The sequence below is a fragment of the Candidatus Villigracilis affinis genome (assembly GCF_016705895.1).
In the GTDB taxonomy this organism is placed as follows: domain Bacteria; phylum Chloroflexota; class Anaerolineae; order Anaerolineales; family Villigracilaceae; genus Villigracilis; species Villigracilis affinis.
In genome coordinates, this window is sequence record NZ_JADJKT010000029.1 from 1 (window position 1) to 57,671 (window position 57,671).

The window sequence follows — 57,671 nt, forward strand, 5'->3', positions numbered from 1 at the left end:
TTTCTGCTTTCGCCGCCCGTTGTGTATGGCTTGAAAATGCTGAACGTGGATGTTTTCGTGTTGATCGGTTTTACCCTTCCCGCATCCATTGGGTTATTTTTTGTATTGATAAAACCGCAAATGGGTATTGCAATGATTCCCTTTTGGCTGGTAAAGGCATATCAACAAAAGGTAAATTGAAACAGGCGTTTCGAACTTTTATGCCAGTCACAATTGCGTTGGCTTTGTCCTTTTTGCTGTTTGAAATTGTGGCTGTCCGGCAAACGGCGGATCTGCTGGTATCTTTTTTGGGTACCCGGTTTATGGCCCTGGGCTATTCAATTGGCGTGGTTTACTGGCGCTTGCCTGCAGAGACCTACGCGACGATTTTACGATGGCAGCATCTCCTTTCCTTTCGCCTTATCTGGCTTATCATTCGCATGGGTAAGCGTTCTGGCTGGATTAATAGGCATACCGATTTTGAATTTATGATTGCAGTTGGGCAATGGTTTGAGCGGCTCTTTAAAGCGTTGGGATTTACGTAAGGATAAACTTCTAAAACAATGAAAACAACTTTTGGCACACAAACCATTGAAATCAGTCCATTGGGCGATGATTACGTTGCCGTGATGGATGGCAAAAGAATCCTTGTTGAAATCGTCCGCGTGGATGCAGGGCAGGGGCGTATGGATTTACGCTTCACGGAACTTTCAGAATCGATCCCGTCCAGGAACCGATCTGTTTCCGATTACGTTTCTTCGGATATGGCGAAGAGATGGGTGACGATTAACGGCACACGATCGTGCTCACGGAAACATCGGGCGCAAAACAAGGCGTCAGACACGATCATGCCGGGGGATTGATCGCCCCGATTGCCAGGTCAGGTGCGAAGCGTTGCTGTGGGTGTGGGAGATGTCGTGAAGAAAGGTCAAACTTTTACTTGATGGAAGCCATGAAGATGGAAATCCGCATTCAGGCTTTGAAAGACGGAACGGTAAAAACTCTGCACGTTTCGCAGGGACAGACTGTGGAGCGCGAACAGATCTTGATCGAAATGGAGGATTGATGGCTGGTAAATATTTCGAAGATCTGGAAGTAGGGATGCATTTCAAACATTCGGCGGGGCGCACAGTGACCGAAATGGACAACGTGCTGTTCTCGTCGCTGACGATGAATACCCAGCCGCTGCATGTGAACGAGGATTTTGCCGCGAACACGGAATTCGGTCAGCGCATCGTGAACGGGATTTTCACGCTCGGGCTGGTGGTGAAGTTGACGGTGGCTGAATTGAGCGAAGGGACGATCATTGCCAACTTGGGGTATGACAAAGGTGGTGCATCCCAACCCGACTTTTCACAACGATACGATCTACGCCGAGACCGAGGTGCTTGAAAAACGCGAGTCGAAATCGCGCTCGAATGCGGGGATCGTAAAATTTAGGCACACCTGGGCAAAAAATCGGATGGTACGATTGTGGTTCAATTTGAACGAAGTGCAATGTTCTTGAAGAAAGGTCAGCGCCTCGACTTTTTGCCAAGATCCGAAAGCCAATCTTACGACCTGTAACTTTCAACCTTCAACCTTGAACCTTGAACCTGTAACTGGAGACCTCATGCACTCACGACGCGCACTGCTTTACATGCCAGGCGATAACTGGAAGATGATCACGAAATCCATCACGCTGGGTGTGGATCCGATTTGCATGGATATGGGGAAGACGGCACGGCGATCAACAAAAAGGCCGAGGCACGTGAAACCATCGCGAAGGCTTTGCGTGAATTGGATTTCGGCGCCAGCGAAAAACTGGCGCGGATCAATTCGGTTGGCTCGGGTTGGGAGCAGGATGATATTGATGCGGTTCTGCCGTTTCACCCCGATGGCATCGTGATTCCGAAAGTGGAATCTTTTGAACAGGTGGAATGGGCGAGCCGCATCATCGAAACTGCCGAGTTGAAACATGGCTGGCCTGTGAATTCAGTCCGCGTTTTGATTGGGGTGGAAACAGCGAAGGGGATTTTGAATCTCAAGGAGATCGCGGCGCATCCGCGTTTGGATGCAATCATCTTCGGCGGCGAGGATTTCGCCGCATCGATTGGAGCGGCGCGCACGAGGGATGCGGTTGAGTTGCTGTATGCGCGGCAGGCGGTGATTGTCGCTTGCGCGGCGTTTGATCTTCAACCTATTGATATCGTCACAATTGATTACAAGGATATCGAAGCCTTGCGGGTTGAATCTGAATTTGGTGCGCGGCTCGGCTTTGTTGGCAAGCAGATCATCCACCCTGCGCAAGTAGAGCCTGTGCAAAAAGCATTTACTCCATCGGATGAAGCGATTGCCTACGCAAAACGAATTGTCGAAACGTTTGAAGCGAGTCAAAGAGGGGAAGGGCGCGTATTCATTGGATGGCAAGATGATCGATATGCCCTTGCTGAAGAACGCGAAGAAAGTATTGGAACGTGGGTTGGATCGCGGACTTTAGTCCGCGTTTGATCTGTTATTCGCAGACTAAAGTCTGCGATCCGAGAGAGACAGAAAGAGAAATCCAATGAAATGGTCCACATCCCCGCATCGTCCACCGCACCTTTATGTGGACGATGCCTGGTATTTCATTACTGCCTCCACAGTTAATGCGACAAAGATTCTTTCTACAGATACCCATTTGGATTTGTGGGTTGAAACATCCAAGGAACTTGCGCTCCAATTCAAAATAAAACTGGTTTCATGGGTGATTTTGCCAAATCATTATCACATCCTGTTCATACCAGCGAGGGCTGATGAAATAGGCTCTTTTATGAAACGGCTCAATGGAAGCACTTCGCGCAAATTAAATCTCATTGATAATCAATTGGGAAGATCGGTTTGGTATAGTTATTATGATACATGTATGCGCAATGAGCATGATTTCTGGACGAGGTTTAATTATATTCATTGCAATCCAGTCAAACATGGCTATGTAGATGATCCCGAAGAGTGGAGATTTTCCAGTTACTCTTTTACTTGCGCGACGATGGAATCAATGGCTTGCAGATTATGAAAAGAATTCCCGATCTATGATTTGTTCGATGATGATAAATTTTAATTCAGAGCGCGGACTAAAGTCCGCATTCCTCAAGGAAGGTAAATTTGCTGTCCATTTTTCTGGGTTTACTTGCCGCGCTTGGTTGGGGCGCAGGTGATTTCACGGGCGGTATTGCCTCGCGCAAGACGGGAGCGTATCGCACTGTCTTATATGGCGAGGTCATTGGTATTTTTGTTTTATTCTTCGTCATTGCGATTTTTTCCGAACCGATCCCTGATCTGCGCTCATGGATGTTTGCCATGCTGGCGGGGGCGCTTGGCACATTGGGGCTGGTACTGCTTTATCATGCCATGACTCTTGGTTTGATGAGCATTGCCACTCCCGTTTCCGCTTTGCTGGCGGCGGCGCTTCCCGTTGTCGTTGGCATTTTCCGTGAAGGTCTGCCCGCGTGGACCACTTTCATCGGATTCGGATTCGCCCTCTTTGCGGTGTGGATGATCTCGCAAGGCGAAGATGGCGTGACCGATATCCTCGCGCATCTCGCCGACTTGAAACTGCCTCTCATCGCAGGCATTGGATTTGGCCTGTACTTTGTTCTCATGCACGAAGCCACGAATACCGGCTCGACCATCTGGCCGATGGTTGCATCGCGCAGCGGCGGCCTGATCCTGATCACGGTTTATATGCTGGTCACTCGTTCTTCATGGAAAGTGGAAGATGCATCTGCGTGGCCGATCATTACGTTGAACGGCATCCTTGATATTTCTGGAAATGTCTTCTTCATCCTTGCGGGTCAAATGGGGCGTTTGGATGTCTCAGCCGTGTTGAGCTCGCTCTTTCCTGGAGCCACGGTCATCCTGGCGTGGATCTTCCTCAAAGAACGGCTTTCCCTCAATCAGTGGATTGGCATTGCCGCCGCCTTGACCGCCATTGTCCTGATGACGATTTGAAAGACGCAGGTCACGTTTTTAACGTGACAGTCACGCTGCTTGAGATGGGCTACAATTATGCTCGCTCATGAATCCATTTACTGAATCAATGTTCGTGTTGTTCGCCATCCTGACCATCGGCGCGTGGATCGGTCAATGGTCGTGGCGTGGCATTTCGCTTGGGACGGCGGGCGTGTTGTTTGCCGCACTGGTCTTCGGTCACTTCGGCTTGAGCATCCCCAAAGAAGTGATGGACTTCGGCTTGATCCTGTTTGTCTACTCGGTTGGGTTGACGGCGGGACCAAGCTTTTTTCGTACCTTTCGTCGGCGCGGGATGCAATTCGTTGTCCTGGCGATTGTGATCGTCGGAAGCGGTGCGTTATTAACTGCGCTGGCTGCATATTTATTGAAGTTATCTCCTGCTCTTGCGGCGGGGTTATACACTGGCGCGATGACATGCACCCCCGCACTGGCCTCCGTACTCGATAGTCTGCATCGCATCGCGCCCGATGAGGCCGCGCTTGCATCGGTTGGCTATGGCGTTGCCTATCCGTTCAGCATGATTAGCATCGTGCTGATCATACAGTTTTTGCCGACCCTGCTCAAACGTCCGGTCAAGATCGAGGAGGGGCAATGGCTCGCTGAAAAGGAAGTCGAATCTCCGGGGTTGGTCGCGCACCAGTTCCGCATTACCAATCCAAATTGTGATGGAAGAACCGTTGCGGAGGTGAATCCGCGTCGGCTGGCACACGTCAATCTTTCGCGCGTCAAACATGGTGACCGCGTTTTTGCCGCCACACCTGAAACGGTTTTATATCTCGGCGATATCGTGATGGCAGTCGGTTCCGCTGACGAGTTGGACAAAATGACCTTGCTGCTTGGCGAGCGCACCGATGAACGCATGGATGTCAATGCGGAAGTATTGAGCGTGGATGTGGAAGTGATGGACGAATCACTAACCGGCAAAACGCTGGCACACATGCGCGTGTGGGAACAGTTCACGGTGGTGATCACGCGCATTCGCCGTCAGGGGCTGGAGATCGTGCCGCATGGCCGTGTGACCCTTGAAATGGGCGATGGCATTCGCGTGGTGGGTGAGAAGTCGGCGGTGGAATCATTTGTTGCGCGCGCGCAGGGTTCGCCGCGCCGCGCAAGTGAAACCAGCATGACCGCCTATCTTTTTGGATTATTGATCGGTGTGTTGATCGGATTGATCCCCGTGCCGGTCGGTGAAGGCGTGACCGTGAAACTGGGGATGGCGGGCGGAGTCTTTCTGACCAGTTTGCTGATCGGCCACTTCGGCAGGATCGGCCCGTTTCGACTCTACGTTCCGCCTGCTGCTAAAAATCTGACGCGTGAACTTGGCCTGATGCTTTTTCTCGCAGGCGCAGGCACGAACGCAGGCGCGCATCTCGTGGATGTATTGCAAGATCAAGGCTGGGTTTTGTTGGTTGCGGGCGCGAGCATCACATTGCTTTCCGCGCTGGCTGGCTTGATCGTGATGATGAAAGTTTATAAACTGAATTTGCTCTCTGCCATGGGATCGTTGACCGCCGCCATGACCAATCCGCCTGCGCTGGCTTCCGCCAATAATCAAACCGAAACGGATCTGCCTTCGATTGCCTACGCCAGTACCTACCCTGTTGCGTTGATCTTCAAGATTCTTCTTGCACAGGCATTGGTTGAGCTTCTTGGCAGGCTGTTGTGATTTGGAGTGCAATGTTGCCAGGCGTTGCACAGATCGGAATTTTCCATGAACATACTGATGGTACTTGCTCTTGTCTTTGCCGCGCTTGAGGCGCTGGCCTTGTGGAAGTATTGGCATCGTTTGGAATATCTCGCCAAACCTGCTGTGATGGTTGTCCTGTTCATCTGGCTGTTGACATCGGTTGGAATGAATGGAGCATTGATCTGGTTCGGGCTGGGAATCCTTTTTTCGCTTCTTGGTGATGTGCTGTTAATGATCTCGCTCGACCGCATGTTTTTACCTGGATTGGTGGCCTTTTTGCTGGCGCATGTCGCCTACGTGATCGGATTTAATATTCCCCTGCCGTTATTCTCGGCATGGAGCCTGATCTTCGCTTTCATGGTTGGTTTGGGCGGCACGCGGATCATCCGCCGCATTGTCGATTCTCTTGCCTCGAGCGGAAATGCGCGTATGCGCATACCGATCCTGATCTACAGCCTTGTCATTTCGCTGATGCTGCTTTCCGCCATGATGAAACTGACCGACATCACGTGGAGTGCGAACGCTTCTGCGCTGGTCAGTTTGGGAGCGTTGCTGTTTTATCTCTCTGACATTGTCCTCGCCTGGAATAAATTCGTCGCCCCCATCCAGCATGGACGGATCTACAATATCGGTTTGTATCACCTCGGTCAGATTACTTTGATCGCGGGTGTGATTATGCAATTCAGCTAACGAGTCTTGAGCGAAGTCGAAGGACATTCATGTAAGAAACAAAGGCAGGCAAAATGCAATCGATCCTCGTGATTATCGTTATTGGGCTTATCGGTGGAATGGCGGTTGGTTTGCAGGCGCCCATGTCCAGCATAATTAGCCAGCGGTTGGGCGTGCTGGAAAGTATTTTTATCATCCACCTTGGCGGCGCTCTCGCGGTATTGCTTCCGCTTTTGTATTTTGGCGGGGGAAAGCTGGGCAATTGGCGGACCGTCCCCTGGTATGCGCTGTGTGCCGGGGCTTTCGGCCTCGTGGTGATCTTTTCGATGAGCTACATGATTCCGCGCATTGGCGTTGCCACCGCATTGATCATCCTCCTGGCGGGACAGATATTCATCGGCTCCATCCTCGATCATTTTGGGTTGTTGGGTGCGGCGGTGCGGCCATTGGATCTCACCCGTGTGCTTGGACTGGGAGTGGTGTTGGCGGGGGTGTGGCTGGCGATGAAATAGCTCCCCATTACTTTTGACCCATATCACCTGCTCCTGTGATTCGTATAATCGCGAAAAATTATTTCACAGGAGTTTTCTTTTCATGTATAGCTATCCCCTCAAATTTGAATTTCCGATGATCAGCCTTGGCCGCCAGATGGATGTGAAGAACGGTGACGGCGGTTTCATCATGCGCATTTCAGACCCCTTTATTGCCTTCAAAGATGAAATGACTGTCATCAACGGCAAAGGCAGTACGGTAATGAAGGCGAAGGGAGATACTTCCTTCCGCTTTTTGTTCCAATTTGCAAGCACCTCCACCAGTTGGAATATCGTGGATAGTTCAGAGAAGACGGTTGCATGGGTGACCAATTATTGGGCGCGCATGGAAGAGTTCAAAGATGTGCATGTTGAGTCACCCTCAGGCATCGGTTCGGATGGACGGGCGGATATTGCCGGTGTGCTCGGGAATGTCGCCGCAAATATGTTCAATAACAAGGTCAGCCAGTCTTTGCCCAGCAGACTTGTTTATAAGATCACAGACAGTGAGTATGGAAATGTAATGGGTTGGGTGGTACCTTCACGAGGCACGGGTTGGTTCGACTTCCTGCCCTATTCCACCCGCATTCAAATTTTGAATCTGCCTTTTGCGGCGCGTGCTTATGCCCCTTCCTATGAATTCAAACTTGGGAATTTATATAGCCCGACAGTGCTCAAATTGCAAAAACAGCGCGATTTGCTGGTGGATAAATATACGCTGGAAAAGACCGGTGACTTGGGCGATGCCAATGAGCGCTGGGCCGTCCCTGCTCTGTCGCTGGTTGCCATGTTCGAACGCCAGCGCGTCAAAGAAATGGCTGATTGGTAAATCGACAAAGTGTAAAAACAAAGCCCGCCCGCGAAACTCTCGGGGCGGGCCTTTTTCGATGAAACAGAATCAATTCGCGGCTTCGCAAGAATCGCTTATTTACTCCAGCGTCACAATATATTTATGGATCAGGTGTGAATATTGATTCTGCAATCGAATGAAATGATTGTTGATCGCATCCGTTTCGGCGCCATCGGGAGCGAGGTATCTTCCGCGTTCCACGCCGCTGCGGGCGATCTCACGGCATACGGCCTCGGTGATCAACTCTGCCAAAAGCACCTGTCCTTGAACCGTTGTGTCCAATCGATTTTGTTTATCGAGATAGAGTTTTACCGAAGGCGCGGCAGTGGCGATGACAATGCTCGAATTCACGCGATCAAAATATACGCGCTGACGCGGGTCGGTGCGGTCGTCGAAGTGAATGTCGGTGAACAGGGCATTGCTGCTTCTTGATGGCGCAATGGTCATCGTTTCTTTTTTCGAGCGGACCTGCACCAATGCCTGCGCTCTTTGTTTTCCGATGTAGGCGGTTACCAGACCTTCACTGCCCACCTGCCTGCCTTCCACGCGGATATGCGCCCGCCCAACACTGTCATCAGTTTTATGCGGCTGAATGACAACCTGTTGATTTAACACAATGATCTCGGGGCTGTTGGAGATCACTGTGATGGTTGATCCCAGCCGCGCTTTTTCAGATAGCTGTACAAACAAATTCAGCGAAACCGTTTGCCCCGTTTGCACATACACCCGCTCGGGGAAGAATCCGATTCCCGATGGCGGCAGGTCCACCCGCTTTTGATCGCCGTCATCCCGTCTGTCACTGAGTTCACTCAAAGCGATCGTATTTAATTCATGCAAGGCGTGATCTATTTTTTGGCGGAATTGTTTATCGAGATGGGTTTGCTCATCTTGAACGGCATGCTTGCGTTCCGCTTCAATGAGCGGATCCAGTTTACTTTCCACTGCCAGTTTCAGCGCCTTCGCAAACGGATGCGACCAGTTGATGCCGTCACGGGTGGCGGTCAGCACGGGTTCGTCATTCTTCAAAAGGTCATGCAGATGATCGCACTGGATCGAGCCGTAGAAATACCCGGCGTACGGGTCATTCTCAAACTTGAGCATGGTCAACGATACAACCGTTGCTCTGCTGATGACCAGCAGTCCGCCATCGGCATAATCGCCTTCTTCGCCTCGTGTTGATAATTGGATAGCCGACCTGAACACTTCCAACTTCGCCGTGGCAGGATACCCTTCGATCTTGATCTTCTCATTGAGGACTTTCTCGCCTCGCGGTGACTTGTAGCTGAGTACGTGCTCATGGCGAATTTTCTCCGCTGACGGAATATCCCTGAGAATGATCTTGCGCTTGGGGTTGCTCATGATCGGACGAAGCTCGAAATGCCGCTGCAAATAATTGCGGAAGTTATCGAACTGCGGCACTTTCACATCGTCGCGCGAGACAATGATCTCAAGAATGGTGCCGTTGCCTTCGGAGATTCCGTATTTTTCACGCAGGGGAACTGTGGCGCGTATGGGCATCTCCAACTCGAAGGTGGGTATCCCATTTTTGAGCAGGAGCGAACACGAATAAAAATAAGCGCCCTTGAATGAGTGCACGGATCCATAGCCCAAACCGAAAATGGAATCTTTTAATCCGCGTCCCCACATGCCGCGGACGTGTTTATCTTCCTTCAATCCGCTGGTGGCTTCGCCGTAGGTGCCGACCACCTTGTCCATGCGGGTGTCGGTCATGCCTTCGGCGCGGTCTGTGATGCGGATGATGGAGTTTTTGTGCTTTCTTTGAATATCAATGATGATCTCGCCGCTGACTTTCAGGCCTGCATGCTCAAGCCGTGAATAACTATCGTTGGAATTGGTGATGATCTCCACGAGTGCGCGCAAAACATCCTTGCGTATCGCCTGGTCGGCTTGTTGAAGCGCCACCCGGTCGGCGTATTGTAATTTGCGACTGCCTGCCATTAATAAAAACCTTTCTCTCTCTACTTCTTTTTAACGATCTTCTTTGCGAGACCTGGTTTCAACAACGTCTCAAAAGACATCTCGCAATATCCAAGGAATGTAAGCAAGTCCTGACGTTCATGAATGCGGGCATAGCCTTTGAAGAGTTCTACATTCCTTGTCAGCGTTTCGCTTGAAGATTCCATCGTGCATAACAGCAGACTTCTGAAATCGAATTCGCTGATTCTCGATTCTTTGCCGTTCTTTTTGTACAGGCGATAGGCATCCGAGGCTTCCATGGAACGGACGAATTTTGCGGCACGCACTTTTTCTTCGCGAGAGGCCTGGGGCTTTGAAGGTTGTACTTCCTTCGCCTTCACAGGCTGAATGATGACAGCAGGCTGAATCGGTGTCGAAACGGTTTTTGCCTTTTTCGTGGGGGCGGCTGGTTTCTTTTCGGAGGCTCGGACAGGCTTCGGCGTTGGAACAGGTTCCGCCTTTTTTGTATCCAGCAATGTGAGTTGGACCGCCTGGGGGTTTTACGGTCGGCTTTTTATGCGTTTGAGTCGGCGGGGGAATGGCTGCTTTCTCCGCAGGTGTGGGGGATGGCTTTGCCGCTTTTTCAACAGGAATGGTTTGGGGTGTTGGGGTTGTTTCTGCCTTCTTTTCTTTTACAGGGGGGATAATTATCTTTTTGGGTTTGACCACTCCAAGCGCCCTGGCGACTCTTTCTGCGACCCTGATCCCTTTGACCGTTAATTTGAATCCAAAGTCTGTGTTCGCCGCAATGTAGCCTTTGCCCCGGCAATCGCTCACACGCCTGCTGACCACGGCTGAATCGGGCCAGCGTGAATATTTTTGAGGCCGAATTTGTGCGGGAACAGCAGAAAACAGCCAAAGACCACATCTTCCATTCTGACTTCGATGCCATGTTCAAGTAAATAATGAACAGAGTAAATAATGAGATTAATGGATGATATCTTGGAGTAAATGGCGTGATCGAATTTTGGAAGGCTTTTTCTCTTGAGTTTGCGTGAGCCAGAGGCTTTGGCTGTCATTATTTTCTGGTTCTCTTTCATTGTTTTGAGCAGTGTCCTGCCGAATATACTACACTATTTTTATTGTGTTGAAACAATTGTGTGGCAAATTGCAGAATAAAACCCGCGCAGGAAGCTCGAAGGTGCTTTTGCCAGAAGCTGCGGCTCGGAAAACCCTGCATGTGGAGCAAGGTTGCGGTAGGTCTCGAAGGTCAGCGGATACGGCACCCATAGGTTGCCTGCATCCACGTTGTATTCAACGAGCAGGAGCGTTCCGTTTGTTTTTAGATAGGTGCCGACCTGCCGCAATACTTTTCCTTGTCTTTGAAAAGTGCAGGGAGTTTGCCATCACGATGCCGTCGAGTGCGGTGAGGTTGAGCGTTCGCGAAAAATCGCCGATGACGAGATCCAGATTTTGCGAATTGCCGAAGCGGGCGCGGTATCCCTGTGCCAGTTTGTTGAGGCTGGAACGGTCTTTGTCCACGGCGTAGATCTTTGCGGCGGGACCGGTCAGCTCTCGCAGGGCGAATGTAAAAGCACCAGAACCAGCTCCGAGGTCCGCCCAGGAGCCGCCGGGTTTAATATCCGCAGGCTTTAATAAATTAACGTGGTCGTTGTGATCCATGCCGAGATGGTATCATACCCCATCCCATTTTTTGCAAGGACAGGTATGGATTCTCAAATAAATAAAACACCAGGGGAACGCCGCGACCCGTATGCGGCTTTGCGTTTTCTTGATTTTCGATTGCTGCTCGCGGGGCGCTTTATCACTTCCTTCGGTTCTGAAATGGTTTCTTTCGCGATCGCATGGGAGTTATGGCTGCGCACGGATAGCGCATTCGCATTGGGGCTGGTTGGGTTGGTGCAGGTTGTTCCGGTGATCTTGTTATCACTGCCTGCAGGGCATGTGGCCGATCAATATAACCGCAGGCGAATCGTGTTCCTTTCACAGTTGACCATGGGACTGTGCGCACTGGGGCTGGCGTTCCTTTCATATACTCAGGGCTCGCTCGTGTTGGTTTACTTGTGTTTATTTGGCATGGGGATTTCACGCGCGTTCAATGATCCCGCATCTTCCACGCTGGTGCCTGAGACCGTGCCCGCGCATCTTTTTTCAAGCGCCGCAACCTGGAACAGCGGCACATGGCATATCGCCTCCATTGTGGGGCCAGCCGTTGCGGGGCTCGTTGTGGCGTTGGCTGGAAATGTCACTTATATTTATTTATTCGACGCTGTCGGCGCGGTCACTTTCACGGTTTTGTTGAGCATGATCAAAGGCAAACAATTGCCGCTCGCCCGCAAATCGGCGACATGGTCATCGCTGGTGGAAGGTTTTCGATTCATGCGCGATACAAAAGTGATTCTCGCCGCGATCACACTGGATATGTTCGCCGTTCTATTCGGCGGTGCTGTGGCTTTGCTCCCGATCTATGCGACCGATATTTTGAACGTCGGTCCGCAGGGCATGGGCATCATGCGCGCCGCACCGTCCATTGGCGCGTTGTTGATGGCCTTTGCGATCGCGCATTTGCCGCCGATGAAAAACGCGGGAAAGACTTTGCTTTGGGCGGTGGCAGGATTCGGCGCGGCCACGATCATCTTCGGACTTTCAAAATGGTTCCTGCTTTCGGTGCTGATGCTTGCGCTGTTGGGCGGCCTCGATAATATCAGCGTTGTGATCCGCGGTACGCTGCTGCTCACGCACACGCCCGATGAAATGCGCGGACGTATCTCCGGTGTGAACAGTATCTTCATCGGTATTTCCAATGAACTGGGAAGTTTTGAATCGGGGTTTGCCGCCGCACTGTTGGGCCCGGTCATTGCCGTGGTGGGTGGCGGGGTTTGCACGATCCTGATCGTGATAATTGCTGCTAGAATCTGGCCAGAGATGCGTAATTTGAAAACACTCGATGTGCCCGCTCCCGATGTGGAAACTAATTAATCGTATAATCTTCTTAGAGGTGACCCATGATGAACAATCGTCAACTTGCTGATACATTTACCCTGATCGCCAATTTATGTGAGATCAAAGGCGAAGTTATTTATGTGATTCTCGCTTATCGCAAAGCCTCTGAAAATTTAATGACTCTTGGCCGTGAAGCCAGCGAATATTGGAAAGAGGGGAAACTGCGCGAGATCCCCGGTGTGGGCAAAGCCATCGCAGAAAAGATCGATGAATTGCTCACTACAGGCAAACTCGGTTTTTTGGAGAAGCTCAAAGAGGAAATCCCCGCCAGCCTTGCGGATTGGCTGCAAGTGCCCGGGCTTGGCCCGAAAAAGATCGCGCTTATCTGGAAGACGTTAAATATCACGGCTCTTTCTGAACTGGAAACTGCCGCTAAAAACGGACAGCTTCGCGACCTCCCAGGCATGGGCGCCAAATCCGAGACTGCCATTCTGGAAGGCATCGCATCCCTTGCCCGCCGGTCAGGACGGATTCCGCTTGGGCGGGCGTATCCGCTGGCGCAGGAGATCATCAAGACTCTCAAAAAGGTGAAGGGAGTCGTCGCAGCAGAACCAGCTGGCAGCTTAAGAAGGATGCGTTCCACAGTCGGCGATCTCGATATTCTGGTGGCATCCACAAATTCAGCGGCTGTGATGGAAGCATTCATCAATTTACCGGGGGTGAGTCGCGTGCTTGGCAAAGGCGAGACGAAATCATCCATTGAATTTACGGATGGAGTCCGCGCGCAGGTTTGGGTGCATGCGCCTGAAAAGTTTGGCACGGCGCTGCAATATGCGACAGGTTCGAAAGATCATAACGTGCAGTTGCGGCAGATCGCGTTGGCAAAGGGTCTGTCACTTTCAGAGCATTCGCTGACGAAGACCAACGGCAAGGGAGAAATTTTTTGCGCCACCGAAGAGGAGGTGTACGAAACGCTTGGCTTGCCGTGGATTCCTCCTGAATTGCGCGAAGACCACGGCGAAGTGGCGGCGGCAAAGGCGGGAAAACTCCCGAAGTTGATTCAGGTGAAAGACATCAAAGCCGATCTGCAAATGCATTCCAATTGGAGCGATGGAAAATTAACCATGCTCGAAATGGCGCAGGCGGCGATCAAACACGGCTTGAAGGTGATCGCATTCACTGACCATTCCGCGAGCCTGGGTGTGACAGGCGGCTTGAAAATGGAAGATCACAAAAAGCAGGCCGCCGAAATTAAGAAGATCCAAAAACAACTCGGCGATAGCATTTTGATTTTACACGCCAGCGAAGTGGAAATTAAAGCGGATGGCACGCTTGATTATCCCGACGAATTCCTCGCTTCGCTTGACCTTGTGCTGGCATCCATGCATACCAGCTTGCGCCAGCCGCGTGACAAGGTGACCCAGCGCATGATCAACGCGATCCGTAATCCGCATGTGGATATCATCGGTCATCCGACGGGACGGTTGATCCCCGACCGCGAAGGCGCGGACCTCGATATGGAAGCCGTGCTCAATGCCGCCGCTGAGACAGGTGTTGCGTTGGAAATTAACGCACATCCCTCGCGCCTCGACCTCGACGACATGTATGCCCGCCGCGCAAAGGAATTGGGCATCCCCATCAGCATCAACACCGATTCGCATTCCGCCGAAGATTTCGACATGCTTTTCTACGGGGTTGCCACTGCGCGCCGCGCCTGGCTTACGAAAGATGATGTCATCAACACCTGGTCCACGAAAAAGCTGTTGGATTGGTTGAAGAAACGAGGGAAATGAAAGCTTTTCTGAAACCTACTTTTTTGAAGATCATTGTTGCGTTTGTTTTATTTATCGCCTTTAGCTGGCTGTGGCGATTATTTGTCATATCAACCATCTCGGATACTTTTCCGATGGGCTTTCCTTTGCAGTTTTTTCTTTCCTGGGGACCGTGCCGCCCCGGGGAGAATTGCTCTGAATTCAACGGGTTGTATTTGGTTTTGGATCTTGCTTTTTGGTATATGATTGGCGCGTTCCTTGTAGGACGGTTTTGGAAGAAATAACGTTTTGGTTCGGACTCAAGGTCTCCGTTTTAGACTTTGCAAAAGTGGAAGCCCTTAAAATCGATGAGCGAATAAAATATTTAAAATGGAGGCAGAACAATGGTAGATAGCTTGATACCGGCAAATGAAGTTCGTTTTTTTAGCGGAAGTTCAAATCCGCAACTGGCGGGGAAGATCGCATCTCATTTGAGTGTGCCGCTGGAAGATACCCACATCTCACGTTTTAGCAACGACAATCTTTATATCCAATTAGGCGCCAGTGTGCGCTATCGTCGTGTTTACATTGTTCAATCGCTCTCAAAGCCGGTCAACGATCATTTGATGGAGTTATTGATGATGATCGATATCGCCCGCAGCGCGGCGGCATCCGAAGTCCATGCCATCATCCCTTATTATTCCTTTGGCCGTTCCGATAAGAAGGATGCGCCCCGCATTTCCATCACCGCCCGCCTTGTGGCAGATTTGTTGAAGACTGCGGGTGCCACTCATGTGATGAGCATCATGTTCCACTCACCGCAGGTGCACGGCTTTTTCGGAATTCCCACCGACCCGCTAAGCAGCAGCAAAGTTTTCAAGGAATATCTTTCGAAATCCGATCTGGAAGGATCGATCCTTGTCGCACCGGATATGGGGCAGGCCAAAACCGCTGCACGTTTTGCACGGACCCTCAATCTGCCTATTGCCGCCGGGAACAAGGAGCGCGTTTCAGATACCCAAGTCATCATCAACGGCTTGGTGGGGGATCAGGTGCGCGGCCATGAACGCGCGCTCATCTATGATGATGAGATCGCCACAGGCGGTTCCATTCTCGAATTGAGCCGCGTTTTGATCCGTGAAGGTCTCAAGGATATCCGCGTGATCTGTACGCATGGTGTCTTCAGCAACAACGGTCTCGAGCGGCTCGCGGAAGTTCCCGAGATCACCGAGATTATCACCACTGATACCGTCCACATTGCGCCGGAAAAAATGCATCCGAAACTTACCGTACTTTCTGTGGCGCCCGTTTTTGCCAATGCCATTCGCCACAACATCAACCGCGAATCGCTTAGCGACCTGTTTGTATACGGCGAATAGTACTTGAAATTTAATAACGATATCAAATGGGTCAGGTGCAAGCCTGACCCGATTTCTTTTTATTGAAAGAGGTATACCATGGAAGAACAATCTTCCCAAAATAAAAAACGATTTATACTTCTACTCGTCGGTTTGATCGATTCGCTTTTAGGTGGCGTAGTGTTACTGCTCTATTTTGAGATTCTGCCGTTCGATCTCTCCAGCCTGGGCATTCCACGCTGGGTCGTCGGTTTGATCGGCGGACTTTGGTTTTTGACTGGGTTTGTGGTGTTACTTTATCAATTGACCAAGCCGCAGTCAGACGAATAACGCGTGTCACCCTGACGGGACACCTGAATCCTGTTTTCTGAAAACTTGATCGCCGCCTCGGGCATGTTCGAAACGTCACAAAAGAATGTATAATTTAAATATCAAGGAGGCACGATATGATCAACAAATCGATGCAAGATGCAATGAATGACCAGATCAACAAGGAGTTGTACTCCTCATACTTATACCTTTCGATGGCGGCCTATTTTGAAGACAAGAACCTGCCTGGCTTTGCCCGCTGGATGCGCATACAGGAAGCGGAAGAGCGTGAGCATGCCATGAAGTTCTATGATTTCATTCTGGAACGTGGTGGAAAGGTGACTCTCAAAGCCATTGATGCGCCGAAGACCGAGTGGAAATCCACGCTGGAGGTCGCTGAGGAAGTGGCGGCTCATGAGGCGAAAGTCACTGCTTCGATCCATGCCTTGTATGAACTGGCACTCAAGGAGAAGGATTATCCTGCCCAGGTCATGCTGCAATGGTTCATTACAGAGCAGGTGGAAGAGGAAAAGAACGCTGCCGAGATCGTGGCAAATCTGAAGCTGATCGAGGAGCGCGGTACTGCCGTGCTGATGCTCGATCATCGTCTGGGGAAACGCAACGGGGATTAGTTTATACTTAAGACCCTAAGGGCCGAAAAGGCTCTTAGGGTCTTTTTTTATTCGGGAGAATCATGGATATTACAATTCGAAGTGTCACACAGGAAGATAAAGCGGAATGGTTTCGCATGCGCAAGGGGATCTGGCCCGAGGCGCCCGATGAATATTTGAATTTCGACATGGACGAACTGCTTGTCGATGCTGATTACGCTGTCTTTTTCGCATGTGTCGGCGATACACCGATCGGGCTGACAGAGGTGCGGATCAAGGATTATGCGGAAGGCTGCGAGACCAGTCCCATTGGCTATCTTGAAGGCTGGTTCGTTGAGCCTGAGCATCGTGGAAAAAGTGTGGTGGGTGTGATGACACGTGCCGCCGAAGATTGGGCACGCGCGAAAGGCGTCACTGAGATGGCCTCGGATACCTGGCTGGATAATGAAGCCAGCATCCGCGCCCATGTAAAGCTGGGATATGCCGAGGTGGAACGGCTGGTCCATTTTGTGAAGCAGTTATAACGGACGGAACTTTGGCGTCCTGACTGAAGTCCTTGGTACGATCATTGTGCAAGGATGTAAAATAGAGGGAACTGCCCAGAAAACGGGAGCAGGCTAATGGTCGGGTTTGATGCGGGTCTACCATCCCGTTTTTTGATTGTAGTCGTCTTGCAGTTTTGAGATTGGCTGGTTTCTTAGGGATTAACTTTGTATAATGATTTGAGCCTTTGCGCTGTGGTGCAAAGGAATCGTTTATGAGCATACGTCTAAAAGTCATTCTGCCTTATTTGATACTGACCTTGATCGTAGCCGTGATCGGGGTTTATGTGGTCACGCGTCTTTTGTCGACGACATTGAGTGAGCGCCTGATCAATCAGTTGATCCAATCCGGGCGTGTGGTTTCGGATGGTTTTGCGAAAAAGGAGATCGAACAGGCGGAAACTGCGCGTGTCATTTCATTCACAAGCGGGATTGCGACTTCGCTTGCGAGTGAGAAGGCGGATACTTTGTTCAGCCAGGCAGAGATACAGATGCGCGCGAATAGCATTGATACCCTGGTGTTTTTCTCGCCACAGGGAAATGAAGTTCTTCATTTATGGAGGAACGAACTGGGGATCGTTGAGCGGGCAAGTAAAAACTCCGGCATGGCAGGCTTGTCTTTTGTGACTGAGCTTCTGACCAGTAAAAACATACGGGAGAATCCCCGTCGTTTCATGGGACTCAATTCCCTGAATGATGAATATTATTTTTACACATCCATACCAGTATCTCAGAGCGGAGAATTTGCCGGTGTCATTGTGATCGGCACAACCATTCAGAACATGCTCCCGGATCTAAAAAGTTCGGCTCTTGCGGATATTGTCATTTATGGGGTGGATGGAAGCGTCATTGCCACCACTTTGAATGTTGCGGACCCGTCGAATTTGCAGGCAATCTCGATCACATACGATAATTATCAAAGGATCATGGCTCTGACGGATGTGGTCACAGGAAATAATATCTCCATTGACAGGCGTCTGTTCAGCCTGGCACGGGGTCCATTACAGGTGGGGAATAACAAGCTGGGCGTTTTTGCCGTAGCCCTGCCTGTGGATTTTGTGACCGATTCTGCAGACAGAGGCCGTTTCACTTATACATTTCAATTTGCAGTGCTCTTCTTTATCGTGATCGGGATCGGCTTCTGGGTTTCACGCCAGATTATTGATCCGTTATATCGGTTGGTCAACACTTCGCAGGCCATTTCCGCTGGTGACCTTGAGCAGCGGACCGGCATTATCTCGAAAGATGAGATCGGTATCCTTGCCAAATCATTTGACGGTATGACAGCAAACTTGCAGGAACGTACCGTTCAACTGGAGCGCGCGAATCAGATCCTGAAAAACATCGATAAGACCAAATCGAACTTTATCCAGATCTCAGCGCATGAGCTGCGCACGCCGCTTACCCTGATCATGGGATATTCGCAAATGCTGGAGCAGGACGCGCGAAACGACCCGGAATTAAAGTCTTTGGCACAGGGAATTCTGGATGGCTCAGAGCGTATGACCAGCATTGTGGAAAGCATGCTGGATGTTTCCCGCATCGATAGTAATGCGCTGTTCCTGAGGAAGACCGGGCTGCGCATTGACCTGATCATCAAGAAGGTTCATAAAAGCTTCGACAAGGCTCTGGTGGAGCGAAATATTCAATTTATTGTGAACGATCTTCGCGACCTGCCACTCATCCCAGCCGACCCGGATATGCTCCAAAAAGTGTTTTATCACATCATTATGAATGCGATCAAATTTACGCCGGATGGCGGATCCATTACCGTAAGCGGGAAGATGGTGGATCATAAGGCGGAGCCCAGCGTGGAAATCTCCATACGTGATACTGGCATCGGTATCAACCCCGACATGCATCATGTGATCTTTGAGAAATTTAACCAGACAGGTGACGTCCTCTTGCATTCATCCGGTAAGACGAAGTTCAAAGGCGGCGGACCCGGTCTTGGTCTGGCCATTGCGCGCGGCATTGTGGAAGCGCATGGCGGTCATATTTGGGTGGAGAGTCCGGGCTATGATGAGCAAACGAATCCGGGTAGCACTTTTTATGTTTCCCTGCCTGCTCCTGTGGAGAAAAATGAGGAGGTAATTCATGAACAAACCGCCTCCTGATTGGCGTACTATCAGACTGTTTGCCATCATCCTTCCTATTGGCTTCATTTTTATGTTGGTCGCCGGGCAAATCGCGATTCGTCTCCCTTCAAGCTGGAGTTTGTCAGCTGATATGCGTTCGAGAATTACCCCAAACTTTCTCCTGAGGCGGCCGGACAGGACTGTGGCACCCCTGGTGGCAGAAGCGGGGACCGTCGTTGACCAATCCTATTTAACACCCGGTACCGGAACAGCGATTGTTTCTTCCATTGGTGTCGTTCAGCCGAATGGGTCGGCCACATTTACACCACGTCCGCCTGCCACAGCGACCGCAACTGTGCGGGTTGCCCCTACTGCCACGCGGACCAATGCGCCTACCGCCACGTTTACGAGAAGGCCGGCCACTGTGCAGGTTTCCACTTCCACGCGCACACCCACGCGGACGCCGATCAGAACATCTACATCAGGAACTTCCACCGCCACTGCGACCCGGACCGCGACGGGTGTCTTTACCGCAACCCGCACCGCCACTCGAACCACTACTCCAACGGCGACCAGAACCGCAACGTTTATCCCGACGCCCACGGCCACATTTACTGCAACGCGCACTCCTTCTGCCACAGCGACCTTTACCTCAATCCCGACTGCTACATTTACGGCTACGCCAACAGCTACTTTAACAGCTACAGCTACAGCAACCGCCACAGCAACCTCAACGAATACTTTCACCCCAACCCCAACTTTCACGGCAACTGCGACAAGTACCCCAATATTCTCAGGAACGCCAACGGCTGTGCCGCCAGATTTGGTGGTTGGTGCGCCTGATGGTAATGCGGGCTATATTCCAAATGAGAATTATGTCATTATTGACTTGACCTCGACGCCCATTGAAGTGAGGAACCCGGCAGATGGGTCTTACGATTTCATATTTTATGAATTGTTTGTTGCTCCGGATCGAATCAACATGGACAACATTATTTTGAGCATTTCAATGGATGGAATCAATTATTATGAAGTGTTCAATTGGGGAGATAATGTCCCTGACAATAATACGAATATTTTCAGCTATACACCGGAAAATGATAATCTTCCGATCCTTACAACAATCCTTTACGGCGTATACCCAGAACAGACTGGTATTGTGGTTGATGTGGATAATGTTGCGAGCAGCCCGCCTCCCGGCTTTTACATTTACCTGGTTATCGAGGTGCCGCCTGGTCCCATTAATGATGGTGCAGGTATCGATGCCATTCAAGTAACGGAAGTTCCCATACCATTCCCGTAAATTATTAAACCAAACAAATTGACCCGCAAAATTGATTTTGCGGGTCAATTTGTCATTAAAGGCGACAGGACTTGAAAGCGCGGATTTTTTCGGTTTTGTCAGCGTAAATCAGCGTTTATCTGCGTCCAAAATCAAATTTTAAACCGTAAGATGAGTTAATCATATCTTTTTACGCACAAATTCTCTAATAAAGCCCTAATCTCCCAAACAGTAACTATTTTGTTCTCTTGGCGACCTGTAGAAGACGAACCAATATCTGAGTGTAGAAGGAGATTTCTTATGCGAAAAAGTACTTTGTTCATTTCCGCCATGCTGACCGTATTTCTTATGGCGACCTTGTTTGGGGTGATTTCGGCGTATCAAAATATTGTGACGGATAACCAGACCGTTGCAGTGACGCCTGCCGAGCTTTCAGTTCAGCAACCGCTCTCCACTGCTGTGCCGACCATCGTCTCACCGATGGTGATCTCGCCGGAACAAGCCACCACCATTGCCGTGGAATTGCTGGGGGATTCCAGCGTGTACAGTGTTGAAGTCGTCGATTACGAAGGGATTGCCGCATATTTGGTCACATTTAGCGCGGGTGATCTGGTCTACGTCAGCTCCACTGGAGAAGTTCTTGCTGTAACCAAATTGGAACCTGTCGTCGTAGTAGTCCCTGCTGGTAATCGGGATGACAACGGTGAAAGACCCAATCGCGATCAACAGCAGCAGGAAGACAATGGCGATGATGATCACGAAGACGGCGACGAACACGAAGATGGCGATGACTAAACAGGTGAAATCCAATGAATGCTAAACCCACCCCTCGCAAATGGACCGATGTGCAGCTCACCATTGCTGCCATCTCGATGACATCTGTGCTTGCATTTTGGAACATGTTTGCAGGTCCAGATCGCTCAAAAGCCGATGAAAAAGCTGTGGCAGCCCAACAGGCCGCACAAGCCACGCCTACCACGGCCATTGTTTCCGCGCCTGCCACACCCGCGCCCACCATGCCTCCTCCGGGATACACGATCCTGTTTGGCGGCACAGCCCCGCAGCCTCAGGTTATTGTCATGCAATCTGGCGGCGGAGGCGGCGGGAATCAGGGCGGCGGAGATCCGGTGACTGTCACCACTTCATCGTAATGTTGCATCGTTTATCCTTCCGCGCGATGGGTTCCGAGATGCTGGCCATTCTGGATCAGGACTCTGAAGCCGTGCCGCCCATTTTGAATGCCATCCCGGCCTGGTTCGAAAACTGGGAGCAGACTTTCAGCCGCTTCAGACCGACCTCGGAACTGTCTCGCCTCAACCGGACATTTGACCAGCCGATGAAGGTCAGCGAGGCGTTTTGGGATGTGTTCCAAACAGCATTATGGGCCGACGAATTAAGCGGAGGATTGGTTACGCCTACGATCTTGGAATCCATGATCGAAGCGGGATATGACCGTCCCTTTGACAGGTTATCTCGTGACCAGTTCGATGTGATCACCTCGCCGTCAGAAACAGACCATCCACTTTCGATGGTGGTTTCAGATTCTGATTCCAAAACCATCAACCTGCCAATGGGAGTTGGTCTCGATTTTGGCGGCGTGGCAAAAGGCTGGGCGGCGCATCAGGCTGTCGAACGATTGCAGCAGCATGGTCCATGTCTGGTGAATGCGGGCGGTGATATCGCTGTCAGCGGCCCGCGCATGGATGGGAGTCCGTGGCCTGTCGGGGTGTCGAATCCCTTTAATGTGGGAGCAAATCTCAGCGTCCTGCAAGTGAAGCGCGGCGGCATCGCCACGTCAGGCAAAGACCGCCGCAACTGGAATCGGAACGGCGTCTTCCATCACCACATCATCAATCCGCTGACAGGCCTGCCCGCCGAAACCGACCTGCTGCGTGTGACGATGGTTGCGCCCACGGCCATGCAAGCCGAAGCCGCCGCAAAAACGGCATTCATTCTTGGCCGCGAAAAAGGCCTGGAATGGATCGAGTCACAGCCTGAGTTTGCCGGGCTGATGGTTCTTGAAACGGGCGATGTCCTCCAAAGCCGCCGTATGGAAAAGTATTTGTAAGGAGTAAAACCATCCATGAATCCACAAGATCAAAATGAATTCAACGAATCTTCGGTAAACATCCAGTCGTTCCTGTTGTTCCTTTTTGCGACAGTGATCGGGTTGCTCGTGGCCGTGCTATTGTTACCCATATTTTTACCGAACATGGCCTTCTCTTTAAGCGGTGACAGTCCCAAAGCCTACTGGTATCTTTCACGTGCCACCGCGTTTGTATCTCTCACCCTGTTGTGGCTTTCCATGGCGCTAGGGTTGGGTATCACCAATAAAATGGCACGCCTGTGGCCGGGCATGCCCGCAACCTTTGCCATTCATGAATACGTGAGTCTTTTGGGGCTGGCATTTGCCATGTTCCATGCCCTCGTGATCCTGGGTGACCAGTATATAAATTTCACCCTGCTGCAATTGCTCGTTCCATTCAGCACCGTAGATTATCGTCCCTTTTGGGTGGGGGTTGGGCAGATCGGTTTTTATGTTTGGGTGATCGTTGCAGTAAGCTTTTACGTCCGCCCCGTCATCGGCCAGAAATTCTGGCGATTCTTACACTACGCCAGCTTCGGCATGTATCTGATGGGTATCTTACATGGTATCTTTAGCGGCACCGATACCAGCCTCGCCTGGGCGCAGAATTACTATTGGGTTTCTGCGGGAAGCTTGATCTTCCTGTTCTTCGCCCGCATCATCGGAAGTTTGATCGATGCCCTGTTCCCCGCCAAAAAGCAGACTCCCGCTCCGCGTCCCACTCAGGGATAGCTGTTTCTGTTTTCTGAAAAAGTCATCCACCCGATAAAAAAGAGCGTCCAATTTTGATTGGACGCTCTTTTACTTTCTTACTTTTTACTCTTTTACTTCGCCGTCGATCACATCGCCATTGGCAGAGCCGCTTGGTCCGCTGGCGGCGGGACCGCCTTCAGGCTGTGGCTGTTCCTGCGCGTACATTTGCTGGCTGAGCGCATGGAATGTATTCTGCAATTCTTCAGTGAGCTTCTTGATCTTATCCAGGTCATCGCCTTGTGCGGCCTGTTTCAACTCACTGACTTTGGCTTCGATTGTAGCGCGTTCCGCAGATGGAACCTTGTCACCGAGGTCGCGCAATGATTTCTCGATTTGATACGAAAGATTGTCGGCTGTGTTCTTCACCTCAATGCCTTCGCGGCGCTTCTTGTCTGCGGTTTCGTTCTGACGGGCTTCCTGCACCATGCGGTCAATGTCATTCTTGTTCAGGTTCGTGGATGCGGTGATGGTCACCTTTTGTTCCTTGCCTGAAGCCTTATCTTTTGCGGTCACATGCAAAATGCCGTTTGCGTCGATGTCGAAGGTCACTTCCACCTGCGGAATACCACGCGGCGCCGGTGGGATTCCATCGAGGCGGAATCGGCCGAGGCTCATGTTGTCGTTCGCCATCGGGCGTTCACCCTGCAAAACGTGGATGTCGACTGCGGTTTGGTTATCTGCCGCCGTGGAATACACTTCCGTCTTGCGGACCGGGATCGTGGTATTGCGTTCGATCATCACGGTCATCACACTGCCCATCGTTTCCACGCCAAGGGAGAGCGGGGTCACGTCGAGCAATAAAATATCCTTCACTTCACCGCCGAGCACACCGCCTTGAATGGCTGCGCCAATCGCAACGACCTCATCGGGATTTACGCCTTTGTTCGGTTCCTTCCCGTTGGTCAACTTGCGGACCAATTCTTGAACCATCGGCATGCGGCTTGAACCACCGACCAAAACTACTTCGTCAAGTTTGCCTGCATCCATGCCTGCATCTTTGAGCGCAGCTTCAAATGGAGTGCGGCAGCGTTGCAACAGGTCTTCGGTCATCTGCTCGAATTTTGCGCGGCTGAGTTTCAATTGCAAGTGCTTGGGGCCGCTCGCATCGGCTGTAATGTAAGGCAGGTTGATCTCTGTTTCCATTACGGTTGAGAGTTCGATCTTCGCTTTTTCAGCGGCTTCGCGCAAACGCTGCAAAGCCTGACGGTCATTGCGCAGGTCGATGCCCTGATCTTTCTTGAATTCGTCCGCGGCCCAGTTGGTGATCTTCTGATCCCAGTCATCGCCGCCGAGGTGGGTATCGCCGTTCGTGGATTTCACTTCGATCACGCCTTCGCCCACTTCGAGGATGGATACGTCAAACGTACCACCGCCAAGGTCGAAGACGAGAATGGTTTCATTTTTCTTTTTATCGAGACCGTATGCCAAAGCAGAGGCTGTTGGCTCGTTGATGATGCGCAGCACTTCCAAACCAGCGATGCGGCCTGCATCCTTTGTAGCCTGACGCTGGCTGTCATTGAAATACGCAGGGACAGTGATGACGGCCTGTGTAACGGGCTCGCCCAAATACGCTTCCGCATCTGCCTTGAGCTTGCCCAGGATCATAGCGCTGATCTCCTGCGAGGAATATTCCTTGCCGGTTACAGGGATTTTGACGCGGACATCGCCTGTAGGACCCTGGTTTACCTGATAGGAGACCATGCTTCGTTCTGAACTGGTCTCTTCAAAATGGCGGCCAATGAATCGCTTGATGGAATAGATCGTGTTGTCTGCATTGACGACCGCCTGACGTTTTGCGGTCTGCCCCACCATGCGCTCGCCATTCTTGTTGAATGCCACAACGGACGGACATAAGCGTCCGCCTTCCGCAGTGGTGATCACAGTAGGCGTTCCGCCTTCCATGACGGCGACCACACTGTTTGTCGTGCCGAGGTCAATACCAATGATTTTGCCCATAATAGAACTCCTTACATTATCTGATCAGAGGCTGCATGCATTCATGCAATTACCTCTTTGTATGTACGTATCTTAAACGACTTGTACAAGAATTCTGTTAACGGCATGTAGAAATTTCATTGGCAGGTCTGGTTTTTATTCGGGCTGGTTCACTTTGAACCAGTCAAACATGAGAATGGCAGGGGCTTCCTCGAAGGAGGCAGCCGAAATGCCAACCTTGCCGCTGGTCAACTCGTAGCGCGCGACATCGATTTTTCGATACATCTTGCCGTTCACGTGGAGGAGCAAAACGGTTCCCTGACACGTCAGGCCGATCTCGTAATCCATTCCCGGGGTGATGTACTCTACAGTGGAGTTGATGATCGGGGTGTAGGTGGCGATGCCTTCCCCGATCCATTGACCAAGCAGGACGCTGTACGACCCGTCACTGTTGATGTTGTACTCGAACCATCCGTTTTCGCTGTAGCGGCAGATGAGGCCCGCCGAACCTGAAGGGGTGCCGCTATATTTAGCTGACACGAATACATCCTGATACTCATGGGAGTTGTGAATGGCGTAATACCAGGTGTTTGGTGAAAAAAGATCGATACGCAGCCTGTCATCCACGATTTCAAGGGTGGGGCTGAGTTTGCCGCCTGTTTGAAAGGATGACCATGCACTCATATCGGTGCTGTATTCTTCACTGAAATACATGGGTACCGGTGTTGAGGTCAATGTTGGGGCGGGGGTGAATGTTTGGGTTGGTGTGGCAGGCGGGGGCGGGGTTTGAGTCGCTGGGATTGGCGTAACTGATTCCACAGGGGCGGGAGTTGCTGCCTGGCAGGCGATGGTGAAGATGAGACATCCAAAAATAAGATATTTTTTCATATTGCTCCGTTTTAATACAATTCGACCAGCAGTATACTGCTGGTCGAACAGGTGTGGAGATGCCGGGAATTGAACCCGGGTCCGAAAGATTCGACCCTCGGAACTCTACGAGCGTAGCCTGCCGAATTTAGTCATCACAGGGATCTCGGCGGGCAGGTAACCCTGTGACCATCTGCTAGTCTTGGGCGCATTTAGCAGAGTCATACGCAGCACCCCGCCTTTGTTTCGCCCGGTCCGTCACCCGGCGGGGAGCGGTGACGGCGGACGCAATCTCATCTAGGAGATTGACTGTTATGTCTCACCTTAAGCGGCGAGGGGCATAGCAGCGTATGAAGTGCGATTGGCACTTAAATTTTGCGCTGAGTTTACGAGTTCGGCGCGCGCTCGGCTCGCATTCCGGAACCAGCCTCTCCCGTCGAAGCCGATCATCCCCGAAAAGGCACAGGGTTATTATCCCTTGTGCTTGTTTATTATAGCATGGGTTCGATGCGTAATCTGGTGACTTGTCCGTTATAATTGGGTATGCTAGACTGTATTTAGGTATCAGAGGCGAAAAATGGCTGAAAAAATATTGATCATTGATGATGACGTGGACACCCTCAGGCTTGTCGGGCTTATGTTGCAGAGACAGGGCTATGAGATCAGTGCGGCTTCGAACGGAACCCAGGGACTTGCAAAAGCCTTGGAGGAACGACCGAATCTGATTTTGCTGGACGTGATGATGCCGGATATGGATGGCTATGAGGTTACACGGCGTTTGAGGAAAAATCCGGTAACTGTGAGTATCCCGATCCTGATGTTTACCGCCAAGACACAGCTGGATGACAAGGTCATCGGCTTCGAAGTTGGCGCGGACGATTACCTGACCAAGCCGACCCATCCCACTGAATTGCAGGCGCATGTAAAGGTTTTGCTTGCGCGGCAAAAAGATGTGACTGAGATCGTCACTTCTTCGAAGGAACATGTCGGTTATGTGGTCGGTGTACTTTCCGCGCGTGGCGGGTTGGGAGTTTCATCGGTGGCGGCCAACCTGGCGGCGGGGCTTTACAACCGCACCCAAGCGGATGTAATCCTTGCCGAGTTTACGCCGGGACAGGGCACACTTGGCATGGATCTTGGCGCACCGAACCAAAAGGGATTGACCGAACTTTTGGAAGGCACCACTGCAGAGGTTACACGCGAGAAAGTGAAATCGCTCCTTGTCTCGCATAACTCCGGGTTGAAGCTCATGCTTGCCTCTGAAAACCCACGTGATGTGACTTTGAATTCAAAGGTCCCGAATTATGAGGCGATCGTGGCTCAACTTTCAACGCTGGGCCGCTTCGTGATCCTGGATATGGGGAATGGTTTGCCCGTCTATGTGCAGAAGTTATTGCCGATGTGCACGGAACGGATTATTGTTGTGGAAGGCGTACCCGGTTCCATTCAACATACCCGTTTGTTGATCGATGAGATCGTCAATCTGAAGATCGACCGCAAGACCATCAATGTTGTATTGAATAATCGCATGCGTACGGAAGCGCAAATGCAGTTGAACCAGGTACAGGAACAACTCGGGCATTCCGTCGCGGCTACGTTGACACCCGCCCCTGAGGCGTTTTTACAGGCGACCCGTTTGCAAACACCGGTTGTGGTGGGTCAGCCGACAAATATGACTTCTCAGCAATTCCTGAAACTAGCAGATGCAGTCCTTGAGCGTGAAAAGGCGCGATGACATCCTTTTCCCATCAGACACAGGCTGCGATTGAGTTCGCTGCGGACTTATTCCGCCAATCGAAACATGCCGTTGTGTTGACGGGAGCGGGTCTTTCCACTCCTTCAGGGATTCCCGATTTCCGTTCAACGGGAACAGGTTTATGGGCGAAGGATGAACCGTTGGAAGTCGCTTCGCTCAGTACTTTTCGCACCGCTCCAGAGCGTTTTTTTCATTGGTTCCGTCCGCTGGCAAGTCAGATTTTCAATGCCAAACCAAACCTTGCACATTGGGCGCTGGCACGGCTTGAAAAAGCTGGGCGGATCGACGCCATCATTACCCAGAATATTGATACCCTGCATCAAAAGGCGGGTTCGAAGGTTGTGATCGAAATGCACGGTACGATGCAAACTTTAACGTGCACCCAGTGTTATCATCAAGTGGACGCTGTGCATTATCTGGCTGTATTTGTGGAAAGCGGAGAAATCCCCCTGTGCCCAAAATGCAACCAGGTGCTCAAGCCGGATGTGATCCTTTTTGGAGAGCAGTTGCCGCAATCGGCATGGTTCAAGGCACAGCGGGCCGCCCGTCAGTGTGACTTGATGCTGGTGATCGGTTCATCCCTTGAGGTTTTACCGGTGGCAGGCCTGCCGATGCAGGCGCTTGACCGCGGTGCGCACCTCATCATTGTCAACAATGCGCAGACATATTTAAATGTGCGCGCGGATGCGGTGATCGTGGAAGATGCGGCAGTGACCATTCCTGCAATTGTAGAGAGAGTGCTAAATGGCTGAAATAAAAACCGAACGTCTGGATAGTTACCGCCGTCTTATCGATATTGCGCGGGACCTCGCCTCCACCCTGGACCTGGATATTTTGCTTTCGCGAATCGTACATGCTGCGGCTGAGATCAGCGGTGCTGAAGCAGCTTCCATCCTGCTATATGACGATACCTCGCGGCAGTTATATTTTCAGGTGTCCACCAATTTGGATGAATCCACCCGCCGCGGCATCGTTGTGCCGCTGGAGGGGAGCATCGCCGGGTGGATCGTAAACAACCGACGACCTGTCCGCATTACGAATGCGCATGAAGACCCGCGTTTTTACTCCGACGTGGAGGCGACGACTGGCTTCTCCACGGATTCGCTCCTTGGCATTCCGCTTGTGACCAAGAACAAGATCGTGGGGGTGTTGGAAGCCTTGAACAAGCACAAGGGCAAGTTCACCGACTCAGATGAATCCATGCTGTTGGTGCTGGGCGCTCAGGCTGCTGTCGCTATTGAAAATGCGCGCCTGTTCCAGCAATCTGACTTGATCTCGGAATTCGTGCATGAATTACGCACCCCGCTTTCCTCCTTAAGCACTGCAACCTATCTGCTTCTGCGCCCGGAAATGTCACAGGAACAGCGTGACCAGATCATCAATAATATCCATAGCGAGACCATGCGTTTGAACGCGCTGGCTTCGTCCTTTCTTGACCTGGCCAGGCTTGAATCAGGCCGTGTGCAATTCCGCAAGACGACCTTCAGCGTTGCCGACCTGATTTATGAATGTAAGGACGTCATGTCTTCCAAGGCCATTGAAGACAACATCCAGATTCGTGTGGAATCGCCCGAAGGCCTGCCCCTGCTCGAAGCGGACCGCGAAAAAATAAAGCAGGTGCTTTTGAATCTGTTGAGTAACGCCATCAAATACAATCGCCCGAATGGCACCGTCATGTTGCGCGCTGAAGTGACCGAGAAGGAACTTGTCATTTATGTACAGGATACCGGCTTGGGCATTCCCGATGAATCCCTGCCGCACCTGTTCGAGAAATTTTTCCGTGTACGCGAACATGAGTCGCGCATTGCCGGCACCGGGTTGGGGCTTTCGATTTGCAAGCAGATCATTCATGGGCATGGCGGGCGTATTGAAGTAAAAAGCAAGATCGGCGTCGGGACGGTTTTCTCGATATTCATGCCGCGCTCTGGCACCAAGACCCAACCCCGCGTGGATGATCCCGTGGAACCCAAGAAGATAATAAAAAAATAGCAATTTGATTTTTTCCGCGATACCCGTTGTGAAGTATCGTATAATTCGTCGAAACAAAATCGTGATATTCTCCCGCAATTTCCAAAAGATTTGGTAAAGTGTGGGTAACGATAGTATTTTTTTCTTCGGAGGAAGAAGATGGCTCAGTTCCAATTTGTTATGCGGTCAGGCCCGACGCCCGGCGTGACCTTCCCTCTTGAGGGGGACCAGCTCATTATTGGGCGCGACGCTTCCAACAGCATCACAATCAATGACGCCGAAATATCCCGTAAGCACTCCCGTCTTTCTTTCCAGGGCGGGAAGTACGTGCTTGAAGACCTTGGTTCCACCAATGGGACATTCGTCAACGGGCAGCGCTTGGCTGGGCCTGTCGTCCTCAAACCCGGGGATGTGGTTTCGCTTGGTGAGCAGATCGTATTGATGTACGATGCCATCAACATGGATACCGGCGCCACCATTGCCACATCTCGAAAATCCGCGCGCGTGGAGCCCCCTCCTGTATACCCGGCAGCCCAGCAACAGGCTCCTTCACCCGCCCCGGTTGTAACCCCAATATACACTCCTGCCCCTGCCTACTCTGGCCCTCCGACTGTCAAAAAGACCAATATGATGCCCATCTTTATCGGCGGTGGTGTCCTCATTTTCGTTTGTTTTTGCGCCAGCCTGCTTTTTTGGATAGACGCAACCTATCGCTGGTGCGTATTTTTCCCCTTCCTTACAGGTTGTTGAACTAATACACTCAGACCCGCGGGCCAGACTCGCGGGTTTTTTTGTTTAATGTTGTAAAATCACTTTTTTTGATAAAATCAATTTGACAATTTTATCGCTTGCAAACGGCACCCATTGAAATGGAACGATATTTATGACCCAACAACAGATCCCAACCTCCCCAACCTGGGGTACAAATACAAAGCTCGTTATCGCGCTGACCATTGTCGTGATTGTGGGTGCCCTGCTGGTTGAATTCCAGTTCATTCTCACGCCGCTGTTGATCGCTCTTGTGCTGGCTTACCTGTTTCATCCGCTCGCATCTCTTCTCCAGCGCAGACTTCACCTTTCCTGGGGTGCATCGGTTGGTTTGATCTATCTTGTGTCCATCATTCTTTTGCTTGGTTTGCTCACATGGGGCGGCGTGGGGCTTGTACAGCAGGTACAGAGCCTGGTGGGAGTTGTGCAAAATGCGATTAAAAGCCTGCCGCAACTGATCTCCACAGTCTCGGGCCAGACCTATCAATTTGGTCCCTTTAAACTGGATTTCTCGTCACTGGATCTAAATGCCATCACCAACCAGGTACTTGGCATGGTGCAGCCGTTGCTGAGTCAGACCGGCACACTGGTTAGTTCCCTCGCGGGCAGTGCCGCCAACTTCCTTGGCTGGACATTGTTCGTCATTCTCGTTTCATATTTTGTGCTGGCAGAAAGCGGCGGCCTGCGCAACCGAATGATCGCCGTGGATATCCCGGGCTACACTCAGGATTTTGAACGTCTCTCCCGTGAACTCGGGCGCACCTGGAACGCGTTCCTGCGCGGACAGATCATCATTTTCTTCATTGCAATCATTGTATATGCGGTTGTGCTGGGCGTGCTCGGCGTACACTATGCTCTCAGCCTCGCATTTATGGCCGGGCTTGCCCGTTTCGTTCCCTATGTCGGCCCCGCCGTGAACTGGACTGTGCTTGTGCTGGTTTCATATTTTCAAGTATTCAAACTGTTTGGCCTTTCACCCTTCTATTACACCCTCCTTATTCTCGTCGTTGCAATTGTCATCGACCAGATCTTCGACAACATGGTTACACCGCGCATCCTTTCCGATGCGCTTAAAGTACACCCGGCTGCGGTTCTTGTGGCGGCCATTGTGGCGGCGAATCTTTTTGGTCTGCTGGGCGTGGTAGTGGCTGCGCCCATTCTCGCCACCGCAACCCTTTTATGGAAGTACGTCATGCGAAAAATGCTGGACTTGGACCCCTGGCCCGAAGAGGAACCGACTCAACCGGCCCCTCCGCCCGGCTCGAGATTCTTCGTCTCGATCCGCCGCTTCTTTCGTAGCTTCAATCTGAATCGCAACAAAGGAAAGTGATTCGCCCCTTCACATTCGAAAGCAGGGTGCATGCCCTTGCTAACTGGTATATTCAATCAAAATTCATATCGTAAACCCAAGGAGAATTTCCATGAGTAACAATGAACCCAAGACCGAGACCATCGCCGAGACCGAGAACTTCATCGCCTGGCGTGCCGAAGAACCCGATGGCGAAGTGACCTACCATGTTGAATTGAACAACGTCACCGTGCATTTCTTCGAAGAAGAATGGACCGAATTCCTCGAACTCGTCCGCTCTTTGAAATAAAATCTCTCTATGTAGTGACGACTTCAGTCGTCGTTTACCGTATGACTGAAGTCGTCACTACACTTTTTGGAGCCATTGAATGAAATTTTTGCAATTCCTGCTTCGAGTGGGGGGCAGCTTTTTGATCGCACTTATCGTCAGCTTTTCTTCGGCTGTGATCTTTTTTAATTACTCCGGTTACGAAAACATATCCGATCGTATTTTTCTTGTCACCGTGCCCACGCTCGCCATCGGATACCTTCTCTACGAATCGTTTCCCAAATTCTGGCCGTGGCTCCTGCAAAGGCAGCTTTCAACCCTAATCGGGTTTGGTGTTTTCGCCCTGCTGGGGTCTGCAGCCGTCGTCCTGCCTGCGCTTGTTTCAAGGACATACTACCTCGGCATGATTTCGCTGGCGCTCGCCTTATTCATCCTCATGCTTCCCGCCGCCCCCGCTCTTGAGCGGATGCGCTCCACTCATTCGATGACACATTACTTCCTCGGCTTCGCATTGAATTTGGTCATCTCCTACGGGGTGATCGGTTTCATGGGCGGCGTATTCAGTTATCGGTTCGATGTGATCGTTTTTTCCATCCTCATTACGATCGTTGGCAGCCTTATCGGATATTATCTCGTTCGCCGCGCATCCCATTCCCTCCGCAATGGATTTTTGAGCAACCCGCTTAGTTTGTTTCTCGTCATTTCGCTGCCTGTTTTTCTTGCCGCGATCCTTTATCTGTCACTGCAATTTCCGTCGATGTTTTCGCTGGCGTACATTCAAATCCCTGTTGCGCGGTTTGGTATGTTCATTTCCAGCGCAGTAGTTGCGGGCGCGTGGGGACTGCCATTGCTGGAGCAATTCGAAGCGCGCGGATATTACGCCGCGTTCAAGCAGACCAAAACTTTTGCGTTCATCAAGGAAAACCTTCCTGGGATTTATGCGGCTTCGTTGTTTTTCGGGATCAATCTTATTATCGCCCGCGCTTTGAATCATCCCACTTTCAGCATCAACAGCATTGTTTTTGAAGCCGATGCAGGCCCGTGGATGTCCATCCTTGGTTTTCCCGAAGGCCATGATGTAAATCGCGCCGTGCATCCGCTTGTGTTGATCACCCTGCGCCCCTTTGTCGGTTTGATTCAATTGTTCACCGCCGACAAATGGTTCCTTGGGCCGATCATCGCGGTCGCCGCCATGAATGGGCTTTGCATTTTTATGGCCTGGCTCTTTGCGAAACGGGCCACGCAAAAGGATTCGTACGCCTTTGTCTTTGCGATCATTCTCGGCGTGACCGCCGCGCACATGCTCTTTGGCTCACTCACCGAAACGTATGTCTTTGGCATGACATCGTTGATCCTGTTCTTCGTCCTTGTGCAGGCCGATGAAAAACGATTCTCTGTGCTGGTGCCTGCAGGCATTCTAGTCTTTGGCATTACTGTTACCAACATCGCGCAAAGCATGATCGCGCTCTTCTTTAAGAAATTTGGTTTTTGGAAACTCGTCTATTACGGCGTGATCGTCCTCACCATCAGCATTGCATTGACCGCTTTTGTCAGCGTGCTGTACCCGGGCAATCAAACTTTCTTCTGGGTTCCCGCCGACCTTGCCTTCGAGGGCCGTTTTTCCAAACCCATTTATGTCGGCCCGATGGATCGTGTGATCGAAAAATTCGGTGTAGTCGGGCGCGCCATCTTTTTCCACGGCGTCGTTGCGCCCACGCCCATTGAAGATTTCACCCGCAAGACCACCGACCCGCTCATCGATTTCAAGACACACGATTATCATGAACATGTTTATGCATGGTACAACGGTGCGGCGTATGTGCCTGTTGCACTCTGGCTGACGCTGTTTGCGGGTGCGATTTTTCTCTTTTTCAAAAATATTCGCAGTTCGCCGCATGTTCCGCTCATGCTGGGTTTGCTGGGCAGTATCGCTTTCACCTACTTCCTGCACATGAATTACGGAACCGAGTTATTTCTCTACTCGCCATATTGGACCTACCTTTTGATCTTCTTCATCGCGCTGGCGTATGTTGACCTCGCAGGCCGTCGTTGGTTTGAATCTGTGCTGACTATTTTTGCGGTGACATTGATGATCAACAACGCCTGGTTTATCTTCATCATCCTGCGTGGACTTGCTCCCTACCTCGCCGCTTCCTAGCGGACCTCGCGCCTGATTCCGTTCAACAAAATGAATCAGCCCCTCAGGCTTTTCCTCACTACTTTGACTGCGCTGGCAGTTTCCTTTGCGTTTAACTTTTTCTTCCTCAATTTATCGGCCCGTTCTTTAACAGATCAGGTTTTACTGATTGGGCTTTTAGCGGCTGCGTTGGGGTGGCTGCTCTGGGATATTGGAGCGCGGATTTCAGTCCGCGAGTGGCAGCAAAGTGGCGGACTGAAGTCCGCATTCCAGTTTGACGTGCGCGAATATGTGCCTGGCCTTGTCCTTGCTCTGCTCTTTTTCGCCGTGTACACCTTCATCGGTTTGCGGCTCAACAACCTGAGCGTGGACACCACAGACAACTTCCTCGACGCCGATAACTCCTCATGGATGACGCGCATCTCCGCTCCCGAAGGTTCCTCCCTCGAAATGCGCGGACCACATCCATTTGCTTATTTTGTTTTTCGTCCGCTTGGCTGGTTGTTGAATCTTTTTACGAACGACTCGGCGCTCTCTGCAATTCTGCTGAATACTTTTACAGGCGCATTATGTGTCTTTCTGGCATGGCTGTTCATTAAACGTCAATTTCAGAATTCGGTGTATGCCTTGTTGATCGCTTCTCTGCTGGGGTTGAGTACGGCGCACATCTTCTTTGGCTCAGTCATCGAGACTTATATATTCTCCGCCGCCGCGTTGATCGGGTTTGCCCTCGTCCTTCAAAAAAAATCTGATTCCCTGCTTGCGCCTGTGGGGATGAGCGTGTTGACCTTTGGTATTACGCTCACGAACTTCGTTCAGAACTTTATTCTGTTCGTGGTCTCTCAAACCCTAAAGGCCTTTAAGACCTTTAGGGTCTCTTTCACGCAAGTATTTCGCTTCACAGCCTTTACCCTCGCGCTGGGTATTTTGCTTAGCATCATCCACGCCGCCTGGTTTCCTTCGAGTAAGTTATTTTTCCTCCCCTCCGATGCGCAGGCGGAGGAGGAATTTGCTTTCTCCGTTTTGCAGGAACCATCGTGGAAGGTGATCGGGCGCGCGCTTTTGCTGGTGCGCACAGTGTTTTTGTATGCAGTCATTGCTCCGCGGCCATATGTGTTTGGAGAAGAAGTGGGTGGGACGTTTCCCCGTTTCAATTTTTTCAAAATATCACCCGAAACATTTTCCTTTAGCTCATACAATGGGGTTGGGAATGTGCTCGTCTTGCTCTGGGGGATCGTGCTTTTGACTGCGGGGTTTTTCTTTCTGAAAAACCTGGTACGCACCCGCAAAGTTGACCTTTCTATCGCATTCGTTTTGTGCGTTTTGTTCAATTTCGTTCTGCATTTCAATTATGGTTATGAGCCTTTTCTATACTCTCCCGATTGGACGTATGCGTTGATCTTCTTCGTGGCGCTTTCACTTGCGCCGCTGGCAAAAAACCGCTTCTTTCAGGGCGGCATGACGGTCTTTCTCATTTTGCTTGCTTATAATCAGTTCCAGTTCTTTCAGTTTATATTTAAAACCATCACATTGTTTTTTGACAAAGGTGCCTGATGTTCCAGTTGCTTAATCATCGCATGTTCTTTGCGTGGATGCTGTCTGTTATCGCTTCGTATTTTGTGGTCGGATTTCTCGGCAATTATTATCCGTCCTTTGTTGGGATTCTGGTCCTTGCGGTTTTGGCGCAGACCCTGCTCGGCTTGTTGATCGAGCGTTTGCTGGGGAAGGCAGAGCGGTTGTATGCCTCCAACAAGGGTGACTTTCTTCTTGCATTGATGCTGTTTACGGTGCTGACTGTTTTCGCGGCGGGAATGCTTCAGATGGCGAACCAATTCCCGAGTTTGTTCGATGCGAAGTTCGTCCTCCTCGAACAGGATCAGACTTTCCCGTTTATCGTCGCTGGTGTGCTGGTCATTCCGCTTTTGGCATTGGCTGGGCAATACACGGGTCAATCGCGTTTTTCTGCCTTTGTCGATTCGATTGCTGCGGGTGTGCTGGTTGCTTCTTTTTTCTTCGCTGTTTATTTTATTTTCTCGTTCATCTTCAACCAGCCCGTTTTCGATACGGACGATATTTTCTTCGACTCGGATGGCTGGCTGTGGCGCACGCGCTTCACGACGGATGCGTATGAGGATTATTACTGGCGTTCGCTGCATCCGTTTGTGTTGCTGGTGATTCGTCCGCTTGTGTTTTTGGTTTCGCTTTTCCTGAAAGGTGATCGGCTTTCGGCGGGATTGCTGCTGATGCCTTTGGCAGGCGCGTCGTGTGTATTCATGGCGTGGTATTTCGTGAAGAAGATGACGGGCAACTCGCTGTATGCGGTTTTGATCGCGGCGCTGCTCGGCGGCACGGCGGGACATTTGATCTTTGGCTTCCTGATCGAGACCTATATTTTTATTGCGGCTGTGGCGATGCTTTCGATCATTCTGCTGTTGAAGGATGCGCCTCTATTTACATTGATCATCACGGGGCTGATTTCATTTGGCATCACGCTCTCGAACATCATCCAACCGACAATTGCTCTTGTTTTCGTGAGGCGTGATCTTAAGCAGTGGATCAAGTACGGCTTGATTGTTGGGGCATTGGCTTTCCCGTTGACCTTGCTTAATAATGTGGTCTATCCTGATTCACAGCCTTACTTTTTTGACCCTTCCTCTTATGGCACGGAGGGGCGCAACACCTTTGATCTCAACCCAGGCCGCGCGGTGGCGATCGGGCGGGTGATGTTTTTGAACAGCATCATCGCACCAGACCCGTTGATCTTGAAACGGGAACTGCCATTTTTAAAGGTGTGGATCGTTGAAGTCAGCCGCAAGTTATATCCGCAGGAAGCCAACCCGATGCGCGGCAGTGAATATGAAACGCAATTCGGCACGGCGATGGTGGTCTTTTGGCTGGCGCTGGCGGCGCTGGGCGGATTTGGTTTTGTGAAGAACATCAAAAAGCAGGATAATCGTTTTGCCTATGCTTTTATTTTTATCACCCTGTTTAGTTTTGTGCTTCATCAGAAATTTGGCAAGGAGCTTTTTCTCTACGCCACGAACTGGACGTATGCAATTGTCCTTTTCCTCTCGTTGGGGTGGAGAGAGTTTGCAGGCAGGCGTTGGTTTCAGGTCGTAATGCTGGTTTTCATCGCGTTGATGCTTGTGAATAATTCCCGTTTGATTCTGACGATGCTGAGCACGTCGGCGCTGCATATTAAATGAGTACGTCGCACTTCGGGCTGGAATCAAAAAGAGGTTTGGCATTTGCGCCAAACCTCTTTCTTCTTTTCTCTTTTTTACGACTTTCCCTTCAATTCATCGCGGAAGATGACACTCATCACGATGCTGACGATGCTGATGACCAGACTGCCGAGCACGGCGGTCCAGAAACCGTCTACGCTGAGGCCGATGCCAAAGCCTTGCGCGATCCTGCTGGTGAGCAGAAGCATGATCGTATTAATGACGATGGTGAACAGGCCCAAAGTGAGGATGATGAGCGGGCAGGTGAGGAACTTCAACAATGGCCGCACCAGCGCGTTCAGCAAGCCGATGATGAGCGCAAGCCACAGGACGTCTGTCCATGAGCCGCGAAGGTCGATGCCCGGCACGACCAGTACTGCAACATACAAAGCGACCGCGTTGATCGCCCAGCGAAAAAAGAATTTAGTCATTTGAACTCCTTTGTTTGTAAATACGCAAAACGAGTTACAAGGTTGCCTGCATCCAGATCAGGGTGCGCTGGGGTTTGAAACCCGCGGCCTGAATGGCATTGTCGAATTCACTGGATGGAAATTCGAGGATGATGTTTGGATGGGAATAATAAAGCTCGCGCCTTGCTTCGAGCAGTAGGGCGGTCAACGCATCGGGGTCGGACCTTTCGCCGATCGCCGCGAAAAGGGCTTCACCGTGGCCTTGGGGCATCCAGGCGAGTGTGGCTTCGAGGGTTTCAGCAGGTTGATATTGCGGGGATTCTGAAGAAGAGGGGTCTTTTTTCATTGCCGCCCATTGACGAACATTCATGTCTATGAACATGAGATAAAGCCAATTCCAAAGACCCGGCCGAAGGGGAGAGAATGACCAATTGCGGTGCCAGGCCAACAGGTCGGGATAGAGGCGTGCAAGCCAGTCGCGTTGAGTCTGCCAGTCGCGGGGATTCCTCTTTGTGATGTTGAAGTTCGTTTGCAGGGGAGTCGCATGAGAATCGGTGCTGGCCAGCCATGAGGTGCGCCGCGCGCGTTCTGCAAATCCCAGTTGGGCGTAGAGTTCGATCGCGCCGGGGTTGTCATCGCGGACATGGAGCCAGATGTTTTTGACGTCCTTTTCGCGGGCGTGCTGCAGGGCGCGCTGGGTGAGGGCACGGGCGATACCGCGGCGGCGAAAATCGGGATGGACAGCGACGTTTGCGATGAGGTAAATGCGTTGTTTATTGTGCTTGAATGGGACAAGGCTGGCGTTGCCAACAACTTTTCCGCTTTCCTCCCAAACATAGCCGCTCAACGGCAGGGACGTGGTTTCGATGGCGCGGTTGGCCCATTTGATGAAGGAGTTGTCTTTACCAGCACGGCGCATATCCTGCACGTAACGGCGGCCTTCGTTATCCATTGTGCTGGAGAAGCATGTTTCGATCAGGTCGGCCACTGCGGGAAGGTCTCGCAGGATATTGAGAGGGCGCAGGCTGGGATGTCCATCAGCCTCTGCGCGCGCGGGAATGGTAATGGAGGACATTTTGATATTATATCTTGTTGTTCGTTGGCGGGCTTATAATCGCCAGCAAGAATTTTGTGAACTGGAGCCCATCCTTTGAAAAATCATTCCTTGTTTGCCACGTTGAGAAGCCTGCGCGGAAACCCGCGTGGCTGTGTTTATTTTGAGCCGTTATGGGGGATTCCGTTTAATTTGTATGCCCCGTATGTTTCGATCTATATGATCGCGCTCGGTATGTCTGAAAAACAGATCGGGTTGATCGTAAGCATCAGCTGGGTCTTTCAGATTTTTCTGGCGTTGATCAGCGGCGTGGTGACCGACAAGATCGGGCGCCGACTCACAACTTTGATCTCCGATATTTTGTCGTGGAGTATTCCCGCGCTTATTTCCGCTGTGGCGCAAAATTTCTGGTACTTTCTGATCGCAGGGGTGATCAACAGCATCTGGCGGATCTCGCATACTTCATGGAGCTGCCTGCTGGTTGAGGATGCCGATCAGGACCAACTTGTTGATATCTACACCTGGATCTATATCGCCAATTTATTTGTCGGTTTCATTGCGCCTTTGACGGGTGTGTTGATCGGGGTGTTCTCGTTCGTGCCGACCATGCGCGGTTTGTACGTTTTTGCGGCTGTGATGTTCACGTTGAAGGCTGTGCTGACCTACCAGTGGACGGAGGAAACGGCGCACGGAAAGATCCGCTTGCAGGAAACGAAGGATCAAAGTGTGCTGCATGTCTTTAGTGAATATAAGGGTGTTTTGCGTGACCTGATGCGTGCGCCGCAAACCCTGTTTACGGCGGGGATCATGCTGGTGATGAGTATTACGTCATTGATCAACGGCAGTTTTTGGTCGATCCTGGTGACCGAGAAATTGCAGATCGCAACCCAGAATTTGGCGATATTCCCCTTTGTAAAGTCTGCCATCATGCTGGTCTTTTATTTCACGGTGATGCCTGTCATCGGCAGGATGCATTTCAAACTGCCGATGACGGTTGGCTTCCTGGGATATGTGGCCAGCCAGGTGGTGCTGGTCAATGCGCCGAGCGGCGGATATGGCTTTCTGATCTTCAGTGTCTTTCTTGAGGCATGCAGTGTGGCGGCGGTCAGCCCGTTGATCGATCAGATGATCGTATTGACCGTGGATGCGAAGGAGCGCGCGCGCATTTTATCCATTTTGTCTGTGGGGATCATTTTGCTTACATCTCCCTTTGGTTGGATCGCTGGTACGCTTTCCACGCTTGATAAGGATCTGCCCTTCCTTTTGAATATCACCCTTTTTGTGATCGGTACGATTCTGGCGTATCTGGCTGGACGGTCCGCGCAGAATAAGGCGGTTGTGGTGGAGGCAGTGCGGTAAGGGACCGATTGGATTAAACCCTCCAGGATCTTGACAATGTTTTTAAAATGAATTCCCATACAAAAGCCCTCCGAGTAATCTCGGAGGGCTTGATTTATTTTGCACACAACGGACTATTTATTCCGAACGGGCGCAGCGAAAACCGATCAAGTTGTTGAAGGTGGTCTTTTGGTCGAGGAAGTAACGATTGGAGGTGCGCACGTCCGCGTCGCTGACGAGCCATGATCCACCGCGCAGAACGCGAAAATCTTCAAGGGTCATATCTTCGCGGCCATCGAGGCTGTTGTAGGGATATGGTCTGTAGATACTGCTGACCCATTCCCAAACATTGCCAGCCATGTCATACGCGCCGTAGATGCTTTGACCATCGGGATATTTCTTGACCTCGCTTGTGTCGAAGATATCTGAGTTGTAGTTCAATAGATTGTTGTTGGGGGTGGCGTTACCCCACGGATAGGTCTGGCCTTCCGTTCCGCGGGCGGCTTTTTCCCATTCGGCTTCGGTGGGGAGTCTTCCGCCTGCCCAGGTGCAATAGGTCTTTGCCTGGTCCCAGCTTACGTAGAGGACGGGGTAATTAATGAATTGTGGATAACCGTAATATCCTTTTTGATTGTAGGATGAAAATGAAGCTGGCGGCGAGCATGTGCCTTGATTGACACAGGCTTCATAGCGTTTGTTGGTTACTTCGGTTTCGCCGATCCAGAAGGCATCAAGATACACTTTGTGGACGGGCTTTTCGTCGGCTTTGCCATCGTCACTGCCCATGATGAATTCACCTGCTGGTACATACACGAGTGTGGCCCCGTCTTCGCTGGTCATGGTGTCACCGATTCCGTAATTTTCGGTATCCCGCTTGCCGATTTCGGTTGGAACAGGTGTGGGCGGAATGAGGGCGTCACCGGGTTGTTCGCTGCGGGCACAGCGAATTCCCACACTAAAATAGGAAGCTGTGGGTAAGTCGCCGGAACGGTTGGCGGAGCGGACTTCGCTATTATTGGTGCGCCACGATCCCCCGCGCATTACACGTGGTTCGTCTACGGCTTTGAATTCTTCGCGGCCATCGGTGGCATCGTAGGGATATTTTTCGTAAGCGCTGTTCACCCATTCCCAGACGTTGCCTGCCATGTCGTAAGCGCCGTAAAAACTTCGGCCATCAAGGCTTTCGGCAACTTCGGCAGTATCACGGATGTAGACGCCTTCGCTGTAGCTTAGCAGGTTGCTGTTGGGAGGTTCAAACCCCCAGGGATATACGCGGCCGTCTGTGCCGCGCGCGGCTTTTTCCCACTCGGCTTCGGTGGGTAGCCTGCGCCCGGCCCATTCACAATAGGTTTTCGCCATGTTCCAGTCCACATAGACGACCGGGAAATCCTTGAAGGCAGGGTTGTTGTAGTAACTGGCGTTGGTGGAGGAACTGATATCTGTCGGTTGGGCACAGATGCCTTCGGCGACACATTCCGCGTACATTTCATTGGTCACTTCGGTTTCATCGATCCAAAACGCATCGAGATTCACCGGGGCGGGCGGTTCCTCATCAAGGAATAGTTCGCGCGAACAATTGTATTCATTGAGCGCTTCCGATTTGGATTTTTCGCAGTCGAGCACGGCTTCATCGGCGTAGTTGCCCATTGTAAATTCGCCCGCTGGGACGTAGAGCAGGTTCATGCCATCTGTTTCGGAAATGATGACGGAACCGATGTCGAGTTTTTGCGGGCCAGCGGTGGGTTCTGTGTTGGAAACAGAAACTGTGGTTGCAGTGGCGGTCGAATCCGCTGACGGGGCGGAGGTTTCTGTCGGTGTGGTATCAGATGTCGGGTTGTTGCGAAGCGCGAAGAATGCGATCAACAGGAGAAGGAGCACTCCTCCGCCAATCCCAGCAAAAACTGGAAATTTTTTACGAGGGGCGTTTTCTTGTTTTGGGGGTGATTCACGGTCCGTTTTTTGTGTGGTGGGCTTTTCCCATTGTTCTTTTTCAAACGTATTTTTGGGGGCAACCTTTTCCATGTTGCTGAGCGTATCGTCACCCAGCAAGGTTTCAAGTTCTTTGATGAAGGCCCGAAAATCTTCGTAACGATTGGATGGGTCTTTGTCGAGGGTCTTGAGCAAAAACTGTTCAACCATCTCTGGCAGGTTGGCGTTGAATTTTCTCGGGAGTGGCAGCGGTTCGGTGACTTGTTTGAGGAAAACCGCGCCCGGTGTATCGGCCACATACGGTCTGCGTCCGGTGATCATTTCATACAAAATGGTTCCCAGGGAGTACATGTCTGTCTTTGTGCTGGTCTCGCCTGTCCATTGTTCCGGGGCCATATACTCTGGTGTGCCGACGGCTGCGCCTGAAGCGGTCAGGTTATTTTTTGATTCGCCTTGAAGTAATTTGGCAATCCCAAAATCGGACAGGGTGGGGTCACCCTTTTCGTTCATCAGGATGTTCGCGGGCTTGATATCGCGATGGATGATGCCGCGGTCGTGGGCGTATTCGACACCCCGTGCAACGGGCAAAAGGATGCGTGCCGCGTCCTGCCATGCGACAGGTTCGCCCATTTTTTCTTTGAGTGTGCCGCCGGGGAAATATTCCATCACCAGATACGGTGAGCCTTCGAATTCCCCATAATCCAGCACCTTCACAATGTTTGCATGTGACAATTTTGCCAGTGACTTGGCTTCGCGCTCAAAACGCTTGACCATGTCATCCAAAACCTCTGGCGGAAATGCGCTGCGACGAATGATCTTGATCGCCACTTCGCGTTCGAGTCGGGGGTCGTATGCTTTATAAACCATGGCCATACCGCCCGTGCCTAGAAGTTCAAGGATTTCGTATCGGTCGATATGTTTTCCAGTAAGGTTATCCATAGCAGGTGCCTTTTAGGTTGTATGTGATTGTTAGTGGGTGGTGGAGATTCCAGAAATATTCTAAAAATGGATGTTTCCCCGGAAGGAGTGTCGGAATTATACAATAGGTTTTAGACAAATGGGAGTGACTACATCCTGAAAAATCTAACATACCTCTTACACCCTGTATACAGCCTGCAAATCTGGCTTTTGTTATAATCGCTTCTGTCACAGTAGACCCTGATGGCCTTCGAAATTATCCCCAACCGGGGAGACCCTGGGTCTTTTTGCTAGAAAAGGAACAACTCCCATGATGAGATTTGACAGATTTACAGAGAGAGCCCAGGAAGCCGCCCAGCGGGCAGCTGAGATCATTCAGCGTTACGGGCATAACCAAATTGATACAGAACACATTCTTCTGGCGTTGATCGAGCAGCCAGGCGGTGTGATTCCCCAGATCCTTGAGAAATTGAACGTCAGCGCCGAGGCGTTGACTGAGCGACTCGATGCCACCCTGCGCGCCAGCCCGAAGGCGAATATCTTCGGTGGCGGAGCGGGGCAGATATTTATCACGCCTCGCGTCAAGCGGATCATTGACCTTGCCAACGAAGAAGCGAATCGTCTGAAAGATGAGTACATTTCCACCGAGCACATCTTCCTTGCCATTCTCACCGAGCGCAACACTCCCGCTGCCCGCATTTTGGAAAGCGCCGGTCTCACTCGCGACCGTGTGTATGATGCCATTCAAGACCTGCGCGGCGGACAACGCGTTACAGATCCGCAGGCGGAGACCCGCTATCGAACCCTGGAAAAATATTCACGCGACTTAACCCAACTGGCGCGCGAAGGCAAACTGGACCCGGTCATTGGCCGCGATAAAGAGATCTTGCGTCTCATCCAGATCTTGTCCCGCCGCACGAAGAACAACCCTGTTTTGATCGGCGAAGCGGGCGTGGGCAAGACTGCCATCGCAGAAGGCCTCGCGCAGAAGATCGCCAGCAACGATGTGCCTGAAATCCTTTCGGGCAAGAAAGTCGTTGCGCTTGACCTTGGCGCGATGATCGCAGGTTCACGCTTCCGCGGTGAATTCGAAGAACGCCTTAAAGCTGTGATGGATGAAGTGCAGCGCGCGAAGGGTGATGTGATCTTGATGATCGACGAGTTGCATACCGTCGTCGGAGCAGGAGCAGCTCAAGGTGCGATGGATGCGAGCAATATGCTCAAGCCCGCGCTGGCCCGCGGCGAACTCCAATGCATCGGCGCGACCACGCTCGATGAATTCCACAAACATATCGAAAAAGATGCCGCGCTCGAACGCCGCTTCGCTCCCATTTATGTTGACGAGCCAAGTGTAGACGATACGATCAAGATGCTGCATGGCTTGCGAGACCGTTATGAAGCGCATCACAAGATCCATTTTTCAGATGAGGCGCTCACTGCCGCCGCCCGTTTGGCTGATCGCTACGTGACCGATCGTCACCTCCCCGATAAAGCCATTGACCTGATGGACGAAGCCGCCGCGAAATTGCGTGTTGCTTTGTATTCCATGCCGCCCGATCTCAAAGCCTTGAAAGGTGAAGTGGATCGTCTGCACGCGGAAGAAGAGCAGGCTGGTTTGGAACGCGATTATGAACGTGCCGCGCAAAAGAAAGCCGAGCGCCTGCGCCTCGAACAGGAATACACGGTCAAGCGTGATAAATGGGAAGCCGATCATCAACTCGATGAAGTGGTGGATGTGGATGACATCGCATCTGTTGTGCATCAGTGGACGGGCATTCCTGTTAATCAAATGCTTGAAACTGAATCAGAAAAATTGTTGCACATGGAAGCGCGTTTACATGAACGTATCATCGGTCAGGACGAAGCCATTCACGCCATCTCCGATGCCATTCGCCGCGCACGTTCCGGACTGAAGGATCCCGCCCGCCCGATCGGTTCATTTATCTTTATTGGCCCGTCTGGTGTAGGGAAGACCGAGTTGGCAAAAGCCCTCGCCTGGTTCATGTTCGATGATGAGGAAGCGTTGGTTCGCATCGACATGTCTGAATATCGCGAACAGCATACGGTCAGCCGTTTGTTCGGTGCGCCTCCCGGATATGTCGGTTATGAAGAAGGTGGCCAACTCACAGAAGCAGTCCGCAGGCGTCCGTATCGCGTCGTCCTCTTTGATGAAATCGAAAAGGCGCATCCCGAAGTGTGGAATGCCCTGCTCCAAATTTTGGATGACGGCCGTTTGACGGATGGTCAGGGTAAAGTTGTGGATTTCCGCAACACGGTCTTAATCATGACCTCGAACCTGGGCACTGAATATGTGACAAAAGGCGGCACTTTGGGTTTCCTCACCCAAAAATCGGACGGCGATGAACGTGCCATGCATGAAAAGATCGAGAAGGCGCTCAAAGGCGCATTCCGCCCCGAATTCCTCAATCGCGTGGATGAGACCATCATGTTCTCGCCGCTCTCGCTTGAACAAATGGAAAGCATCGTTGTCCTGCAAATGAAAGAGGTACAGGACCGCTTGAACGAACACAACATCACCGTTGAGTTGACTGATGCCGCGCGCGGCTGGCTCGCCAAGGAAGGCTTCGACCCCGCCTTCGGTGCCCGTCCGCTGCGCCGTGCGATCCAGAAATATGTCGAGAGTCCGCTTTCGGTGGAATTGCTCGGTGGTAAATTCAAAGACGGCGCCATGGTGCAGGTCGATGTGGATGAAAAAGCGAACAAGATCATTTTTCACACCGAAGTAGCACCTGCAAAGAGCCCGAAACAGCAGGTTGATGCGTGAGAAGTGAATAGTACAAAGCAAAGTGAATAGTAAACAGTGAATAGAAAGACGAAAGAAGATGTAATACTTCTTTCGTCTTTCTTCTTTCAGCCTTCCCCTCCCTCCAATTTCCTAATCCCTTTTTCACTCAGTCACGGTATGATGAGGCAATCTTTTAAAAATCCAGAGGATGAAAATGATCGAAAATAATGAGACAGAAAGCAAATCAGGTGTTTCAGCCGTTGTGATCGGCATTGTCGTTTTGTTGTGCTGCATCTGCGTGCTGGTCGCCGGGATGGCCGGGTATGGGTATTATGCATTTTCCCAATCCGCTCCTGTATTGGTAACCAGTGAGCCGCCGACCGACAATCCGCTTTTCCCCGTTGACCCTCCCACGCCTGCGGTTGAACCGGAAGTTATCCGTCCGCCGGTTGAATCCATCAACGGTGAGACTCTTCAAATTTTGGAAACAACAGTTGTCCCGCCGAATGAACCGAAGGAATTGGCCTGTCGCATGGAAGGGAAATGCGACATCCCCGGATGTCATGGCGACCACTGCTGCTCCGCGTGTCGTCGGCGATACTGATACATTCTGGGTAACCGACGTGGGTACCAATGAGAACTCTGAAGTTCAAGCTACGCTGCGCTATGTCACACCGCATGTTTATTTTTGGGTGCAGGATGGTGTGTCGTACGATGACGGCGAAATGAAAGCTTTGATGGATGCCTTCGAGAATAAAATTTATCCAACCAATCGCGAATTCTTCGGCGATGAATGGTCACCCGGCATTGATGGCGATGAGCATATCTATATCCTGTATTCCAGGGGATTGGGCTCCTCCATTGCGGGTTACTTCTCTTCCGCCGATTCTGTGCATCCGCTGGTGCATGAATTCTCCAATGCCCATGAGATGTTCCTCTTCAATGCCGATAATACCTTCCTTGGCGAAGAGTTTACTTACGGTGTGCTGGCGCATGAGTTCCAACATATGATCCATTGGAATCAGGATCTGAATGAAACCTCATGGTTGAATGAAGGTTCGTCTGAACTCGCGGCATTCCTCAATGGATATGACCCCGGTGGTTTTGACTGGCTCTATATCACCGACCCCGATATGCAGTTGAATGACTGGCCCAATGATCAGGATGCCACCACACCGCATTATGGTGCAGGCTTTTTGTTCATGACCTACTTCCTCGACCGTTTTGGTGAGGATGCCACCAAGGCGCTCGTCAAAGACCCCGCAAATGGGTTGGACAGCGTTGAGAATGTATTGCGCCAGATCGATGCCACCGATTCCGTCAGTGGACAGCCGATCAGCGCCGATGCCTTCTTCATGGATTGGGCTACAACCAACTTCCTGCTTGATGCGTCGGTTGGTGATGGACGCTATATTTATACCAATTATCCTGCGGCGAATCGCGCCTCTGCAACTGAGACGATTTTCAATTGTCCGCAAACCCCGATCAAGCGCGATGTGCATCAATATGGTGTCGATTACATCGCCATCGAATGCGCGGGCGATCACACGATCTCGTTCACTGGCTCAACGGTCACGGGGCTGTTGCCCGCCGATCCCGCTTCCGGTGAATATGCCTTTTGGTCGAACAAGGGTGACGAATCGGATATGACCCTGACGCGCGAATTCGACTTCACCACTGTCAGCGGCCCGATCGAACTCTCCTACCAGACCTGGTACGATATCGAAACAGATTGGGATTACCTCTACCTCGAAACATCGGAAGATGGCGTTACCTGGGAGATCGTCACCACGCCCTCGGGCACCGACACTGACCCCTCCGGAAATTCATACGGCTGGGGCTACACGGGCGTAACAGGCGGCTGGAAAGAGGAAAAGGTTGACCTTTCGCAGTTTGCTGGCAAGAAGGTGTTTGTCCGTTTTGAATATGTCACGGATGCAGCAGTGAACGGCGAAGGCTTTTTGCTGGATGATGTCAAGGTCGATGCAGCAGGCTACAGCTCCGATTTTGAAGCGGACGATGGCGGCTGGGAAGCGAAGGGATTTGTCCGAGGTCCAAAACGTTCTCCCCCAGACCTTTGGGCTGGCCCTCATCCTGACAAGTGATTCAAGCGTGACGATGATCCCGCTAAATCCAGATCAGACTGCCGATATCTCGATCTCGTTGCAGCCCGGTCAAAAAGCATATCTGGTTGTTTCAGGCACAACAAGGTTTACGAGAGAACTCGCCTCCTACCAGATCGAAATCAAATAACATACAATTTGCAGGTCACACCCACGGTGTGACCTGCTTTTTTGGAGGTCACATGTCTACAGCACCCAAATCACAAGTTTTAACCCTCGCGGAAATGGTGTCCTATCAGGATGCCGCCGTGGTCAGCCGTCAGATCACCAAAGCGGATGCCGGGAATGTCACCCTGTTTGCATTCGATAAGGAACAGGGCTTGAGCGAGCATACCGCTCCATTCGACGCGCTCGTGTACGTACTGGAAGGCGAAGCTCGGGTGACCATTTCAGGAAACCCATTTGATTTGAAAGCGGGGGATGCCATCGTCATGCCTGCCAACGAGCCGCACGCACTGTTTGCCGTGGAGAGATTCAAAATGCTGCTGACCATGATCCGCGCATAAAAATGCAGTGTGACAAATTCATTTCTTTTCAAAATTGACAGACACGATTCATATTTCCTGACGTATAATTTCGCCACTCAAAATGACACTTCCAAATCAGTCTGCCAGTAAAAGAAGAACAATTGCTGTACTCGGTGCACAATTAAGCCGCAGTTGGGGCGCTGAGTTCATGGATGGCGTCCTGGATTCAGCCCGTGCCAGCGATATCAACGTGGTTTGTTTTGTGGGCGGCAGACCCACGGCCATTGCCTCGCCCCAGCACGGCGGGTATTCCTATGGGTTGTATGACCTGGTCAAACCTGGTCATTTCGACGGCATTTTGCTTTCCGCCGACTTGAGCCACGGCACCAAAGCGGAAGCGATCAGGGATTTTTGTCGAATTTTTTCGCCGACACCGCTTGTCTCATTTGCGATACCGGCGGAGGGTGTACCCTCTTTTATTGCGGATAATGAAGGCGGCATGCGTGCGATGATCCGCCATTTGATCGAAATGCACGGTTACAAACGCATCGCATTTATTCGGGGAATGCAAGGACATCTGGAAGCCGACCAACGTTTCAATGCCTATTTGGAAGAACTGAAGATACATGACATCCGTTTCGATGAACGTCTCGTCGTGGATGGCGATTACACCACCGAAAGCGGACGCGCCGCAGTGCGCACCCTGCTGGATGAACGGGCGGTTCGTGTTCAGGCGATCGCGGCTTCGAACGACCGCATGGCCTTTGGTGCCATAGAGGTTTTGCAACAGCGCGGCATTCAAGTGCCCGATAGCATCGCTGTGACCGGCTTTGACGATGTCAGTGAATCAAAATCAATGGGCGTGCCGCTCACCACGGTAAACCAGCCCTTTTTCGAGACGGGGAAAAGAGCCTTTGATGCCCTTCTAAAGAGCATGAACGGCGAGAAGGTAAATGACGTTAATGTCATGCCTGCACAGCTGGTGGTGCGCTGGTCTTGCGGTTGTTTGCCGGAAAACGTAAAACGGGCGGTGGTACTTCCCAAGGAAGTGTCACACACCGGGCGTTTGGAAAATAAACGCGACGCCGCCATCCGTGCGCTGTTTAGCGCGGCGGGCATTCCGGAAGACAGTCCGGAGCGGGCTCAATACATCGATGTGTTTGGACGCACTTGGGATATTTTCCTGGTCAGCCTGCGCGAATTGGACAAAAGCGACTCATTCCTGAAGATGATCCAGACCATGGTTGAGTTATTGCAGCGATCCAATTATGACTCTACGACCTGGCACAATGTCATTTCCATTTTCAGACGCTATGCGCTGGGCGGCATTACAAGTAATACCACCATGTTACGCGCGGAGAATCTCTTCCAACAGGCGCGTATGCTGGTGGGTGAGTTGTCGCAGCGCGCGCAGGCCTTCCGCCGTTTGCAGTTTGAACAACAGGAAGAAGCGCTGAATCACTTCAGCTTCTCCATGGCTCCCGCCATGACCCTGGAAGAGATCGGTGATGCGCTTTCGAAGCATTTCCCGGTGCTGGGCTTGAACCGCTGGTACTTGATGTTCTACAGCGATTTCGCTTCGCCGGGCTCGGTATTATCCCCAACCCCGGAAAGTTATCGCCTGCTCTTGCAATACGATCAGGATAAATTCCAGATCCCGCAGGAAAAATCTGCAATCGCCACGGGACGTCTCGTGCCGCGCGGCAAGACCCCTGAAGATCATCGCTATGCTGCCGTGGTCATGCCCCTGGCATTGGCAAGCAATCGTTTTGGTTTCATGTGGGCGGAGATGGGTCCGACGGATTGGGATATTTACATGCGCTTGAAGAATTTACTTTCCAGCGCCCTCCTGCGAACCATGCTTGTGCAGCAGCGCGAACAGGCACAGCAGGAAGTGGAACGTCTCTTGAGTGAGGCGCGTGAACGGGCAGTGGAACTTGCCCGTGCACGGGATGCCGCCGAGAAAGCCGCTTCGCAAAATGCAAAACTTTTTGAGTCCGAGCAGATACGTCGTCGCGGGGCGGAAGCGCTGGCTCGTTCTTCGCGCCAGTTATCGTCTTTGACCACGATCGAAAAACTCCCGCATCAGATTCTCGAACAATTACAGCAGGTACTGCCCTATGATCGCGGCATTCTGCTCATGGAAGATGTCAACGGTGTGCCGCGTATCCGCTCACATCAAGGTCTGCCCGCCGATCAGGATGTGTCCGATTTCAATATTCAGCTTGATGGCAAGGATTTCTACAAGACCATTGCACGAAAAGGCGAAACCCTGCTCGTTCATAATGTAGACGCTGTAAAAGACTGGCGTCAACCGTCCTGGCTGCCGCGCGATCATTCATGGATGGGCGTGCCGCTTTACTCGAAGGATAAAGTCATCGGTTTGCTGATGCTCAGCCGTACACACAGCGGATTCAATGAGGATGACGGTTTGATGGCCGCCACATTTGCCATGCAGGCCATCGTCGCTTTGGAAAACGCGCGTTTGTACGACGAAGTGACCAGCATCAACCAAATGATGGAGCGCATGGTTTCTCAGCGCGTGGAAGAGTTGAATAACGCCTACAACACGCTGGCAAAACATGACAAGAACAAGTCTGCGTTCATTCAGGTGGCTGCGCATGAATTGCGCACACCGCTTACGGTTATCAAAGGCTATCTCGGCATGTTGAGCGTGGATCCGGTGGTTCAGGCCAATAACGTTCTATCGCAGGCCATCGAAGGCGTTTCACAGGGCACGAATCGTTTGCATCAGGTCGTCAGCAGCATGCTCGATGTGGCACGGTTGGATAACCAGATCACGAATCCGCATGTGGAGCCGGTTAGCTTGAATCTGCTCCTACGGTTGATCCACAAGGATTATTTGAAGGATCTGGAAACGCGTCAACTTAAATTTGAGCTTGATGAAGCGATAAAGGAAATTCCCCCCCTTTTGGCGGACCCTGAACTGCTCAAGAAGGCGTTGGACCATGTCATCGTCAACGCAATCAAGTTCACCCCTGACGGTGGTTCCATTACAGTCTCTGCAAGTGTGGTTGAGGATGCGCGTCTGGGCAAACAGGCTGAGATCCGTATCAAAGATACGGGCATCGGCATCGACGCCGAACACCACAAGATCATCTTTGAGAAATTGTTCCAATTGGGAACGGTGGAATTGCATTCCTCCAGCCGCACCAATTACAAAGGCGGCGGCGCCGGGCTTGGACTCGCGATCGCTGCGGGTATCGTAAAGGCGCTGCAGGGAAATATCTGGGTCGAAAGCAACGGCCACGACGAAACGAATTTCCCCGGCAGCACATTTGTGATCCGCCTTCCACTGGTAAAGTAACACAACCATTAAATAAAAACAGCCGCAGAGCATCTATGCTCTGCGGCTGTTTTTACTGATTTATCCTGCGCTGTTTCCGTTTTTGCTGGGGGTTCGGTTATGCGTGAATAGATTATTGATCTGATCGCGCAGCGGCGAAAGGATGCCGATATGCATGAGCATGAGGGCCGAGATTGAGATCATCACCCCGAAGATCGTAAAATCGCCGAACAACATCAGCCCGTTTGGATTTGCAATAAAGACATATCGAATGGTGATTGTAAATAACTGAATAACGCTAATGATTAATAATGGGATTGCGAAGGGACGCAGATCGTGATCTTCCACAAGCAGGTGCAGGCAAATCAGCACAAATAGCCCGCCCAATAGCATGGCCAGATATGCCCAGAAATGGGTTAAGTCATATTTCTGCATATATAATTTCTGGATCACCTTGATATAAAGAATTCCAACTGCAACAAGGCAGGCCCACGAGTAGGTTTTGATGATCATGGGATAGACCAGATTTCCAAAAAAACGAATACTAACCAATCCAATTCCCCATCCGAAGAAAAATATAACTCCGAGAACGATGACCTTGATCGGCAACCCGTCAAGGCTGTTGGCAAGGCCGTCGTCAAAAATATCGAATACAAATTTCGCCGCTCCTAACATGGATAAGGTTAGCGCTGCAAGACTGACAAACATGGTTACAATACTCAACAGGCCTCGCGTATCCACTCTGTTTTTGCGCGGAGGTTGGGTCTTTCTTTCCACGAACGGTTGAACGTGGGGCAGTGGTTTTTGAGGGTCCGTCATGACGCATCTCCCAGCCTTGCAGGATTGGTGGTGCTACTTCATTTTTTCGCGGAAATCGTAAATGCCGTCGTTCACTGACCAGCGCGCATTGCAGTTCGGGCAGAGCAGGTGATCATTTTTCTCCTGCAAGTTTTCGCCTGTGCATTCGGGGCATTTGAACAGGCCGATCACGTTCGAGGGAATATCGGCGTTTTGAGCATTGCCATTCACTTTTGCCTTCAGAAAGACACTGGGCGTGAATTGCCAGAGTGCGCCCGTGGGCTGGAACAAGCCATCCAGCGCGGCGAGGAATTTGGCAGGGAAGACACGTTTCAACAATCCGAGGCGGAAGTGTGAAACGGTCAGCGTTTTCTCGATGGAGAAGCCGAGTTCGCCCAGCCAATTGCGGATAGCCTTGGGGTGAAAATCGAAATTCAACTTCACAAATTCCACGGGTTCGAGGCTGAACGGGTTCCAATCCTGGCGTCCCAGCCAGTAGCGCAGAATCGACTTCAGGTTGAGCTTATTCGCAAATTCAAGGATAAAGACGGCGTTCGAGCCGAGAACGTTCCTGATCTGACCAAGGGCTTTGGGGGCATCAGCCATGTGGTGCAGGGTGCGGATCATGGTGGCGGCGTCGAATTGATGCTGACGGAAGGGCAGTCGGTACACATCGGCAGCGACGTAGATGTATTGTTCGCTACGCCCCAGCCTTTGCTGGGCCTGCGCTAGTTGGGTGGTGGAGTAATCCAACAGGACGATGCGCTCGAAGCCCGCATAGCGCGGTGTGTTGCGGCCTGCGCCTGCGCCGAGTTCGAGCATGAGTTTTCCGCTGGGGGGGAGCATCCTTTTCAGGGCAATGGCTTCGGCGCGGTCTTCGTATTCGCGTCCGCCCTGTTCCCAAAAGGATTGCTGATAATCGGAGCCTTCGTAGTTACAAACGGGGGGATTGGTCATGTAGTTTTGTGGTTTCTTGTTTTGATGGATAGGATGAGGATGGATAGTCCATACTCGCCTTGTTTCGTAGTGTAGTGTTTTTTTAGTTTTTGGTCAAATAGGCAAAATAGTCGAATGGCCTTTGCAGACCATTCGACTATTTGATGAACGAACGATCAAACTGAAACTATCGTCCAATGGCGCGGTAGGTGAAGCCCATTTCCCTCATCAAGCGCGGATCGTAGATATTGCGCCCATCGTAAATGACAGGGGATTTGAGCAGACCCTTCAATTTTTCGAGGTCAAGCTGTTTGAATTCGTTCCATTCAGTGACGACCATGAGCGCGTCACAGTCTTTCGCCATTTTGTAGGGCTCATCGAACATATCGACGGCGGGCAAAATGGGACGGGCCACTTCCATCGCCACGGGGTCATACGCGCGGACCTTCGCACCCGCCTTGAGTAACGCAGCGGCAATATCAATGGAGGGGGCATCGCGCATGTCGTCGGTGTTGGGTTTGAACGCCAGACCGAGCAGACCGATGGTCTTGCCTTTCAATTCGCTGCCGATCATCTTTTCCACATGCTTGACTGCGGTGGTGCGGCGGTCGTAATTCACTTCCATCACATCGTTGAGAATGCGCGGATTGAGTCCCTTTTCCTTGGCCATGAAGGCGAGCGCCTCCACATCCTTCGGGAAGCAGGAACCGCCCCAGCCGAGGCCTGCATCCAAAAAGTGACGGCCGATGCGCGCGTCGTAGCCCATACCGGCGGCCACTTCCTTTACATCCGCGCCGACCAGTTCGCACAGGTCTGCCAGTTCGTTGATGAAGGAGATTTTCGTAGCGAGGAAGGCATTGCTGGCGTACTTGATCATTTCAGCGGTGCGCAGATCGGTGATGACGATGGGCGCGCGCAAGGGCAAATGCAGGTGCGCGACCTTGTTCGCGGCGTCCTTATCGAGCGAGCCGATCACGGTGCGGTGCGGGCTCATGAAATCACCAATGGCTGACCCTTCGCGTAAAAACTCGGGGCAGGAGACGACGGCAAATTGCATCGGCTTGGGCTGGGCACCCTTCACAATGTCGGCCACCCAGTCACCGGTCCCGATCGGAACCGTGGATTTGTTGATAATGACCAGCGGAGCGGTCATATTCTCTGCGATGGATGTGGCCGCTGCGGCCACATATTGCAGGTCCGCTTCGCCGCTTTCGCCGGAGGGGGTGCCCACCGCGATGAAAGCGTATTCGGCGTCCTTCAAGGCTTCCTTGTAGGAGGTAGTGAAGGTGATGCGTCCCGCGTTAACATTGCGTTTTACCAGTTCATCGAGACCGGGCTCGTAAATGGGCATGATGCCCTTTTTGAGGTTTTCAACGCGCTTCTCGTTCACATCCAGCGCGGTGACACGGTTTCCGAGATCGGCAAAACAGGCCGCAGTGACAAGGCCGACGTATCCGACGCCGACGACACAGATTTGTTTCATGTTTGTTCCTCTTTGAAAAAAAGATTAGGGGTGTGACGAATTGGCTTTTTTGATCCAGTAATGGACCACTTCCACAAGTTCGCCCAGGTCCATCGGCTTGGTGATGTATTGGTCGCAGCCGGCATCCATTGCGCGCTGACGGTCGCCCGGTAATGCGTGCGCGGTTAAAACGATGACTGGAATGGATTTCACTGTGGGGTTTCTCTTGATCAGGCTGGTCGCTGCCCAACCGTCCATTTCGGGCATGGATAGATCCATGATGATCAAGTCAGGTTTTTGTTTGATCGCCGCATCGACACCGTCACGCCCGTTCACCGCCAGAAAAGTATCGAACCCATCCTTTTGCAGGATGAAATTCACCAGTTCATAGGTGTCCATATTGTCTTCGACGATCAATACACTACCTTTGCTCATGCCGCAAATATACTACGTCTCGCGTTTACGGGCAATGTACGGTTCCCAAACGGGTGCCAAACGAAGACCCTCACCCTGCCCTCTCCCATTGGGAGAGGGAGATGGCAATGGGTATAATCACTACACCTTATGAAAATTCTCTTTGTGGCTGATGGCCGTTCTCCGATCTCTCGAAACTGGATTCGCTACTTCGCGGAACGCGGCGACGAGGTCTATCTCGCTTCCACTTTTGCTTGTGAATTGGATTTCCCGGTCAAGCGGCTGGAATTGACCCCCGTGGCCTTTAGCGCCGTCAAAAAGCAGACTTCCACCCCGGGCAGCGGTTCTTCGCGGACCCTCGGCCTGCGTACGCTTATCAGACAGTGGCTCGGCCCTTTGACCATTTCGCGCTCCGCGAGAAAATTGCGCGCGTTTATTCAAGAGGTTCAGCCCGATATCGTCCACGCGTTGCGCGTGCCGTATGAAGGGATGCTGGCGGCTGAAGCATTATCTGGTGGTCGAGTATCGAGACCACGTTTTATCGTTTCCATCTGGGGCAATGACTTTACTTTGCACGCGCCGTCCACGCCGTTGATGGGATATTACACGCGCAAGGTGATGAAGGCCGTGGATGCGCTCCACGCCGATTGCGAGCGGGATATCCGCCTCGCGAGAACATGGGGCTTGGGCGCTGAGTCGCCTACGTTGGTGGCACCAGGCAACGGCGGAATCAGAGGCGATGTTTTTTATCCTCCAAAAGAATTTGTGAAAGAGCCTGTCATCATCAATCCGCGTGGATTTCGGGCGTATGTCAAAAATGAGGCGTTTTTCAAGTCGATTCCGCTGGTGCTGGCGAAACGAAGCGATGCGCGTTTTGTGTGTTCGTCGATGCAGGGCGAGGCGCAGGCGTTGAAATGGATTCAGGAGTTGGGCATCGAACATGCGGTGCAGTTGAACCCGCCGCTTTCGCACGCGCAGATGGGGGAGGTCTTTCGCGGGGCGCAGATCGTGGTTTCGCCGAGCGTCCACGATGGCACGCCGAATTCGTTGATCGAGGGCATGGCTTGCGGATGTTTCCCCGTGGCTGGCGATCTGGAATCCATCCGCGAGTGGATCACGCACGGGCAAAACGGCCTGCTCGTTGACCCGAACAATCCGCAGGCGATTGCCGATGCGATTCTGATCGCGCTGGAAAGAGAAGACCTGCGGCGCGAGGCGGCAGGTCTCAATGCAAACATGATCTCTGCCAAAGCAGAGTACGGGCGGACGATGGAGCGGGTGGTGGAGTTTTACAGGTCGGTGATTATGAGTGCGTCGCACCAGACGGGTGGATGAGCCTCATTAATCAGCAGAATCTACTCGATGGGATGAATCCCGTCGAGTAAGGTGCGACGCACCCCTGCCAGCCTACATTTCCCGCGGTGCGCGCAGCGATTCCAACCGTCCGCGCAGTTCGATGCGGCGTGAATTTGCCGCGTGGCGGACGTCGTTCATGAAGCCCTGTCCGCGGTCGCGCAGTTCGCCGCGCAGTTTCTCGCCCGATTCAGGCGCCATGAGCAATGCAATCGTAGAGCCGACCAACGCCCCCACCAAAATTCCGATCAGAAAACCGAACATTCTTCGCATGTGAATTCTCCTTCACTTGGTTGTTTTTGTTTTGCTAAAAATATTATACTGCTGATTGGGGTAAAAGATATTTACAGGGTTCATTGTTTCAAACAATTGTGCCAAACCGTCCACGAAACCACGGCGAATGTGGGGAGGTGCGTGGCGGCAATGGTGTGATGTGTCCTTCATCATGGTCTGCATTTCTGCCTTCCATAACGATAGAGGTGATTTTTCGTACCTGGGAGGGGAGTGGGATATAATCGGGGGGCCGGGGGAGTGGTCATGTTGTGTGGAGTGGGGTGTGGGTACGCGGCGCTGGCGCGGGTGGGTTGGCCGAGCTTAGCAACCTTCGGTAAATTGCAAATCAAAATCCCACTGGAGGAAATGATTAGCCAGCAACAGAAGAATGGAATCGAGATTTTGCCAGTTGAAGCATCGCATATCTTTGCCGTTGAATCTCTGCCCAATCATCATAAAGACCCATTTGACCGTTTGATTATCGCGCAGGCAATTGTTGAGGATGCTATCTTACAGTGGGAATTCAGTATCCTGTGGCATGAAGTGGCAAATTGT

Annotated in this window: 56 protein-coding genes and 1 other RNA gene (1 of these 57 running past the window's edge); 40 read left to right on the top strand and 17 right to left on the bottom strand. The window is 51.6% G+C overall.

Going from position 1 to position 57,671, the window contains the following annotated elements; translation table 11 throughout:
- The 11 genes from IPI86_RS13530 to IPI86_RS13580 all read left to right on the top strand — a co-directional run.
- Positions 1 to 524, top strand: a 524-nt coding sequence (locus IPI86_RS13530; protein ID WP_345298540.1) for a hypothetical protein, incomplete at its 5' end; no start/stop codon positions are given.
- An 18-nt stretch (positions 525 to 542) separates the two neighbouring features.
- Positions 543 to 842, top strand: coding sequence for a hypothetical protein (locus tag IPI86_RS13535; RefSeq protein ID WP_345298541.1), 300 nt, complete (start codon positions 543 to 545; stop codon positions 840 to 842).
- A gap of 89 nt (positions 843 to 931) precedes the next feature.
- Entirely contained in the window at positions 932 to 1,045 is a 114-nt protein-coding gene (locus IPI86_RS13540; protein WP_345298542.1) for a biotin/lipoyl-containing protein, read from the top strand.
- Positions 1,045 to 1,371 (top strand): MaoC family dehydratase, encoded by a 327-nt coding sequence (locus IPI86_RS13545; protein ID WP_345298543.1) that lies wholly within the window; start codon positions 1,045 to 1,047, stop codon positions 1,369 to 1,371. The genes IPI86_RS13540 and IPI86_RS13545 overlap by 1 nt, the downstream gene beginning before the upstream one ends.
- Before the next feature lie 306 nt (positions 1,372 to 1,677).
- Entirely contained in the window at positions 1,678 to 2,469 is a 792-nt protein-coding gene (locus IPI86_RS13550; protein WP_345298544.1) for a CoA ester lyase, read from the top strand.
- Positions 2,470 to 2,524: 55 nt separating this feature from the next.
- Positions 2,525 to 3,013, top strand: coding sequence for a transposase (locus IPI86_RS13555; RefSeq protein WP_345298545.1), 489 nt, complete (start codon positions 2,525 to 2,527; stop codon positions 3,011 to 3,013).
- 89 nt (positions 3,014 to 3,102) lie between these two features.
- Positions 3,103 to 3,948, top strand: coding sequence for a GRP family sugar transporter (locus IPI86_RS13560; RefSeq protein WP_345298546.1), 846 nt, complete (start codon positions 3,103 to 3,105; stop codon positions 3,946 to 3,948).
- A 67-nt stretch (positions 3,949 to 4,015) separates the two neighbouring features.
- Positions 4,016 to 5,635, top strand: a complete 1,620-nt coding sequence (locus IPI86_RS13565) for an aspartate:alanine exchanger family transporter (RefSeq protein ID WP_345298547.1) — start codon at positions 4,016 to 4,018, stop codon at positions 5,633 to 5,635.
- Positions 5,636 to 5,680: 45 nt separating this feature from the next.
- The gene (locus IPI86_RS13570; protein ID WP_345298548.1) at positions 5,681 to 6,346 is read left to right on the top strand and encodes a lysoplasmalogenase; all 666 of its coding nucleotides are present in this window, start codon (positions 5,681 to 5,683) and stop codon (positions 6,344 to 6,346) included.
- A 53-nt stretch (positions 6,347 to 6,399) separates the two neighbouring features.
- Entirely contained in the window at positions 6,400 to 6,837 is a 438-nt protein-coding gene (locus IPI86_RS13575) for a DMT family transporter (RefSeq protein ID WP_345298549.1), read from the top strand.
- An 82-nt stretch (positions 6,838 to 6,919) separates the two neighbouring features.
- A complete protein-coding gene (locus IPI86_RS13580; protein WP_345298550.1) occupies positions 6,920 to 7,684 on the top strand; it encodes a hypothetical protein in 765 nt (254 codons plus the stop codon).
- Between the two features lie 99 nt (positions 7,685 to 7,783).
- On the opposite strand, the gene IPI86_RS13585 is transcribed toward IPI86_RS13580, so the two are convergent.
- From IPI86_RS13585 to IPI86_RS13605, 5 genes are all read right to left on the bottom strand, one after another.
- A complete protein-coding gene (locus tag IPI86_RS13585) occupies positions 7,784 to 9,664 on the bottom strand; it encodes a hypothetical protein (RefSeq protein ID WP_345298551.1) in 1,881 nt (626 codons plus the stop codon).
- Between the two features lie 20 nt (positions 9,665 to 9,684).
- Entirely contained in the window at positions 9,685 to 10,158 is a 474-nt protein-coding gene (locus IPI86_RS13590; RefSeq protein WP_345298552.1) for a hypothetical protein, read from the bottom strand.
- A gap of 297 nt (positions 10,159 to 10,455) precedes the next feature.
- Positions 10,456 to 10,701: a hypothetical protein gene (locus IPI86_RS13595; RefSeq protein ID WP_345298553.1), complete on the bottom strand. Its 246-nt coding sequence runs from the start codon at positions 10,699 to 10,701 to the stop codon at positions 10,456 to 10,458.
- Positions 10,702 to 10,761: 60 nt separating this feature from the next.
- The gene (locus IPI86_RS13600; RefSeq protein WP_345298554.1) at positions 10,762 to 10,989 is read right to left on the bottom strand and encodes a hypothetical protein; all 228 of its coding nucleotides are present in this window, start codon (positions 10,987 to 10,989) and stop codon (positions 10,762 to 10,764) included.
- Complete coding sequence (locus tag IPI86_RS13605; protein WP_345298555.1) at positions 10,937 to 11,305, bottom strand: class I SAM-dependent methyltransferase; 369 nt, start codon at positions 11,303 to 11,305, stop codon at positions 10,937 to 10,939. The genes IPI86_RS13600 and IPI86_RS13605 overlap by 53 nt, the downstream gene beginning before the upstream one ends.
- A gap of 45 nt (positions 11,306 to 11,350) precedes the next feature.
- On the opposite strand from IPI86_RS13605, the gene IPI86_RS13610 reads away from it, so the two are divergent.
- The 7 genes from IPI86_RS13610 to IPI86_RS13640 all read left to right on the top strand — a co-directional run bounded on the left by IPI86_RS13610 (position 11,351) and on the right by IPI86_RS13640 (position 19,274).
- Complete coding sequence (locus IPI86_RS13610) at positions 11,351 to 12,622, top strand: MFS transporter (RefSeq protein ID WP_345298556.1); 1,272 nt, start codon at positions 11,351 to 11,353, stop codon at positions 12,620 to 12,622.
- Positions 12,623 to 12,648: 26 nt separating this feature from the next.
- A complete protein-coding gene (gene polX, locus IPI86_RS13615) occupies positions 12,649 to 14,379 on the top strand; it encodes a DNA polymerase/3'-5' exonuclease PolX (protein ID WP_345298557.1) in 1,731 nt (576 codons plus the stop codon).
- Positions 14,380 to 14,741: 362 nt separating this feature from the next.
- Positions 14,742 to 15,716: a ribose-phosphate pyrophosphokinase gene (locus tag IPI86_RS13620; protein ID WP_345298558.1), complete on the top strand. Its 975-nt coding sequence runs from the start codon at positions 14,742 to 14,744 to the stop codon at positions 15,714 to 15,716.
- Between the two features lie 78 nt (positions 15,717 to 15,794).
- On the top strand, positions 15,795 to 16,025 hold the full coding sequence (locus IPI86_RS13625; protein WP_345298559.1) for a hypothetical protein: 231 nt from the start codon (positions 15,795 to 15,797) through the stop codon (positions 16,023 to 16,025).
- A gap of 116 nt (positions 16,026 to 16,141) precedes the next feature.
- Positions 16,142 to 16,636 carry a ferritin gene (locus tag IPI86_RS13630; protein ID WP_345298560.1) on the top strand — a complete coding sequence of 165 codons (495 nt, stop codon included), beginning with the start codon at positions 16,142 to 16,144 and terminating at the stop codon, positions 16,634 to 16,636.
- Between the two features lie 62 nt (positions 16,637 to 16,698).
- Positions 16,699 to 17,139 (top strand): aminoglycoside 6'-N-acetyltransferase, encoded by a 441-nt coding sequence (aac(6'), locus tag IPI86_RS13635; RefSeq protein ID WP_345298561.1) that lies wholly within the window; start codon positions 16,699 to 16,701, stop codon positions 17,137 to 17,139.
- Between the two features lie 233 nt (positions 17,140 to 17,372).
- Positions 17,373 to 19,274 (top strand): ATP-binding protein, encoded by a 1,902-nt coding sequence (locus IPI86_RS13640; protein WP_345298562.1) that lies wholly within the window; start codon positions 17,373 to 17,375, stop codon positions 19,272 to 19,274.
- A 258-nt stretch (positions 19,275 to 19,532) separates the two neighbouring features.
- Here IPI86_RS13640 and IPI86_RS13645 read toward each other — a convergent pair whose 3' ends face one another.
- Positions 19,533 to 20,000, bottom strand: coding sequence for a hypothetical protein (locus tag IPI86_RS13645; RefSeq protein WP_345298563.1), 468 nt, complete (start codon positions 19,998 to 20,000; stop codon positions 19,533 to 19,535).
- Positions 20,001 to 20,046: 46 nt separating this feature from the next.
- Between IPI86_RS13645 and IPI86_RS13650 the strand changes: the two genes are divergently transcribed.
- From IPI86_RS13650 to IPI86_RS13670, 5 genes are all read left to right on the top strand, one after another.
- The gene (locus tag IPI86_RS13650; RefSeq protein WP_345298564.1) at positions 20,047 to 20,538 is read left to right on the top strand and encodes a hypothetical protein; all 492 of its coding nucleotides are present in this window, start codon (positions 20,047 to 20,049) and stop codon (positions 20,536 to 20,538) included.
- 279 nt (positions 20,539 to 20,817) lie between these two features.
- Positions 20,818 to 21,312, top strand: coding sequence for a hypothetical protein (locus tag IPI86_RS13655; protein ID WP_345298565.1), 495 nt, complete (start codon positions 20,818 to 20,820; stop codon positions 21,310 to 21,312).
- Positions 21,313 to 21,326: 14 nt separating this feature from the next.
- Positions 21,327 to 21,668, top strand: a complete 342-nt coding sequence (locus IPI86_RS13660; protein ID WP_345298566.1) for a hypothetical protein — start codon at positions 21,327 to 21,329, stop codon at positions 21,666 to 21,668.
- A complete protein-coding gene (locus IPI86_RS13665; protein ID WP_345298567.1) occupies positions 21,668 to 22,585 on the top strand; it encodes an FAD:protein FMN transferase in 918 nt (305 codons plus the stop codon). Before IPI86_RS13660 ends, IPI86_RS13665 begins: the two co-directional genes overlap by 1 nt.
- 15 nt (positions 22,586 to 22,600) lie before the next feature.
- Entirely contained in the window at positions 22,601 to 23,335 is a 735-nt protein-coding gene (locus IPI86_RS13670) for a hypothetical protein (protein ID WP_345298568.1), read from the top strand.
- Positions 23,336 to 23,419: 84 nt separating this feature from the next.
- Here the strand turns inward: IPI86_RS13670 and dnaK are convergent, their stop codons facing one another.
- The 3 genes from dnaK to ssrA form a co-directional block, all read right to left on the bottom strand.
- The gene (gene dnaK / locus IPI86_RS13675; protein ID WP_345298569.1) at positions 23,420 to 25,312 is read right to left on the bottom strand and encodes a molecular chaperone DnaK; all 1,893 of its coding nucleotides are present in this window, start codon (positions 25,310 to 25,312) and stop codon (positions 23,420 to 23,422) included.
- Between the two features lie 135 nt (positions 25,313 to 25,447).
- Positions 25,448 to 26,179 (bottom strand): hypothetical protein, encoded by a 732-nt coding sequence (locus tag IPI86_RS13680; RefSeq protein WP_345298570.1) that lies wholly within the window; start codon positions 26,177 to 26,179, stop codon positions 25,448 to 25,450.
- A 51-nt stretch (positions 26,180 to 26,230) separates the two neighbouring features.
- Positions 26,231 to 26,612, bottom strand: a transfer-messenger RNA (tmRNA) gene (ssrA, locus tag IPI86_RS13685).
- A gap of 123 nt (positions 26,613 to 26,735) precedes the next feature.
- On the opposite strand from ssrA, the gene IPI86_RS13690 reads away from it, so the two are divergent.
- The 9 genes from IPI86_RS13690 (at position 26,736) to IPI86_RS13730 (ending at position 37,570) form a co-directional block, all read left to right on the top strand.
- Positions 26,736 to 27,893 (top strand): response regulator, encoded by a 1,158-nt coding sequence (locus IPI86_RS13690; protein ID WP_345298571.1) that lies wholly within the window; start codon positions 26,736 to 26,738, stop codon positions 27,891 to 27,893.
- The gene (locus IPI86_RS13695) at positions 27,890 to 28,666 is read left to right on the top strand and encodes an NAD-dependent deacylase (RefSeq protein ID WP_345298572.1); all 777 of its coding nucleotides are present in this window, start codon (positions 27,890 to 27,892) and stop codon (positions 28,664 to 28,666) included. Before IPI86_RS13690 ends, IPI86_RS13695 begins: the two co-directional genes overlap by 4 nt.
- Entirely contained in the window at positions 28,659 to 29,903 is a 1,245-nt protein-coding gene (locus tag IPI86_RS13700) for an ATP-binding protein (RefSeq protein WP_345298573.1), read from the top strand. Before IPI86_RS13695 ends, IPI86_RS13700 begins: the two co-directional genes overlap by 8 nt.
- Before the next feature lie 138 nt (positions 29,904 to 30,041).
- On the top strand, positions 30,042 to 30,632 hold the full coding sequence (locus tag IPI86_RS13705) for an FHA domain-containing protein (RefSeq protein WP_345298574.1): 591 nt from the start codon (positions 30,042 to 30,044) through the stop codon (positions 30,630 to 30,632).
- A gap of 133 nt (positions 30,633 to 30,765) precedes the next feature.
- Positions 30,766 to 31,980, top strand: coding sequence for an AI-2E family transporter (locus IPI86_RS13710; RefSeq protein WP_345298575.1), 1,215 nt, complete (start codon positions 30,766 to 30,768; stop codon positions 31,978 to 31,980).
- 91 nt (positions 31,981 to 32,071) lie between these two features.
- A complete protein-coding gene (locus tag IPI86_RS13715) occupies positions 32,072 to 32,248 on the top strand; it encodes a hypothetical protein (protein WP_345298576.1) in 177 nt (58 codons plus the stop codon).
- Positions 32,249 to 32,327: 79 nt separating this feature from the next.
- Positions 32,328 to 34,385 carry a hypothetical protein gene (locus tag IPI86_RS13720; RefSeq protein WP_345298577.1) on the top strand — a complete coding sequence of 686 codons (2,058 nt, stop codon included), beginning with the start codon at positions 32,328 to 32,330 and terminating at the stop codon, positions 34,383 to 34,385.
- Positions 34,386 to 34,415: 30 nt separating this feature from the next.
- Positions 34,416 to 35,918, top strand: a complete 1,503-nt coding sequence (locus IPI86_RS13725; protein ID WP_345298578.1) for a hypothetical protein — start codon at positions 34,416 to 34,418, stop codon at positions 35,916 to 35,918.
- Entirely contained in the window at positions 35,918 to 37,570 is a 1,653-nt protein-coding gene (locus IPI86_RS13730; RefSeq protein WP_345298579.1) for a hypothetical protein, read from the top strand. The genes IPI86_RS13725 and IPI86_RS13730 overlap by 1 nt, the downstream gene beginning before the upstream one ends.
- 74 nt (positions 37,571 to 37,644) lie before the next feature.
- Here the strand turns inward: IPI86_RS13730 and IPI86_RS13735 are convergent, their stop codons facing one another.
- Together IPI86_RS13735 and IPI86_RS13740 are read right to left on the bottom strand one after the other, a co-directional pair.
- Entirely contained in the window at positions 37,645 to 38,019 is a 375-nt protein-coding gene (locus tag IPI86_RS13735; protein WP_345298580.1) for a phage holin family protein, read from the bottom strand.
- A 34-nt stretch (positions 38,020 to 38,053) separates the two neighbouring features.
- A complete protein-coding gene (locus IPI86_RS13740) occupies positions 38,054 to 39,073 on the bottom strand; it encodes a GNAT family N-acetyltransferase (protein WP_345298581.1) in 1,020 nt (339 codons plus the stop codon).
- A 75-nt stretch (positions 39,074 to 39,148) separates the two neighbouring features.
- On the opposite strand from IPI86_RS13740, the gene IPI86_RS13745 reads away from it, so the two are divergent.
- Entirely contained in the window at positions 39,149 to 40,411 is a 1,263-nt protein-coding gene (locus IPI86_RS13745) for an MFS transporter (RefSeq protein ID WP_345298582.1), read from the top strand.
- A gap of 117 nt (positions 40,412 to 40,528) precedes the next feature.
- Here IPI86_RS13745 and IPI86_RS13750 read toward each other — a convergent pair whose 3' ends face one another.
- Positions 40,529 to 43,258 (bottom strand): SUMF1/EgtB/PvdO family nonheme iron enzyme, encoded by a 2,730-nt coding sequence (locus IPI86_RS13750; RefSeq protein ID WP_345298583.1) that lies wholly within the window; start codon positions 43,256 to 43,258, stop codon positions 40,529 to 40,531.
- Between the two features lie 292 nt (positions 43,259 to 43,550).
- Here IPI86_RS13750 and IPI86_RS13755 point away from each other — a divergent pair, with 292 nt between their 5' ends.
- The 5 genes from IPI86_RS13755 (at position 43,551) to IPI86_RS13775 (ending at position 51,901) form a co-directional block, all read left to right on the top strand.
- The gene (locus tag IPI86_RS13755) at positions 43,551 to 46,022 is read left to right on the top strand and encodes an AAA family ATPase (protein WP_345298648.1); all 2,472 of its coding nucleotides are present in this window, start codon (positions 43,551 to 43,553) and stop codon (positions 46,020 to 46,022) included.
- 175 nt (positions 46,023 to 46,197) lie between these two features.
- Positions 46,198 to 46,587, top strand: coding sequence for a hypothetical protein (locus IPI86_RS13760; RefSeq protein ID WP_345298584.1), 390 nt, complete (start codon positions 46,198 to 46,200; stop codon positions 46,585 to 46,587).
- Positions 46,547 to 48,088 (top strand): hypothetical protein, encoded by a 1,542-nt coding sequence (locus IPI86_RS13765; RefSeq protein WP_345298585.1) that lies wholly within the window; start codon positions 46,547 to 46,549, stop codon positions 48,086 to 48,088. Before IPI86_RS13760 ends, IPI86_RS13765 begins: the two co-directional genes overlap by 41 nt.
- A 200-nt stretch (positions 48,089 to 48,288) precedes the next feature.
- Complete coding sequence (locus IPI86_RS13770) at positions 48,289 to 48,612, top strand: cupin domain-containing protein (protein ID WP_345298586.1); 324 nt, start codon at positions 48,289 to 48,291, stop codon at positions 48,610 to 48,612.
- Positions 48,613 to 48,694: 82 nt separating this feature from the next.
- Positions 48,695 to 51,901, top strand: a complete 3,207-nt coding sequence (locus IPI86_RS13775) for a substrate-binding domain-containing protein (protein ID WP_345298587.1) — start codon at positions 48,695 to 48,697, stop codon at positions 51,899 to 51,901.
- 60 nt (positions 51,902 to 51,961) lie between these two features.
- On the opposite strand, the gene IPI86_RS13780 is transcribed toward IPI86_RS13775, so the two are convergent.
- From IPI86_RS13780 to IPI86_RS13795, 4 genes are all read right to left on the bottom strand, one after another.
- On the bottom strand, positions 51,962 to 52,699 hold the full coding sequence (locus tag IPI86_RS13780) for a hypothetical protein (protein WP_345298588.1): 738 nt from the start codon (positions 52,697 to 52,699) through the stop codon (positions 51,962 to 51,964).
- Positions 52,700 to 52,732: 33 nt separating this feature from the next.
- Positions 52,733 to 53,635 carry a methyltransferase domain-containing protein gene (locus tag IPI86_RS13785; protein ID WP_345298589.1) on the bottom strand — a complete coding sequence of 301 codons (903 nt, stop codon included), beginning with the start codon at positions 53,633 to 53,635 and terminating at the stop codon, positions 52,733 to 52,735.
- Between the two features lie 166 nt (positions 53,636 to 53,801).
- Positions 53,802 to 55,097 carry a UDP-glucose/GDP-mannose dehydrogenase family protein gene (locus tag IPI86_RS13790; protein WP_345298590.1) on the bottom strand — a complete coding sequence of 432 codons (1,296 nt, stop codon included), beginning with the start codon at positions 55,095 to 55,097 and terminating at the stop codon, positions 53,802 to 53,804.
- 24 nt (positions 55,098 to 55,121) lie between these two features.
- Entirely contained in the window at positions 55,122 to 55,511 is a 390-nt protein-coding gene (locus tag IPI86_RS13795) for a response regulator (RefSeq protein WP_345298591.1), read from the bottom strand.
- A gap of 129 nt (positions 55,512 to 55,640) precedes the next feature.
- Here IPI86_RS13795 and IPI86_RS13800 point away from each other — a divergent pair, with 129 nt between their 5' ends.
- Positions 55,641 to 56,825: a glycosyltransferase family 4 protein gene (locus IPI86_RS13800; RefSeq protein WP_345298592.1), complete on the top strand. Its 1,185-nt coding sequence runs from the start codon at positions 55,641 to 55,643 to the stop codon at positions 56,823 to 56,825.
- 72 nt (positions 56,826 to 56,897) lie between these two features.
- Here IPI86_RS13800 and IPI86_RS13805 read toward each other — a convergent pair whose 3' ends face one another.
- Positions 56,898 to 57,116: a YtxH domain-containing protein gene (locus tag IPI86_RS13805; RefSeq protein WP_345298593.1), complete on the bottom strand. Its 219-nt coding sequence runs from the start codon at positions 57,114 to 57,116 to the stop codon at positions 56,898 to 56,900.
- A gap of 264 nt (positions 57,117 to 57,380) precedes the next feature.
- Between IPI86_RS13805 and IPI86_RS13810 the strand changes: the two genes are divergently transcribed.
- On the top strand, positions 57,381 to 57,671 hold the 5' portion of the coding sequence (locus IPI86_RS13810; protein ID WP_345298594.1) for a type II toxin-antitoxin system VapC family toxin. The gene runs 51 nt beyond the window's last position; 291 of the gene's 342 nt are visible here — the first part of the coding sequence; the start codon lies at positions 57,381 to 57,383; its stop codon lies off the right edge, out of view.

Bases quoted from the DNA above. Each gene is read 5' to 3' on its own strand.
- IPI86_RS13535 (WP_345298541.1), top strand. From the start codon at position 543: ATGAAAACAACTTTTGGCACACAAACCATTGAAATCAGTCCATTGGGC.
- IPI86_RS13540 (WP_345298542.1), top strand. From the start codon at position 932: ATGAAGATGGAAATCCGCATTCAGGCTTTGAAAGACGGAACGGTAAAA.
- IPI86_RS13545 (WP_345298543.1), top strand. From the start codon at position 1,045: ATGGCTGGTAAATATTTCGAAGATCTGGAAGTAGGGATGCATTTCAAA.
- IPI86_RS13555 (WP_345298545.1), top strand. From the start codon at position 2,525: ATGAAATGGTCCACATCCCCGCATCGTCCACCGCACCTTTATGTGGAC.
- IPI86_RS13565 (WP_345298547.1), top strand. From the start codon at position 4,016: ATGAATCCATTTACTGAATCAATGTTCGTGTTGTTCGCCATCCTGACC.
- IPI86_RS13570 (WP_345298548.1), top strand. From the start codon at position 5,681: ATGAACATACTGATGGTACTTGCTCTTGTCTTTGCCGCGCTTGAGGCG.
- IPI86_RS13575 (WP_345298549.1), top strand. From the start codon at position 6,400: ATGCAATCGATCCTCGTGATTATCGTTATTGGGCTTATCGGTGGAATG.
- IPI86_RS13580 (WP_345298550.1), top strand. From the start codon at position 6,920: ATGTATAGCTATCCCCTCAAATTTGAATTTCCGATGATCAGCCTTGGC.
- IPI86_RS13585 (WP_345298551.1), bottom strand. From the start codon at position 9,664: ATGGCAGGCAGTCGCAAATTACAATACGCCGACCGGGTGGCGCTTCAA.
- IPI86_RS13595 (WP_345298553.1), bottom strand. From the start codon at position 10,701: ATGACAGCCAAAGCCTCTGGCTCACGCAAACTCAAGAGAAAAAGCCTT.
- IPI86_RS13605 (WP_345298555.1), bottom strand. From the start codon at position 11,305: ATGGATCACAACGACCACGTTAATTTATTAAAGCCTGCGGATATTAAA.
- IPI86_RS13610 (WP_345298556.1), top strand. From the start codon at position 11,351: ATGGATTCTCAAATAAATAAAACACCAGGGGAACGCCGCGACCCGTAT.
- polX (WP_345298557.1), top strand. From the start codon at position 12,649: ATGATGAACAATCGTCAACTTGCTGATACATTTACCCTGATCGCCAAT.
- IPI86_RS13620 (WP_345298558.1), top strand. From the start codon at position 14,742: ATGGTAGATAGCTTGATACCGGCAAATGAAGTTCGTTTTTTTAGCGGA.
- IPI86_RS13625 (WP_345298559.1), top strand. From the start codon at position 15,795: ATGGAAGAACAATCTTCCCAAAATAAAAAACGATTTATACTTCTACTC.
- IPI86_RS13630 (WP_345298560.1), top strand. From the start codon at position 16,142: ATGATCAACAAATCGATGCAAGATGCAATGAATGACCAGATCAACAAG.
- IPI86_RS13640 (WP_345298562.1), top strand. From the start codon at position 17,373: ATGAGCATACGTCTAAAAGTCATTCTGCCTTATTTGATACTGACCTTG.
- IPI86_RS13655 (WP_345298565.1), top strand. From the start codon at position 20,818: ATGCGAAAAAGTACTTTGTTCATTTCCGCCATGCTGACCGTATTTCTT.
- IPI86_RS13660 (WP_345298566.1), top strand. From the start codon at position 21,327: ATGAATGCTAAACCCACCCCTCGCAAATGGACCGATGTGCAGCTCACC.
- IPI86_RS13665 (WP_345298567.1), top strand. From the start codon at position 21,668: ATGTTGCATCGTTTATCCTTCCGCGCGATGGGTTCCGAGATGCTGGCC.
- IPI86_RS13670 (WP_345298568.1), top strand. From the start codon at position 22,601: ATGAATCCACAAGATCAAAATGAATTCAACGAATCTTCGGTAAACATC.
- dnaK (WP_345298569.1), bottom strand. From the start codon at position 25,312: ATGGGCAAAATCATTGGTATTGACCTCGGCACGACAAACAGTGTGGTC.
- IPI86_RS13680 (WP_345298570.1), bottom strand. From the start codon at position 26,179: ATGAAAAAATATCTTATTTTTGGATGTCTCATCTTCACCATCGCCTGC.
- IPI86_RS13690 (WP_345298571.1), top strand. From the start codon at position 26,736: ATGGCTGAAAAAATATTGATCATTGATGATGACGTGGACACCCTCAGG.
- IPI86_RS13695 (WP_345298572.1), top strand. From the start codon at position 27,890: ATGACATCCTTTTCCCATCAGACACAGGCTGCGATTGAGTTCGCTGCG.
- IPI86_RS13700 (WP_345298573.1), top strand. From the start codon at position 28,659: ATGGCTGAAATAAAAACCGAACGTCTGGATAGTTACCGCCGTCTTATC.
- IPI86_RS13705 (WP_345298574.1), top strand. From the start codon at position 30,042: ATGGCTCAGTTCCAATTTGTTATGCGGTCAGGCCCGACGCCCGGCGTG.
- IPI86_RS13710 (WP_345298575.1), top strand. From the start codon at position 30,766: ATGACCCAACAACAGATCCCAACCTCCCCAACCTGGGGTACAAATACA.
- IPI86_RS13715 (WP_345298576.1), top strand. From the start codon at position 32,072: ATGAGTAACAATGAACCCAAGACCGAGACCATCGCCGAGACCGAGAAC.
- IPI86_RS13720 (WP_345298577.1), top strand. From the start codon at position 32,328: ATGAAATTTTTGCAATTCCTGCTTCGAGTGGGGGGCAGCTTTTTGATC.
- IPI86_RS13725 (WP_345298578.1), top strand. From the start codon at position 34,416: ATGAATCAGCCCCTCAGGCTTTTCCTCACTACTTTGACTGCGCTGGCA.
- IPI86_RS13730 (WP_345298579.1), top strand. From the start codon at position 35,918: ATGTTCCAGTTGCTTAATCATCGCATGTTCTTTGCGTGGATGCTGTCT.
- IPI86_RS13735 (WP_345298580.1), bottom strand. From the start codon at position 38,019: ATGACTAAATTCTTTTTTCGCTGGGCGATCAACGCGGTCGCTTTGTAT.
- IPI86_RS13740 (WP_345298581.1), bottom strand. From the start codon at position 39,073: ATGTCCTCCATTACCATTCCCGCGCGCGCAGAGGCTGATGGACATCCC.
- IPI86_RS13750 (WP_345298583.1), bottom strand. From the start codon at position 43,258: ATGGATAACCTTACTGGAAAACATATCGACCGATACGAAATCCTTGAA.
- IPI86_RS13755 (WP_345298648.1), top strand. From the start codon at position 43,551: ATGAGATTTGACAGATTTACAGAGAGAGCCCAGGAAGCCGCCCAGCGG.
- IPI86_RS13760 (WP_345298584.1), top strand. From the start codon at position 46,198: ATGATCGAAAATAATGAGACAGAAAGCAAATCAGGTGTTTCAGCCGTT.
- IPI86_RS13765 (WP_345298585.1), top strand. From the start codon at position 46,547: ATGGCGACCACTGCTGCTCCGCGTGTCGTCGGCGATACTGATACATTC.
- IPI86_RS13770 (WP_345298586.1), top strand. From the start codon at position 48,289: ATGTCTACAGCACCCAAATCACAAGTTTTAACCCTCGCGGAAATGGTG.
- IPI86_RS13775 (WP_345298587.1), top strand. From the start codon at position 48,695: ATGACACTTCCAAATCAGTCTGCCAGTAAAAGAAGAACAATTGCTGTA.
- IPI86_RS13780 (WP_345298588.1), bottom strand. From the start codon at position 52,699: ATGACGGACCCTCAAAAACCACTGCCCCACGTTCAACCGTTCGTGGAA.
- IPI86_RS13785 (WP_345298589.1), bottom strand. From the start codon at position 53,635: ATGACCAATCCCCCCGTTTGTAACTACGAAGGCTCCGATTATCAGCAA.
- IPI86_RS13790 (WP_345298590.1), bottom strand. From the start codon at position 55,097: ATGAAACAAATCTGTGTCGTCGGCGTCGGATACGTCGGCCTTGTCACT.
- IPI86_RS13795 (WP_345298591.1), bottom strand. From the start codon at position 55,511: ATGAGCAAAGGTAGTGTATTGATCGTCGAAGACAATATGGACACCTAT.
- IPI86_RS13800 (WP_345298592.1), top strand. From the start codon at position 55,641: ATGAAAATTCTCTTTGTGGCTGATGGCCGTTCTCCGATCTCTCGAAAC.
- IPI86_RS13805 (WP_345298593.1), bottom strand. From the start codon at position 57,116: ATGCGAAGAATGTTCGGTTTTCTGATCGGAATTTTGGTGGGGGCGTTG.